This window comes from uncultured Mediterranea sp. (genome assembly GCF_902493215.1).
Lineage (GTDB): Bacteria > Bacteroidota > Bacteroidia > Bacteroidales > Bacteroidaceae > Bacteroides.
This window is the reverse complement of sequence record NZ_CABUOL010000003.1, coordinates 1-57,671: the sequence shown is the minus strand read 5'-3', so window position 1 is coordinate 57,671 and position 57,671 is coordinate 1. Positions and strand designations below refer to the sequence as shown.

Annotated in this window: 51 protein-coding genes (1 of these 51 running past the window's edge); 8 read left to right on the top strand and 43 right to left on the bottom strand. The window is 49.1% G+C overall.

Going from position 1 to position 57,671, the window contains the following annotated elements; all coding sequences use genetic code 11:
* On the top strand, window positions 1–172 hold the 3' end of the coding sequence (locus RDO88_RS02705) for an alpha/beta fold hydrolase (protein ID WP_307757893.1). It extends 911 nt beyond the left edge of the window; 172 of the gene's 1,083 nt are visible here — the last part of the coding sequence; the start codon falls outside the window, past its left edge; it ends in the stop codon at window positions 170–172.
* A gap of 204 nt (window positions 173–376) precedes the next feature.
* On the opposite strand, the gene pyrF is transcribed toward RDO88_RS02705, so the two are convergent.
* The 24 genes from pyrF to RDO88_RS02585 form a co-directional block, all read right to left on the bottom strand.
* Window positions 377–1,201, bottom strand: a complete 825-nt coding sequence (gene pyrF, locus RDO88_RS02700; protein ID WP_307757892.1) for an orotidine-5'-phosphate decarboxylase — start codon at window positions 1,199–1,201, stop codon at window positions 377–379.
* Window positions 1,202–1,236: 35 nt separating this feature from the next.
* Window positions 1,237–2,025, bottom strand: coding sequence for a sialate O-acetylesterase (locus RDO88_RS02695; RefSeq protein WP_307757891.1), 789 nt, complete (start codon window positions 2,023–2,025; stop codon window positions 1,237–1,239).
* A gap of 13 nt (window positions 2,026–2,038) precedes the next feature.
* Window positions 2,039–3,151, bottom strand: coding sequence for a peptide chain release factor 1 (gene prfA, locus RDO88_RS02690; RefSeq protein ID WP_307757890.1), 1,113 nt, complete (start codon window positions 3,149–3,151; stop codon window positions 2,039–2,041).
* A gap of 21 nt (window positions 3,152–3,172) precedes the next feature.
* Window positions 3,173–3,451: a hypothetical protein gene (locus RDO88_RS02685; protein ID WP_307757889.1), complete on the bottom strand. Its 279-nt coding sequence runs from the start codon at window positions 3,449–3,451 to the stop codon at window positions 3,173–3,175.
* Window positions 3,452–3,458: 7 nt separating this feature from the next.
* Window positions 3,459–3,686, bottom strand: coding sequence for a hypothetical protein (locus tag RDO88_RS02680; protein WP_307757888.1), 228 nt, complete (start codon window positions 3,684–3,686; stop codon window positions 3,459–3,461).
* Window positions 3,687–3,747: 61 nt separating this feature from the next.
* Window positions 3,748–4,026 carry a hypothetical protein gene (locus RDO88_RS02675; protein WP_021848618.1) on the bottom strand — a complete coding sequence of 93 codons (279 nt, stop codon included), beginning with the start codon at window positions 4,024–4,026 and terminating at the stop codon, window positions 3,748–3,750.
* A gap of 27 nt (window positions 4,027–4,053) precedes the next feature.
* A complete protein-coding gene (locus tag RDO88_RS02670; protein ID WP_307757887.1) occupies window positions 4,054–4,311 on the bottom strand; it encodes a hypothetical protein in 258 nt (85 codons plus the stop codon).
* Between the two features lie 144 nt (window positions 4,312–4,455).
* The gene (locus RDO88_RS02665; RefSeq protein ID WP_307757886.1) at window positions 4,456–5,625 is read right to left on the bottom strand and encodes an AIR synthase-related protein; all 1,170 of its coding nucleotides are present in this window, start codon (window positions 5,623–5,625) and stop codon (window positions 4,456–4,458) included.
* A gap of 280 nt (window positions 5,626–5,905) precedes the next feature.
* Window positions 5,906–6,490 carry a LemA family protein gene (locus RDO88_RS02660; RefSeq protein ID WP_307757885.1) on the bottom strand — a complete coding sequence of 195 codons (585 nt, stop codon included), beginning with the start codon at window positions 6,488–6,490 and terminating at the stop codon, window positions 5,906–5,908.
* Between the two features lie 57 nt (window positions 6,491–6,547).
* A complete protein-coding gene (locus RDO88_RS02655; protein ID WP_307757884.1) occupies window positions 6,548–9,250 on the bottom strand; it encodes an outer membrane beta-barrel protein in 2,703 nt (900 codons plus the stop codon).
* Window positions 9,251–9,331: 81 nt separating this feature from the next.
* Complete coding sequence (locus RDO88_RS02650; protein WP_307757883.1) at window positions 9,332–10,246, bottom strand: TPM domain-containing protein; 915 nt, start codon at window positions 10,244–10,246, stop codon at window positions 9,332–9,334.
* 16 nt (window positions 10,247–10,262) lie between these two features.
* On the bottom strand, window positions 10,263–11,231 hold the full coding sequence (locus RDO88_RS02645; RefSeq protein ID WP_307757882.1) for an alpha/beta fold hydrolase: 969 nt from the start codon (window positions 11,229–11,231) through the stop codon (window positions 10,263–10,265).
* A gap of 55 nt (window positions 11,232–11,286) precedes the next feature.
* A complete protein-coding gene (locus RDO88_RS02640; RefSeq protein WP_307758028.1) occupies window positions 11,287–12,750 on the bottom strand; it encodes a hypothetical protein in 1,464 nt (487 codons plus the stop codon).
* The gene (locus tag RDO88_RS02635) at window positions 12,716–14,266 is read right to left on the bottom strand and encodes an AAA family ATPase (protein ID WP_307757881.1); all 1,551 of its coding nucleotides are present in this window, start codon (window positions 14,264–14,266) and stop codon (window positions 12,716–12,718) included. The genes RDO88_RS02640 and RDO88_RS02635 overlap by 35 nt, the downstream gene beginning before the upstream one ends.
* A gap of 15 nt (window positions 14,267–14,281) precedes the next feature.
* Window positions 14,282–15,028: a shikimate dehydrogenase gene (locus RDO88_RS02630; RefSeq protein ID WP_307757880.1), complete on the bottom strand. Its 747-nt coding sequence runs from the start codon at window positions 15,026–15,028 to the stop codon at window positions 14,282–14,284.
* 15 nt (window positions 15,029–15,043) lie between these two features.
* Window positions 15,044–15,781, bottom strand: a complete 738-nt coding sequence (ubiE, locus tag RDO88_RS02625) for a bifunctional demethylmenaquinone methyltransferase/2-methoxy-6-polyprenyl-1,4-benzoquinol methylase UbiE (RefSeq protein WP_307757879.1) — start codon at window positions 15,779–15,781, stop codon at window positions 15,044–15,046.
* 285 nt (window positions 15,782–16,066) lie between these two features.
* Window positions 16,067–17,014 carry a phosphoribosylaminoimidazolesuccinocarboxamide synthase gene (locus RDO88_RS02620; protein ID WP_307757878.1) on the bottom strand — a complete coding sequence of 316 codons (948 nt, stop codon included), beginning with the start codon at window positions 17,012–17,014 and terminating at the stop codon, window positions 16,067–16,069.
* A gap of 23 nt (window positions 17,015–17,037) precedes the next feature.
* Window positions 17,038–17,478 carry a hypothetical protein gene (locus RDO88_RS02615; RefSeq protein ID WP_302458355.1) on the bottom strand — a complete coding sequence of 147 codons (441 nt, stop codon included), beginning with the start codon at window positions 17,476–17,478 and terminating at the stop codon, window positions 17,038–17,040.
* The gene (locus tag RDO88_RS02610; protein WP_307757877.1) at window positions 17,475–18,443 is read right to left on the bottom strand and encodes a PhoH family protein; all 969 of its coding nucleotides are present in this window, start codon (window positions 18,441–18,443) and stop codon (window positions 17,475–17,477) included. The genes RDO88_RS02615 and RDO88_RS02610 overlap by 4 nt, the downstream gene beginning before the upstream one ends.
* A gap of 63 nt (window positions 18,444–18,506) precedes the next feature.
* Window positions 18,507–19,139: a peptidoglycan DD-metalloendopeptidase family protein gene (locus RDO88_RS02605; RefSeq protein WP_307757876.1), complete on the bottom strand. Its 633-nt coding sequence runs from the start codon at window positions 19,137–19,139 to the stop codon at window positions 18,507–18,509.
* Complete coding sequence (locus RDO88_RS02600; RefSeq protein ID WP_307758027.1) at window positions 19,136–19,804, bottom strand: phenylalanine--tRNA ligase beta subunit-related protein; 669 nt, start codon at window positions 19,802–19,804, stop codon at window positions 19,136–19,138. The genes RDO88_RS02605 and RDO88_RS02600 overlap by 4 nt, the downstream gene beginning before the upstream one ends.
* A gap of 13 nt (window positions 19,805–19,817) precedes the next feature.
* Window positions 19,818–20,630, bottom strand: a complete 813-nt coding sequence (gene pgeF / locus RDO88_RS02595) for a peptidoglycan editing factor PgeF (RefSeq protein ID WP_307757875.1) — start codon at window positions 20,628–20,630, stop codon at window positions 19,818–19,820.
* Window positions 20,627–21,808, bottom strand: a complete 1,182-nt coding sequence (obgE, locus tag RDO88_RS02590) for a GTPase ObgE (RefSeq protein ID WP_302458351.1) — start codon at window positions 21,806–21,808, stop codon at window positions 20,627–20,629. Before obgE ends, pgeF begins: the two co-directional genes overlap by 4 nt.
* Before the next feature lie 68 nt (window positions 21,809–21,876).
* A complete protein-coding gene (locus RDO88_RS02585; RefSeq protein ID WP_022021070.1) occupies window positions 21,877–22,980 on the bottom strand; it encodes a DUF5700 domain-containing putative Zn-dependent protease in 1,104 nt (367 codons plus the stop codon).
* 334 nt (window positions 22,981–23,314) lie between these two features.
* On the opposite strand from RDO88_RS02585, the gene RDO88_RS02580 reads away from it, so the two are divergent.
* A complete protein-coding gene (locus RDO88_RS02580) occupies window positions 23,315–23,713 on the top strand; it encodes an HU family DNA-binding protein (protein ID WP_022021069.1) in 399 nt (132 codons plus the stop codon).
* Window positions 23,714–23,833: 120 nt separating this feature from the next.
* On the opposite strand, the gene RDO88_RS02575 is transcribed toward RDO88_RS02580, so the two are convergent.
* From RDO88_RS02575 to RDO88_RS02565, 3 genes are all read right to left on the bottom strand, one after another.
* Window positions 23,834–24,406, bottom strand: a complete 573-nt coding sequence (locus RDO88_RS02575) for an adenylate kinase (protein ID WP_022021068.1) — start codon at window positions 24,404–24,406, stop codon at window positions 23,834–23,836.
* Between the two features lie 87 nt (window positions 24,407–24,493).
* Complete coding sequence (gene hpt / locus RDO88_RS02570; protein WP_307757874.1) at window positions 24,494–25,033, bottom strand: hypoxanthine phosphoribosyltransferase; 540 nt, start codon at window positions 25,031–25,033, stop codon at window positions 24,494–24,496.
* 39 nt (window positions 25,034–25,072) lie between these two features.
* Complete coding sequence (locus RDO88_RS02565) at window positions 25,073–26,611, bottom strand: oligopeptide:H+ symporter (RefSeq protein ID WP_307757873.1); 1,539 nt, start codon at window positions 26,609–26,611, stop codon at window positions 25,073–25,075.
* A gap of 157 nt (window positions 26,612–26,768) precedes the next feature.
* On the opposite strand from RDO88_RS02565, the gene RDO88_RS02560 reads away from it, so the two are divergent.
* Entirely contained in the window at window positions 26,769–28,292 is a 1,524-nt protein-coding gene (locus RDO88_RS02560; RefSeq protein ID WP_307757872.1) for an NAD(P)H-hydrate dehydratase, read from the top strand.
* A 188-nt stretch (window positions 28,293–28,480) separates the two neighbouring features.
* On the opposite strand, the gene RDO88_RS02555 is transcribed toward RDO88_RS02560, so the two are convergent.
* Entirely contained in the window at window positions 28,481–29,167 is a 687-nt protein-coding gene (locus tag RDO88_RS02555) for a DUF5715 family protein (RefSeq protein WP_307757871.1), read from the bottom strand.
* A gap of 137 nt (window positions 29,168–29,304) precedes the next feature.
* Window positions 29,305–29,844: an NAD(P)H-dependent oxidoreductase gene (locus RDO88_RS02550; RefSeq protein WP_307757870.1), complete on the bottom strand. Its 540-nt coding sequence runs from the start codon at window positions 29,842–29,844 to the stop codon at window positions 29,305–29,307.
* Window positions 29,845–29,972: 128 nt separating this feature from the next.
* Here RDO88_RS02550 and truA point away from each other — a divergent pair, with 128 nt between their 5' ends.
* The 4 genes from truA (at window position 29,973) to RDO88_RS02530 (ending at window position 33,200) form a co-directional block, all read left to right on the top strand.
* Window positions 29,973–30,725, top strand: a complete 753-nt coding sequence (truA, locus tag RDO88_RS02545; protein WP_307757869.1) for a tRNA pseudouridine(38-40) synthase TruA — start codon at window positions 29,973–29,975, stop codon at window positions 30,723–30,725.
* 26 nt (window positions 30,726–30,751) lie between these two features.
* The gene (locus tag RDO88_RS02540) at window positions 30,752–31,651 is read left to right on the top strand and encodes an EamA family transporter (protein WP_307757868.1); all 900 of its coding nucleotides are present in this window, start codon (window positions 30,752–30,754) and stop codon (window positions 31,649–31,651) included.
* Between the two features lie 401 nt (window positions 31,652–32,052).
* Complete coding sequence (locus tag RDO88_RS02535) at window positions 32,053–32,535, top strand: GAF domain-containing protein (protein WP_307757867.1); 483 nt, start codon at window positions 32,053–32,055, stop codon at window positions 32,533–32,535.
* Between the two features lie 17 nt (window positions 32,536–32,552).
* On the top strand, window positions 32,553–33,200 hold the full coding sequence (locus RDO88_RS02530; protein ID WP_307757866.1) for a DUF3256 family protein: 648 nt from the start codon (window positions 32,553–32,555) through the stop codon (window positions 33,198–33,200).
* Here the strand turns inward: RDO88_RS02530 and RDO88_RS02525 are convergent.
* From RDO88_RS02525 to RDO88_RS02460, 14 genes are all read right to left on the bottom strand, one after another.
* Window positions 33,187–34,077: a YitT family protein gene (locus tag RDO88_RS02525; protein WP_307757865.1), complete on the bottom strand. Its 891-nt coding sequence runs from the start codon at window positions 34,075–34,077 to the stop codon at window positions 33,187–33,189. The genes RDO88_RS02530 and RDO88_RS02525 overlap by 14 nt on opposite strands.
* Window positions 34,078–34,338: 261 nt before the next feature.
* The gene (locus tag RDO88_RS02520) at window positions 34,339–36,843 is read right to left on the bottom strand and encodes an alpha-N-acetylglucosaminidase TIM-barrel domain-containing protein (RefSeq protein WP_307757864.1); all 2,505 of its coding nucleotides are present in this window, start codon (window positions 36,841–36,843) and stop codon (window positions 34,339–34,341) included.
* A 20-nt stretch (window positions 36,844–36,863) separates the two neighbouring features.
* Window positions 36,864–38,096: an alkaline phosphatase family protein gene (locus RDO88_RS02515; protein ID WP_307757863.1), complete on the bottom strand. Its 1,233-nt coding sequence runs from the start codon at window positions 38,094–38,096 to the stop codon at window positions 36,864–36,866.
* 472 nt (window positions 38,097–38,568) lie between these two features.
* Window positions 38,569–41,055, bottom strand: coding sequence for a PQQ-binding-like beta-propeller repeat protein (locus tag RDO88_RS02510; RefSeq protein ID WP_307757862.1), 2,487 nt, complete (start codon window positions 41,053–41,055; stop codon window positions 38,569–38,571).
* Between the two features lie 24 nt (window positions 41,056–41,079).
* Complete coding sequence (locus RDO88_RS02505; protein ID WP_307757861.1) at window positions 41,080–42,039, bottom strand: alkaline phosphatase family protein; 960 nt, start codon at window positions 42,037–42,039, stop codon at window positions 41,080–41,082.
* Window positions 42,040–42,076: 37 nt separating this feature from the next.
* Window positions 42,077–43,492 carry an alpha-L-fucosidase gene (locus tag RDO88_RS02500; protein WP_307757860.1) on the bottom strand — a complete coding sequence of 472 codons (1,416 nt, stop codon included), beginning with the start codon at window positions 43,490–43,492 and terminating at the stop codon, window positions 42,077–42,079.
* Between the two features lie 31 nt (window positions 43,493–43,523).
* Window positions 43,524–45,062, bottom strand: coding sequence for an alpha-L-fucosidase (locus tag RDO88_RS02495; protein ID WP_307757859.1), 1,539 nt, complete (start codon window positions 45,060–45,062; stop codon window positions 43,524–43,526).
* Window positions 45,063–45,080: 18 nt separating this feature from the next.
* A complete protein-coding gene (locus RDO88_RS02490; protein WP_307757858.1) occupies window positions 45,081–46,064 on the bottom strand; it encodes a metallophosphoesterase in 984 nt (327 codons plus the stop codon).
* A 33-nt stretch (window positions 46,065–46,097) separates the two neighbouring features.
* Window positions 46,098–47,507 carry a sialate O-acetylesterase gene (locus RDO88_RS02485; RefSeq protein ID WP_307757857.1) on the bottom strand — a complete coding sequence of 470 codons (1,410 nt, stop codon included), beginning with the start codon at window positions 47,505–47,507 and terminating at the stop codon, window positions 46,098–46,100.
* Window positions 47,508–47,541: 34 nt separating this feature from the next.
* Window positions 47,542–48,627, bottom strand: a complete 1,086-nt coding sequence (locus RDO88_RS02480; RefSeq protein ID WP_307757856.1) for an SGNH/GDSL hydrolase family protein — start codon at window positions 48,625–48,627, stop codon at window positions 47,542–47,544.
* A gap of 171 nt (window positions 48,628–48,798) precedes the next feature.
* Entirely contained in the window at window positions 48,799–49,503 is a 705-nt protein-coding gene (locus RDO88_RS02475; RefSeq protein WP_307757855.1) for a DUF4998 domain-containing protein, read from the bottom strand.
* Window positions 49,504–49,594: 91 nt separating this feature from the next.
* Window positions 49,595–50,956, bottom strand: coding sequence for a DUF5126 domain-containing protein (locus RDO88_RS02470; protein WP_307757854.1), 1,362 nt, complete (start codon window positions 50,954–50,956; stop codon window positions 49,595–49,597).
* A gap of 31 nt (window positions 50,957–50,987) precedes the next feature.
* On the bottom strand, window positions 50,988–52,976 hold the full coding sequence (locus RDO88_RS02465) for a RagB/SusD family nutrient uptake outer membrane protein (RefSeq protein ID WP_307757853.1): 1,989 nt from the start codon (window positions 52,974–52,976) through the stop codon (window positions 50,988–50,990).
* Window positions 52,977–52,994: 18 nt separating this feature from the next.
* On the bottom strand, window positions 52,995–56,192 hold the full coding sequence (locus tag RDO88_RS02460) for a SusC/RagA family TonB-linked outer membrane protein (protein WP_307757852.1): 3,198 nt from the start codon (window positions 56,190–56,192) through the stop codon (window positions 52,995–52,997).
* A gap of 430 nt (window positions 56,193–56,622) precedes the next feature.
* Between RDO88_RS02460 and RDO88_RS02455 the strand changes: the two genes are divergently transcribed.
* The gene (locus tag RDO88_RS02455) at window positions 56,623–57,474 is read left to right on the top strand and encodes a helix-turn-helix domain-containing protein (protein ID WP_307757851.1); all 852 of its coding nucleotides are present in this window, start codon (window positions 56,623–56,625) and stop codon (window positions 57,472–57,474) included.
* Window positions 57,475–57,671: the final 197 nt, after the last annotated feature.

Genomic DNA, 57,671 nt, shown 5'->3' with positions numbered 1-57,671 from the left:
CGGTGAGAAGGCCCATTCGTGCTACTTCAGCCGGGATGCCTTCCAGAAGCTGACGGGCGACAACAAGGAACTGCTCATCATCCCCGGCGCCAACCACACCGACCTGTACGACAACCTGCAGGTAATACCTTTCGACAAGATTGAGAGTTTCTTCAGGGAGTATCTGAAGTAAGATGGTAGAGCATATCTTTTCGACGAAGAAAGGGTGTATCAAAATAAAGAGAGGCTGACTTCCTGTTATTTTCAGGCACGGATTACGCGGAAAAACGCGGAATATATATGGATATTAATCCGTGAAATCCGTGTAATCCGTGCCTAAAGAAAGCGAACTCTTATTTTGATACACCCTCGTTATGTAATGGAGCTTTTCGCCGAATCAAAGAATTGTCTTCAGCTGCTCGGCCATCTGTGCCTGCACTTCCTGTGCGGCCTTGCGGCTGGCGGCGGCGAAGTTCTCCGTCTTGTCCACGTAGATGATGCCACGGCTGGAGTTGACGATGAGGCCGCACTCCTTCGTCATGCCATACTTGCAGACTTCTTCCAGCGAGCCGCCCTGAGCGCCTACGCCCGGCACGAGCAGGAAGTGATTGGGCACAACCTTGCGGATATCCTCGAACATACGGCCTTGCGTAGCACCTACCACGTACATCATGTTCTCGTCGTTGGCCCACTCTTGGCTCTTGCGGAGTACTTTCTCGAACAGACGCTCGCCATCTTTATCTTCTGTCAGCTGGAAGTCGTGTGAACCCTTGTTGCTGGTCAGTGCCAACAGGATGACCCACTTGCCTTCGTACGTCAGGAACGGCGTCACGCTGTCCTCGCCCATGTAGGGAGCTACGGTCACGGAGTCGATGTCCAGCTCCTCGAAGAAGGTACGGGCATACATGGCCGATGTGTTGCCGATGTCGCCGCGCTTGGCGTCGGCGATGATGAATTGGTCGGGATAGTTCTGCTTGATGTAGTTCACCGTCTTTTCGAAGGCAATCCATCCCTTTACGCCCATGCTCTCGTAGAAAGCCAGGTTGGGCTTGTAGGCAATGCAGAGGTCCTGCGTAGCGTCGATGATGGCCTTGTTGAAAGCGAAGATGGGGTCTTCTTCCTTCAGTAGGTGTGCGGGAATCTTCTTGATGTCCGTGTCGAGCCCCACACAGAGGAACGACTGCTTCTTCTTGATGTTTTCAAAGAGTTGTTGCTTGTTCATATGTCTCTTGTTTTTTTATTGATATATACTGATTCTTATAATATTCGGGCAAGAATTTTTGCCCACATTTCGGCATGTTGCCGTTGGCCTACGTGTGAGAAGTGAATGCCGTCTGCACGCTGATACACTTTGTTAAGCTTGTCTGTATCGGGACCTTGATGAATATCTTTATATTTTCTTGCCAATTCTTTCTGTGCATCTCTTATCTCTTTTGAGCATCCGTGGTCTTCTTCCAGGCAAAGAGGGTGATAACTGGCAACGGCCACAACGAAAGGAGCTTGTATACCTCGTTTTCGGAATGCCTCGCGTATTTCGAGAAATTTCTCCATATATTGTGCAGAAGTCGTATTGGCAATATTGTCCGATTCTCCCTGATGCCAGCAGATGCAGTCTATTTGAATGCCCAAACGGACTATGTCATCCAGCGTTTTTTCCAGTAACTGATGGTGTACTCCTCCTTTTGCCCATTCTGAGATTTTGACTCCTCCGATGCCAATGGGAATAATGGTCACAGCTTGTGCCTTCTTCTTTTCGATTAGCAAATCGCCTGTTATTCCCCACACACTGCCACCTTTTCCTGTGGCTCCCAGTAAAGGGTCCTGGGCCATGTAGAGCTTTTGGTTGAAATAGTTGTAGACTTCATGCCGTGGAGTATAGAGATATTTTCCTCCTTGCCCGTAGTTTGCAGAATTGGACTGTCCGAATGTAAAGAGGACGACACTGTTCTTTATACGGTCCATCTCTATTTCTTTTCTGTCCGACACTTGCGCACGAAGCGTGGCCAGGTGCCCTAATAGGGTTATAAGTAATAAAATTCTATGCATAATCCATCAGTTTTTACAGCTCGCTTTCCTTCAACCGTTCCGCATTCTCGGCCACGATGAGGTGGTCGATGCAGTCCTGTATGTCGCCGTCCATGAAGGCGGCCAGGTTGTAGATGGTGTAGTTGATGCGGTGGTCGGTGATGCGTCCCTGCGGATAGTTGTAGGTACGTATCTTGGCCGAGCGGTCGCCCGTGCTGACCATTGTCTTGCGCTTGGAGGCGATGTCGTCGATGTACTTCTGATGCTCCTTGTCGTAGATGAAGGTGCGCAGGCGCGAGAGGGCACGCTCCTTGTTCTTGGGCTGGTCGCGCGTCTCGGTACACTCGATGAGGATTTCTTCTACGACACCCGTCAGCGGGTTCTTCCAGTTGTAGCGCAGGCGCACGCCCGATTCTACCTTGTTCACGTTCTGGCCGCCTGCACCGCCGCTTCGGAAGGTGTCCCACTTGATTTCGCCTTCATTGATCACCACGTCGAACTCCTCGGCTTCGGGCAGTACGGCTACCGAGGCGGCTGAGGTATGTACACGGCCCTGTGTCTCCGTGGCCGGCACACGCTGTACGCGGTGCACGCCCGACTCATACTTTAGCGTGCCATACACGTTCTCGCCCGTAACGGAACAGATGATTTCCTTGAAGCCGCCGGCGGCTCCTTCGTTGGCGCTGGACACTTCGAGCTTCCAGCCCTTGATGTCGCAGTACTTGGAGTACATGCGGAAGAGGTCGCCTGCAAAGATGGCCGCTTCGTCGCCGCCCGTACCGCCACGTATCTCAAGGATGGCGTTGCGGCTGTCCTGCGGGTCGGCCGGAACGAGCAGCAGCTTGATGTGCTCCTCCAGTTCTGGCAGGCGCGTCTGGCAGGCATCAAGTTCCTCGCGGGCCATGTCGCGCATCTCGGCATCGGTTTCGTTGGCGATGATGTCCTTGGCCTCGTCGATGCCGTTCAATACCTGCATGTATTCCTTGCGGGCTTCCATCAGGTCGCCCAGTTCCTTGTATTCTTTCGTCAGCTTGACGTACCGCTTCTGGTCGGCAATGACTGCCGGGTCGGTAATCAGTGTCGACACTTCCTCGAAGCGGGCCACGAGGCCGTCGAGCTTTTCCAGTATGGTGTTGTTATCTGCCATTTATTTCGTATTATTCTATTATTACCACAACCTCCCCTCAACCAGCCAGGACAGTACTGCCGCAAACACGACTACGCCTGCGATGCTCAATATCCATTTCCTGGAATTCATCCGATACTTCTCCTTATCGACTTCGGGGGCAAGACGGGGACCTGCATAGATTCCAGCGGCTGCACCGATGATGGTGTAGTTCAGGAATCGGAGAACAGGCGCATCCCACCGGTCGCTGAGGACATAAAGTCCGAAGCAGAAGGCAAGGATGACAACGGCCACGAGAATGACTTTTACTAAATGTTTCATCTTCATATTATATGTTATCAGTCTCTTCCGACTCAGTTTTTTTCTTTCGTCTATAATATTGCCACATCTCGTCAAGCAGATACCATTCAACGAGGGCCCAACCGAATGTGGAGATGCTGCGCATCACAATGCGGAGAACAGGTGGCTCCTCTTCCTGACAATAGTCTATTATGTCAGCCACTTGGCTGAGGGTAATACCCAGAACGGCAAGAATCAAAATGATTACTACTGTCACGGGCAACCGAAGTCCGTCAGTCCTTTCTTTGTTATTCATACCAAAGCCTACAGAATCATGTTTACCACAATCTTCCCTCAAACAGCCACGCCAGCAATGCAGCCAGCAGGAAAAAGCCGACAACAAGCCAACTCCACGTCCGGCGCGAGAAGCGGTTCTTCACCCGCTGCTCCTCGTTGCTGAAATACTGGCTGCCTATGTAGGATCCGATGAGAGCCGGCAACAGGTAGCAGACGCACTTCAAGAATGGAATATCCCACTTGTAAGCCACAAAAAGGATAGCTCCACAGACGGCTACCATGCCAATGCCTATCAGGCAACCTTGATGTTCTCGTTCCATAATTCTTATCTTGAAGAGTTGTTCTTGTTACACTAATTTCTCAAGCAGCCAGAACGCTGTGGTGACTATGCCTGTCAGCAACACCAACCGCCAGCACCGCAACCGGCGGCCCTTTTCCTCTCCGTCTTCGAGACTGGACAGGTAACCTACCACCATGGGCGGACCTATGACAGCCAGGCTGTGCAGATAGTCTGAACCGATGCGTGTGGCTACAACGCTCAGTGCGGCACCTGCTACAATCCACAGTATGACATACAGAATGAGCTTTCCAAGAGTTTTCTTCATGGCTTTGGAGTATTGTTTCTCTCTTTTACCTTGTCTTTATTTCTTCTTGCGGCGGGTATTGCTCCGGTAATATTGCCCCCAAGCCAATACACACACCACAATCAGAACAATGACTACATAGCCCATAGCGCTCAATATCTTTCATTAATACCTGAACTCACCGAACTCCGAGCGGATAATCAGCTCCTTCTTGTCGCTCTCCTCGATGCGGCCGATGACCTGTGCGTCGATGTTGAACGACTTCGAGATGGCGATGACTTCCTCGGCATGCTCGGGCGAGAGGTAGACTTCCAGACGATGTCCCATGTTGAATACCTTGTACATCTCCGCCCAGTCCGTGTCGCTCTGCTCCTTGATGGTGCGGAACAGGGGAGGTACGGGGAAGAGGTTGTCCTTGATGACGCGGCAGTTGTCGCCCACGAAGTGCAGCACCTTGGTCTGTGCACCGCCCGAGCAGTGTACCATACCGTGAATCTGGGGGCGCAGGGCGTCGAGCAGCTTCTTGACAACCGGCGCATAGGTACGGGTGGGCGAGAGGACGAGCTTGCCTGCATCCAGCGGACTGCCTTCTACCTTGTCGGTCAGCTTCAGCTTGCCGCTGTACACCAGTTCGTCGGGCACGGCCTTGTCGTAGCTCTCCGGATATTTCTCTGCCAGATACTTGGCAAAGACATCGTGGCGGGCCGAGGTCAGGCCGTTGCTGCCCATGCCGCCGTTGTATTCCTTCTCGTAAGTAGCCTGTCCGTAGCTGGCGAGGCCCACGATGACGTCGCCCGGACGGATGTTGGCGTTGTTGATGACGTCGCTGCGCTTCATGCGGCAGGTTACGGTAGAGTCCACGATGATGGTGCGCACCAGGTCGCCCACGTCGGCCGTCTCGCCGCCTGTGGCATAGACGCCCACGCCCATTTCACGCAGCTCGGCCAGCAGTTCGTCCGTGCCGTTGATGATGGCGGAGATGACTTCGCCCGGCACCAGCAGCTTGTTGCGTCCGATGGTGGAGGAGACGAGGATGTTGTCCACGGCGCCCACGCAGAGCAGGTCGTCGATGTTCATGATGAGCGCGTCCTGCGCGATGCCTTTCCACACCGAGAGGTCGCCCGTCTCCCGCCAGTACAGGTAGGCCAGCGACGACTTGGTGCCTGCGCCGTCGGCGTGCATGATGTTGCAATACTCCGGGTCGCCGCCCAGTATGTCGGGGATAATCTTGCAGAAGGCCTGCGGGAAAATGCCCTTGTCGATGTTCTTGATGGCGTTGTGAACATCCTCTTTCGATGCGCTTACGCCGCGCATCATGTATCGTTGATTACTCATGAGATAATGTATTTTTGTTCAATTGAATATGCAAAAGTAACAATTATTCGGCAGATAGCCTACTCTATTGGCAGGCATTTTCTCGATATTCTGCCTTCCGCTCTCCGTAATATGGGAGATGACGCCGTTTCCTGTATGAGGAAACGCTCGTTCCCAGTGGGTGGAAACGCTCGTTCCCTTTGAAGGAAACAGGCGTTCCCCTTTAAAGGTAACGGCCGTTCCCTTCAAAGGGAACGACCGTTACTTGGTAGAGGATACCCAATGGTATTATAGGATATGCTTAGAACTGCACCTGCGGCGCCTGCTCGGCACCCTCGGCAGCCTCAAAGTAGGCACGCTTGTCGAAGCCGAACATGCCGGCGAGGATGTTCTTGGGGAAGCGGCGGATGGTGGTGTTGTAGGTCTTGGCCGCGTCGTTGAAGTTCTTGCGGGCCACGTTGATGCGGTTCTCCGTGCCTTCGAGCTGGGCCTGCAGCTCCAGGAAGTTCTGGTTGGCCTTCAGGTCGGGATAGTTTTCGGTGATGGCAAGCAGGCGGCCCAGGGCGGTGGCCAGCTGGCCCTGTGCCTTCTGGTATTCGGCCAGCTTCTCGGGCGTCAGGTCCGTGGGGTCCACCTTGATTTGGGTGGCCTGGCTGCGGGCGGCCATGACGCCTTCCAGCGTCTCCTTTTCGTGGGCGGCATAGCCCTTGACCGTGTTCACCAGGTTGGGGATGAGGTCGGCACGACGCTGGTACTGCGTCTCCACGTTGGCCCACTGGTTGCTGACGTTCTCGTCCATGCCGACGAGGCTGTTGTAGCCGCTGATGGCCCAGAAAGCAATGATGGCCACTACGGCCACGATAGCGATGATGGTTACTTTCTTCATGTTCAGTTCTCCTTTTTTTAGTTTAATGAATCTTTCTTTTTTGTTTGTTCTCGTTTATCAGTGTCTTCCACCCCGCCCGCCCAAGGTATTGAAGCGGTAGGTGAAGTTCAGGATGCAATAGCTCGTCAGCATGTTGCTGGTGGTGTCGGTGATGCCGTTGGCGCTGACGCTGCGTGTCTGGTTGTTCTGCTGTTGCAGGATGTCGAACACGCGCAGGCGCACCATGGCCTGCTTCTTCTTGAGGAAACGCTTGCTGATCTGTGCGTTCCACAACAGCTCGTCGCGCCCGGCGTTTCCGCTGTATCCCTCTCGGATGCGCCACGACAGGTCGGTGGACAGCTCGACATCCCAGGGCAGGCGGATGTGGGTGTTTCCGCTCAGCGTGTAGTCGAAGGTCTCGCGGTTGCTGCCCGGCTGCTTGTCGTTGCTGGCCTTGTTGTATCGGAAGTGCCCGTTGAGGGCGATGTCGAACTTGTCGCTCCGGTAGGAGGCACGCACCCGTTCGCTGGTCGAGAGGTTGCGCGTGGTGCTGAGTTCGGAGTCGCCTCCTCCCACGGATAGGTAACCCACCTGGTTGTTGTAGGCCACCGAGGCGCCTGTGCTGAGGGTGAATTTCTTGTTCTTCAGCGGTGTGTCGAACGACAGGTTGGCGTCCGTCCGCCAGTTGCCGTTGAGGTTTATTTTGTGGTAGGTGCGTGCGCCCGTACTCTTGTCGTAGGTCATGCGGTTGGCTATCGAGTTCAGCGTATTGCTGAAGTTGGCGCGGATGCGGAAGCTGCGCATGGTTTTGGTGGAGTAGCGTTCGTAACCGGCATTGATGTTGTTGGCGAACGACGGCTTCAGGTTGGGGTTGCCGTAGTGCAGGTTCATGGGGTCGGTCACGCTGATGACTTCCTGCAGGTCCTGCAGGCTGGGCGCCGAACTCTGTCCGTTGTATCGGATGTTGATGCGTTCGTGGCGCGAGAAGTAATAGTCGGCTGTCACGCGGGGCGACCAGTTCAGCGTGTGCTGCCTGGGCAGGTCTTTTCCCGTGTTGGGACCGATGGTCGTTTCGCTTTTGCTGGTATTGGGAGTCAGTGTGACGCCTGCGTTGTAGATGAGGCCCTTCCGTTCGGGTGTCCATTGCGTGTGGTCGCCCTGCAGCGAGAGGCCGATGTTGTGGCTTCCGTAGCTGTTTTCCACCTTCGAGCTCAGGTGGTCGTTATAGCTGTGGTTGGTACGGTCGGGATAGTTTATACTGTCGTAGGCCAGCGACTGCGACAGCCCCGTACGGGTGTAGAAGCTGTAGTTCACGCTCAGCCGGTAGTGCTTGGACAGCGGTTCGATGTAGCCGGCCGACAGTGTCCAGTTCAGGTTGTTCCCCTTGCTCCGCGTGTCCCGCTCGATGTCCGAAATACTGTCTTGCAGGAAGAATTGCGAGTAGGAGCGGTCGTAGCGGCTGCTTTCGTTGTTGCTGCTGCCGAACCCGATGTTGGCGTAGAAGTTTCGTCCGGCCTTCTTGAAGCGGTGGTAGTAGGAGAAGCCGCCGTTGATGTTGTGTCCGTGACTGTCGCCGCGGCTGGACGAGGTCGTTTCGTTGATGTCGTTCCGGTCGTTGTCGCTGTTCTTCCTCCAGCTTTCGCTCCACGAGTCGCCGTTGTTGTAGCTCATGTTGAAGTAGGCGCTCAGGGTGTTCAGGCTGTCAGCCTTCCATTCCACCCAAGCGTTTCCGCTCAGGCCGTGTGCGCCGTTTCCGTTGTCCGAGCGGCGGTTGGAGAAGGTCGACTCGTCGCCGAGGAAGGTCTCGGCATCGGTCTGCGTATGGGTTTCGTTGACGGAGTGGTTATAGTTGACGTTTCCCCGGATGTTGAGTGTCTTGCTTTTGCGTGCATAGGTCACGCCTCCGTTCTGCTGGGTCTGTTCGCCGTTTCCTCTGCGGCGGGTATTGTTGGCCGCTCCTATAAAGGACAGGTTGATGTCATCGGTAAAGTGGTTTACGTTGACATTGCCGTCGTAGCGGTCTTTGGTGCCGTAACCGCCATTCAGATTGCCCATCCAGCCGCTGTTTTTCTTCAGGGTCAGGTCCAGTACCGGTGTCTCGTTGCCGTCCTTGATGCCGGTGAGGCGTTCGTGGTCGCTTTTCTCCTTGTAGGCTTTCAGCTTCTTGACCGCATCGGCCGGCAGGTTCTTCATGGACATGTCGGTATTGTTTCCGAAGAATTCCTTTCCGTTGATCATAATCTTCTTGATTTCTTCCCCGTTGAGGGTAATCTTCCCGTTCTCGTCAATTTCCACTCCGGGAAGCTGCTTGACGAGTTCTTCCAGCATGTCGCCTGCGGCTACGCGGTAGGCCGATGCGTTATACTCCGTGGTGTCTGCATTGACCACTACGGGAGGGGCTTCGGCCGTAACTACGGCTTCGGCCAGCATGATGGCATCCGTAGCCAGTGGCAGGACGCCCAAATCGTTCTTTGCCGGAGATTTGCCAGTCAGCTTGACTGGGCGGTACAGCGTGGTGTATCCGATGAACGATACCTTCAGCAGGTAGTTGCCCGGTTTGACACGCGGCAGGCTGAACCGTCCGTCCTTGTCTGTGGTATGCCCGGCCGCCTGCGAACTGTCGGGAAGGGCCAGAAGCTGCACGGTTGCAGCCTCGACGGGCGTTCGGGTGTCTTGTTCCACTACTTGTCCGGTGACAGCTATGGTTCGTTTCTGTGCCTGCATGTTTCCGGCAATCATTACTAATGACAATGTAAAAATAAGTGTAATAGCGCTTTTCATGTTTGTTGTGGGATACAGAAAAATCTGTATACGGATGTTTATGGTTGTTTGTATGCGTTACGTGGTTGTTTGCAGCAGTTTCTAGAAGCGGGAACCGGCTCCTCCGCCGCCTCCCATACCTCCGCCGAAGCTGCCTCCGAATCCTCCGCCTCCACCGAAGCCGCCTCCTCCGCCTCCGAAGATGAAGGGGCCTCCGCCACGACCGCCCCGTCCGCGATAATTGTCGTCGTAGGACTGCTGGCGTCGCACTACCTGGTGGCCACAGTTGCGGCAGGTGTAGGTCACGTCTTCCGTTCTGACACCGTTACGGCGTGCCACGAGGCGGCTGGAGCTGCGTTGCAGTTTGTGCTGGCCGCACTGGGGGCATTTGGAAGCTGCGTGCATGGCCATGACTGCAAGGAAGACACCGATTGCTACGATGCCGAGAAGCACCAGAAAGATGCTGCCTGCTTCGTTGCCGTTTCCGTCGGCCGGCAAGTCGTTTTCCATCGAACCGTCCAGGCGGGCACAGGTAGCGCGGATGCCGGCCACCATGCCTTCACTCCATCGGTTGTCCTTCAGATAGGGTATCATGTAGCGTGTCTGGATGCGTTTGCAGATGGCGTCGGGCAGGGGACCTTCCAACCCATAGCCGGTATAGAACTGGATGCACCGCTGGTCGGTGACGAGCAGGACGACCAGACCGTTGTCTTTTCCTTTCTGTCCCACACCCCATGAGTTGAGCAGCTGGTGGCAGAAGTCGAAGCAGTCTGCTTCGCCAATGGTGGGTACTACGGCCACTACAGTCTGGATACCGGTCTGCTGCTCGAGGGCATAAAGCATGCGGTCGATGCTGTCGCGGGCTGCCATGTCGAGTATGTTTTCGGGGTCACACAGGTAGCGGGTCTTGTCTTGCAGATGTACTTTGGGCAGGTTGTCGGGCGTATAGACCGTTTGGGCCCAGGCAATCATCCCTATTAAATAAAGGAAGAGAATGGAGGTTATCGTTCGTTTCATGGATAGGCTTGTTGTTTTAATGAATGTATTTTCCTACAAAATCGCTGACTTTACGGGTATAGACTTCGGGATTCTCCTTATAGGCGACGGCATGTTCGGCACCGGGTACTATCCAGAGTTCCTTGGGTTGGGGCTTGGCTTCGTACAGCGGATGTACCATCCACGTCGGTACAAACGTATCGGCATCGCCGTGGATGAAGAGCATGGGCAGGTGGCATTTTCTGACCTGCTCCAGCGGAGAGGCTTCCTGAAAGCTCCAGCCATATTTCATGTTGCAGAGGGCACTGGCTATATGCAGCAGGGGGAAGGCAGGCAGGCCGAACTGGTTCTTCAGTTCTCCTTTGAATTCGTCCCAGGCGCTGGTGTAACCGCAGTCTTCCACAAAACATTTGATGAAAGGCTGCCGGTATGTACCATATTCCACTTCGCCCGATACACACATGGTCGTAGCGGCTCCCATCGAGATGCCGTGTACCACCATCTGGGTGTCTCCGCCAAAAAGCTCGTTGGCTTCCTCTGTCCAGCGCAGCACGTCGAGACGGTCTTTCCAACCCATCTGCACCTCGGTACCTTCACTCATCCCGTGTCCGTACAGGTCGGGCAAAAGGATGTTGTAACCCAACTGGCGGCTGTAGAGGTAACCTATCATCATCATACGGATGGAGTTGTCCGTATAGCCGTGGACGATGACAGCTGTGTGCCGGGTAGTGTCGGCGGCCGGTACATAGAGAGCGTGGAGACGCCGGCCTTCGTCGTTTTCGATATAGAGTTCACGAAGAGCTCCGGCCGTCTGGAGACTGTCTATCCAGCGGCCTACTTCCGGATAGTCCTGTTTCATATATTCCAGCGAGCCCTCCGTGTTGCGGCTGCGGCTGACGAGCCCTTCCGATTTCAGTGCATAGTCCAGCATGTAGTAACCGGCGCCCACCAGGAGTGCGGCAAATACGATGAGAACAATCGAGCTGTATTTGATAGCTTTTTTCATATCCTTGTTATTGGTCTGTCAGTGGGCAAATGTACAATTTTGTTTTGATATATAGTCAATAACATCGGGGAGAATTGTAACCGATTCGCCAGATACGGTCAAAGTAGGGTGTCCAGTCGTGGTCGGCGATTCCAGTCTGCAGTCCATAAAAGCGTGTTCCGTTGAGGCGTATTTCCTGCAGTTGCTGCAAAAGGGAAGAGGAAGTGAGGGGAATGCGGAAGTCGCTGATCCATAGGACATCGGCATTCCGGTAGTCTTTCCCGGACTGGAGAAGTTCGAAGGCTTTTTTCATCATGCGGCTTGCATCGGTGTCGCCACATGCCGTCCGGCTGAAGAAACTGAGCAGGCTGGCCCGTTCCTTACGGACATCAATGGGCTGGATGGAGACGGAAAAGGCGATGAGGAAACAGTCGCGCTTCTGCCGGTCGGCTATTTCCAACAATTTGATCAGGGTGGAGTGTCCCACTCTTTCAGGTATCCCCGTCATGCTGCCCGAAGTGTCGAGGCAGACAATCATAGGACCTTTCCGTTGCGCGGGATGCGTTTGCAGGCGTCGGGCAGGCTGGCTGTTTTCCGATTGGCAGCGGAAGGTCTGCAATTTCTTTGTCAGGAACCGGTCGATAAAGATGCCTTCCAATTCCTTGTCAGAACAATAGGCCATTTCTATGGGAAGGAGGTTGTTCAGGTCGTTACTGACTGTGATGCCGGCGATGTCGCATTGCGATGCGTGTTCCAGCCTGCAGGTATCACCTTCGGTCATGAAGATGCGTTCTTGCCCGTCTTCGTGGGCAGTACGTCCCATGGCATTGGCCACTTCGACAATCTGGGGAAACTCTTTTTGTATCCGTACGATTTTGCGCAGGCGTTCAAAGTCACTGGTGTTCCACAATCCGTTCATCATGCCCCAAGTCTGCAGGAATTCATCTTTTTCTATCCGGTTCTGTTGCAGGTAGGAAGGTATGTTCCGCAGGTTGGAAGACAGGCGGCGCTCAAGGTTTTCCCGATAATTCTCTATTTCAGCTTCTTTCTCTTCAGCCAGTTGGCGCTGCATGGCTTCCCGCCAGTCATCAGCCAGTTTTTCCCACAGAATGTCGTCGTCAATATTTTCTTCTTTACTGAATGCCTGCCGGTAAAAGGGTGCTTGGAAGCCATGGCGGCTGTAGCGGTTGTCCAGTTCTTCAATCAGTGCCTGCCAGCCGTCCCGTTTGCGGTCGTGTGTCCATTGGGTGATGAGTTGGCGGCTTTTCTCTTCCGACTGTTTCCGCTGATAGTTGTATTTTTCGCGTTCCAGGTTTTGTAGGATGAACTGGCTTAAAGTATCATAGAAGACACGTGCGCATATCTCATCGGACAGAACTTGAACCTTGATGACCGGATTTTCCATTACCGAACGCAGGTAGGTGTAGAGCGGTTCGGTACTGCCGGTTTCCAGAAATTCGCCTGTCGAGAGGTAATGTTCCAGTATTTGAGTATAGAATGACTGCTCATGCCTCATCGCCGTACAGCAGTTTGCGGGCATCCAGTCGGGCAAACGCAATTTGTTTGCGCAGGTTTGCCACGTGTTGTTCGATTTCTTTTTTATCGGCTTCGCAAAGGAACAGGTTGGTATACAGTTGGTGAGCCAGTTGGCTGATGGAGTGGTTGGCTTCCTCCAGTTCCGCTTCGTAGTCGTGGTCGGCAACCGGTTTCAACGGTTGGCCTACGGACTGTTTCTCGCCCGGCCGGAGACGGCGCAAACCATAACGCACACCGTCGATGTACAGATAACGGTCGTCGCGGTAGAGGCGTACTTGTCTGGCGTCTTTGGCTTTCATCTGTCTGCTGTCTGCAAACGTGCGGATCAGTGTGCGTTCGGGATGAAGCGGGTCGGTATACATGACACCTATGTGTGGCGCGTCCTGAGGCTGATGATTGTTCATCCCCATAAAGTCGGCCAGAAAGATGAAGGTATGGCCGGTACCATGGTTCTCGAGTTGAAAGTAGAAGTGGTCGACAATCAGGAGGTCATCATCCCGGTGGTTCCGGCTATGACGTGCTTTCTCCAATGCCTGACAGGCAGAATAGGATTTCAGATTACTCTTCAATGTCTGTGCAATGGAAGCGATCTGTTTCTCTTGCCGGGCAAAAAGGGAGCGGATGACAAGCTGGCGCAGAGCGGGCAACTCTTCGGGTTCGTTCCACAGACAGTGGTAAATTACCAAGAGGTCTTCGGTATGAACTTCCGTCCGGTCATGCAGAAAAGCCGATGCTTTCAACAGTCTGACGATGTGTTTCCAACGGCGGTCGCTGACGTAAATGTTGCGCCGGAGATCGCTTTGCGGAATTTCCATGCTGGACAACTGTCGGCGTATGTCTGTAATACATTCCAATAGAGAAGGAGGGACGGGAAGGGTTCGGATGTGTTGTTGCCATGCCGCGTATTCTTCTTCTGTGATTTGCAGATGGGGGGCAACGGTTACTTCGTCCTGTTCCGTATCATCCAGCAGCATACGGTGAAAGATGGCTTCATCCTGTATGCTGTGGCAAACGATGCGGAGCAGGAAACGGTCCCAAAGAGCTTCCAGCCCTTCGCCATGGGCAGGCAACTCATTGCTTGCCCCGACCAGCAGTTTCAGGGGCAGTCTCAGTTCGTTCTCCCCGTTGCGGAACACCTTTTCATTGATGGCAGTCAGCAGTGTGTTTTGTATGGCAGGTCCTGCTTTCCATATTTCATCCAGGAATACGATGTCGGCAGAAGGCAGGTAACCTTGGACGATGCGTTCGTATTTGTCTGCTTCTTTCAGCCGGCTGATACTGACCGGGCCGAATATCTCGTCCGGAGTAGAGAAACGGGACATCAGATATTCGAATGCACGTGCCCCCGAGAATACCAGCTTGAGCCGCCGGGCTACCATCGACTTGGCCACTCCCGGAGGACCAAGCAACAGGATGCTTTCGCCTGCCAATGAAGCAAGTAGAGACAAGGCTATCTCATTCTCTTTCTCGTAGACTCCCCGGCTGATTTCAGCCAATAATTGCCGTATCCGTTCCACCACTTTACAGAAACTGTCTTATCGGTTCCATATTTCCCATGCTGCAAATGCCTGAAGCAGCAGCATTTCCAGCCCGTTCTTTACGGTAGCTCCCTGTTCCATACCCTTTTTCATGAAAAGCGTTTCACTGGGGTTGTACAACAGGTCGTAGAGCAGATGCTTCGGCGTCAGTTGGTCGTAGGGAATATCCGGGCAGAAATCGACCTTGGGATACATACCCAGCGGGGTAGTGTTCACGATGACGGTATATTCCTGCATGATTGCAGGTGTCAGTTCGGCATAGGTCAGCACCTCATCATTTTTCTTGGTACGCGATACGAAAGTGGAGCGGATGCCCAGATTGGCCAATCCGTGGAAAACTGCTTTCGAAGCTCCTCCCGTTCCCAAAATGAGGGCTTTCGTATGATGAGGTTGCAGCAACGGTTCGATGGAACGTGTGAAGCCGATGATATCCGAATTATAACCTACCAGTTTCACTTTCCCTTTGGCCTGTGGAATGATCTTGATGACGTTTACGGCTCCTATCTTGGCGGTATCCTTGTCCAGTTCGTCCAGATAGGGGATGACCTGTTCCTTGTAGGGAATGGTTACGTTAAGGCCGCGAAGGTTGGGATTCTCTTCGATAACTTCCATAAAATCTTCGATACGTGGAATTTCGAAGTTCACGTATTCAGCATCGATGTTTTCAGATTGAAATTTTTCGTTGAAGTATCCGATGGAGAACGAATGCTTCAGCGGATAGCCGATTAAACCGTATTTGTCCATAATTGAAAGGTAGATTTATTTGGTTGCTACATAAAGGGTACAGATGCCGAATGTCAGTCGCCGGAAGCGTACCTGACTGAACCCGGCCTGCCGGATGGCCTGCTGCATCACCTCTCCCTGTGGAAAGGCACGGATGCTTTCGGGAAGGTAGGTATAAGCACTGTTGTCCTTGGATATCAGTTTGCCGATAACCGGCATCACGACTTTGGAATAGAGGGTGAAGAGCTGCTTCATGGGAAAACGGTCGGGCGTAGACAGTTCGAGGATGACCAGATGTCCCTCGGGACGGAGTACGCGGCACATTTCGCCGAGTGCCGTATCCAGATGTTCGAAGTTGCGGACACCGAAAGCGACGGTCACTGCATCGAACGTGGCATCGGCAAAAGAAAGCGCCGTACAGTCTTCGCGGGCGAAAGATATCGTATCTGCAAGACCTGCCTGACGTACCTTTTCACGGCCCACTTCCATCATGCCTTCCGAAATGTCGGCACCGACAAGCGACTGCGGCTGCAGTTCGCGACAGGCCAGGATGGCAAAGTCTCCGGTACCGGTAGCTATGTCCAGCATGCGTTGGGGGCTGTAAGGGCGAAGCGTACGGATAGCCTTCTTGCGCCAGCTTCGGTCGATACCCATCGAGAGGGTATGGTTCAGCTGGTCGTACGTAGGAGCGATGTGGTTGAACATGCGCTCTACCTGTACAGCTTTCGTCCCTTCTTCACCGTATGGTTTGATATGTTCTTGTGGATAATCCATAATTGGGGTATATTCTTGCGCAAAGTTAAGAAAATAAGTAGTTCCGTGTGCATCTTATGGTATATTTTCCAACATATCCTTCTATTCCCTTATTTTTGAGGGTATCATAAGTTTGTGGCAAGTAAATCAGGTTGATAATTCAACTGCAGGATGCTGTGTTATATAGTGGTTGGGGAATCCAAAAAAAATACGGATTACGTGGAATGCGGATTATCGTAATCCGTGTCATTCCGCGTAATCCGCGTAATATGTGTCAGAAGCAGGTACGCTTCCAGACTGCTTGTGTTACTTGCTCAGGTATTCCGTTACGTTCTTTTCGATACGGGCAGCAATGTCTTCAGCAGCTTCGCGAACGAATTTCTCGCCGGTGATGTGTTCGTACAGTTCGATGTAGCGTTCGCTGATAGAGGTCACGATTTCGTCGGTCATCTCGGGAACCTGTTGGCCTTCCTTGCCCTGGAAGCCGTTGTCCATCAGCCATTCGCGTACGAATTCTTTGGAGAGCTGCTTTTGGGGTTCGCCTTTCTCGAAACGCTCTTCGTAGCCTTCGCTGTAGAAGTAGCGGCTGGAGTCTGGTGTATGGATTTCGTCCATCAAATAGATCTGGCCGTTGTGTTTTCCGAATTCATATTTCGTATCTACCAGGATGAGGCCACGCTCGGCAGCAATTTCTGTACCGCGCTTGAAGAGGGCCAGTGTATATTTCTCCAGCAGGGCATATTCTTCGGGAGTAGCCAGACCCTTGGCCAGGATTTCCTCCTTGGAGATGTCGGCGTCGTGTTCACCGATTTCGGCTTTGGTCGTCGGGGTGATGATAGGTTCGGGGAACTTCTGGTTCTCTTTCATTCCTTCGGGCAGACGTACGCCGCAGATTTCACGCACACCGCTCTTGTAAGCACGCCAGGCCGAGCCGCAGAGGTAACCGCGAACAATCATTTCTACAGGGAAACCTTCGCACATTACGCCGACGGTTACCATCGGGTCGGGTGTAGCCAGCTTCCAGTTGGGGCAGATGTCGGTCGTGGCATCGAGGAACTTGGCGGCAATCTGGTTCAGCATCTGGCCCTTGAAGGGGATACCTTTCGGCAGGATGACGTCGAAGGCCGAGATACGGTCGGTTGCTACCATGACGAGCTTTTCGCCGTTGATGTTGTACACGTCACGTACTTTTCCGTGATAGACACTCTTCTGTCCCGGAAAGTTGAAATCAGTTTTAGTTAACGCTTGTTTCATAATTATATCATTTTAATACATAGTTATCTATAAGAGAAAGCTCCATTTCCTACAGGCAATGCTTTATATTTATCATAATAATTTTCTAAAACTTTACTTTCCAATGCTTTAGAATTTTCTTTTCCTTGAACTCGTAAATAATAAAGCTCTGTTCCTCCCTCCATTCGCATGTAATTATATCTGCTGTAAGACCAATAGTTTTTAGGGTCATCATTACGATAATGATTAATATGTTGTAATAACCTTGTTCTTAATTTGTCAGATTTACCAATATAAATTATGGGAGAAGTTCCTGTTGGTAAAATGAAATGTTGTTTTCTACTAACAAAAAAATAAATAGCAGGAAAATTATCTATTTGATTGATATCATCATTGTCTTGTTCAAAAATAGATAAAGGTCCTTTTATATATTGTAATCTGTTAGTAGCTAAATAATTTTTTAGAAAAGAAAAGCATCGCTTCATATCTTTTCCTCCTTTCTTTTCTCTTTCTGTTCTTTCTCAAATTTTTCGTACGCTTCTACAATTTGAGTAACTAATTTGTGTCGCACAATATCCTTTTTGTTCAGCTCAATGAAGCTGATACCCTTTACACCTTTCAGTATCTTCAGGGCCTGTACGAGGCCGGAAGTCTGCGAGGAGGGGAGGTCGATCTGCGTCATGTCGCCCGTCACAATCATCTTGGTGTTCATGCCCATACGGGTGAGGAACATCTTGATTTGGGCAGTCGTAGTGTTCTGAGCTTCGTCGAGGATGACGACAGCATCGTTCAGTGTACGTCCGCGCATGAAGGCCAGCGGAGCTATCTGGATAATGTTCAGTTCCATGTATTCCTTCAGCTTGGCGGCGGGTATCATGTCCTGCAAGGCGTCGTAGAGCGGTTGCAGGTACGGGTCTATCTTGTCTTTCATGTCGCCGGGCAGGAAGCCGAGCTTCTCGCCTGCCTCCACGGCGGGGCGGCTGAGGATGATTTTCTTGATTCCCTTGTTCTTCAGGGCACGCACGGCCAGGGCGATGGCGGTGTAGGTCTTGCCCGATCCGGCCGGGCCGATGGCAAATACCATGTCGTTCTTGTGGAAGGCATCCACCAGCTTCTGTTGGTTCTCGCTTCGGGGAATGATGGGCTTGCCCGTCACACTGAACACGATGACGTTGCCGCTCTTTTCCGCTTGCGGAGCATTGCCTTTGATGATGTCGATGATGGCTTCTTCCTTCAGCGAGTTGTATTCGGCACAGTGCTTCTCCAGTTTGATGATGTTTTCTTCGAAGGCACACATTTCTTCTTCATCGCCCAGCACCTTGATGACGTTACCGCGTGCCACGATGCGCAATTTGGGGTAAAGGGCCTTGATCAGCTGCATGTTGGCGTTGTTTACGCCGTAAAAGATGACCGGGTCGATATCTTCGAGGACAATCAGTTTTTCTATCATTGATATGTTTTAATTGTTCATTGAAATGCCTTGCAAAGGTAGTGAAACGTTTGGAAAACCGTGTCACTTCGTACTGTTATTTTTCAACACCGGCTTGACGACGATGCCGTTTGCATTCTTGGTGCAGCGGATGCACTCGTGCCGCAGGCTTTCTTCCTTCATGTTGAAGAGAATGTTGGGGTTGAAGTGCTGGCCGTTGATGCGTGTTTCGAAGTGCAGGTGCTCGGTAGTGGCTCGTCCTGTACGGCCTGTCAGAGCGATGGCCTGCCCGGCCTTTACCGTGTCGCCGCTTTGCACCAGGTTTTTGGAGTTGTGGCTGTAGACGGTCTCCAGGCCGGAGGGATGGCGTACCACAATGACATTGCCGTAGGCACTGTAGGGTTTCGACATGCGTACCACGCCGGCGAAGGCACTGCGGATGGTGTCGTTGGCCCGCGTCTTGATGTCGATACCTGTATGCCGCCCGCCGCCCCGTCCATAGGGCGAGATAACTTTGCCGCCGGGCAGGGGGAAGCAATAGTCCTTTTGCCCCAGGCTGTCGAGGTGCAGCAGGATGGTTTTACTCTTGTCGAACAGTCCCGGTGTAGCCACTCGGATGTGGTTCACCTCCATGTTGGAGAAGGTGCCTGTCTTCTGCTGGCCCTGTATCTGTAGAGGGAGCAGAAGACAGATGAGGAGGAATAACACTGTTTTCATTCGAAGTAATGAATGTTTCCTCCGTCGGATGAGGCATATTTCCTTAAAAGTTCCTGTGTCATTTCGGCAGCCTGTTGCAGACGGGTGGTGTCGCCGTCGTAGCCGTTGATGATGGCCAGAATGTGGCGGGTACCGACGTCCATCTTGGTACGTTCGTTGTCGCTGGTAGGGGTACCGATACCGCCCACGGCGTCGCGGAAGACGGGCAGGCCTTCGATGTTGAGCACACCGCGGCCGATGCCCTCGAACGGTTCTTCGGCCCGGCCGATACCCAGGCAGAGGTCGGTGCCCTGTATCTTGTCGGCATCGAAACCGCCGATGCTGTAGCCCGTACGCAGGGAGACGAGGTTGATGAGGTCCACCAGCGTATCAATCTGATACAGCTCCAATCCGCGGAGCAGACGCCGGCGCAGAGCTTCGGCAGAGGGACGGTAACGGCTAGGGTCCTTACCGCAGCGTTTGTAGGCTTCGCGGGTGGCGGCAATGGCGGGCTGGTGCTTGATGCCTTCGGTGCTGTCGGCGGCACGCAGTTCTTCGGTGAAGGCGTTTATTTCCTGCCAAAGGCCTTCGCTATGAGGCGTATTGGTCACTTCGGCATAGACGGCTGCTCCGCAGTATTCGGGGCAGCGCGATTTCAGTTCTTCGGATACGGTGAGGTTGTACATAATCATAGGGTTGTTAGGGGTTAATCATGATTCCCGACAGCATCCTGCCCGACTTGATTCCCAGCCTGCGGGCAGAGAAGAAGTCTTCGTGGCGGGTGTAGGTACAGATGCCGGCGGTCTCTATCTGCGTGTCGGGCAGACCGAAGTCCAGCAGTTGCAGCTGGTTGGCGGCCCACAGGTCTATGTGATGCTTGTGGGTATCGTTGTGCCATTCGGCGATGTAGGGCATCGGGAAGTCGGCGGCGCGGAAGGCTTCGTACACCTCTTCGCCCACTTCGAAGGCGGCGAGCGAAATGCCTGGGCCGATGACAGCCTGCACGTCTTTGCCCTCTGTGCCGTAGAGCGTTTGCATCCGCTCCAACGTGTGCCGAACGATGCGGCTCACCGTTCCCCGCCAGCCGGCATGGACGGCGGCGATGGCGCGGTGCCTTTGGTCATACAATAGAATAGGGATGCAGTCGGCCGTCGAGATGCAGAGGCAGATACCCCGCTCGCGGGTGATGAGGGCGTCGATGCCTTGCAGGCGCTCGTGGCGTGTCTGAGGGTCGGCTTGCAGGTAGTCGGTGTCGATGACGAGGGAGGCCGTGCCGTGCGTCTGCCAGGGGATGACGAGCTCCTGCGGGCGTTGCGGCAAGGCTTCCAGAAGCAGTTCCTGGTTGCGGAGGACGTTCTCGGCCGGGTCGCCTGTGTAGGGCGTGCAGTTCAACGAGGCATAGGTGCCCGTGCTGACGCCACCGTGACGGGTGGTGCTGAAAGCAAAAATGTCGGAGCATGCATCGTTTAATGCATACTCCAACATTCGTTTGTCGGGGCTGAGGCGGCTCATTGCTTGTCGTCCTCCCAGTCCTCTTCCTCGTATTCAAAGTCTTCGAGGTCTTCGATGTCGTCCTCGTCTACATATTCGATGCTGAGGTCCTCGTCTTCGCCTTCGTCGGCCAGCTCCTCCTTCAGGTGGCTCATGTCCTTGGGGCGGTGGGCGATGCTTTCTATCTTGCCCTCAATCTTGTTGCTCTCCTTGTTCAGTTCCTCCCACAGGATGTCCTTCAGCACGTTGATGCCGAGGCCCGAGATGGCTGAGATGAACACGTGGGGCACGTCCTGAGGCAGGGTGGGTTCTATCTCGTCCATCAGTTCCTGGTCCAGCATGTCGCACTTGGTGATGGCCAGCACGCGCTGCTTGTCCAGCATTTCTGGGTTGAAGTTGCGGAGTTCGTTCAGCAGGATGTTGTATTCCTTGGTGATGTCATCGCTGTCGGCGGGCACCATGAAGAGCAGCAGCGAGTTGCGTTCGATGTGGCGCAGGAAGCGCAGACCCAGTCCGCGGCCTTCGCTGGCTCCTTCGATGATGCCGGGGATATCGGCCATGACGAACGACTTGCCTTCACGGTAGGACACGATGCCCAGGTTGGGTTCCATCGTCGTGAACGGATAGTTGGCTATCTTCGGCTTGGCTGATGATACAGCCGAGAGTAAGGTCGACTTGCCTGCATTTGGGAAGCCCACCAGTCCGACGTCGGCCAGCAGCTTCAGCTCCATGATGACGGTCATCTCCTGCATCGGCTCGCCGGGTTGTGCGAAGCGCGGAGCCTGACGGGTGGCCGTCTTGAAGTGCCAGTTGCCCAGTCCGCCGCGTCCTCCCTTCAGCAGGATCACTTCCTGTCCGTGCTCGGTGACGTCGCAGATGTACTCGCCCGTCTCGGCGTTGTAGACCACCGTGCCGCAGGGCACCTCGATGACCTTGTCCTCGCCGTCCTTGCCGAAGCTGCGGTTCTTGGAGCCGCTTTCGCCGTGACCGGCCATGATGTGGCGGTCGTAGCGCAGGTGGAGCAGGGTCCAATAGTTGCGGTTGCCGCGCAGGATGACGTGCCCCCCGCGTCCGCCGTCGCCACCGTCAGGCCCTCCGTTGGGCACGTATTTGGCGCGGCGCATGTGTGTGGAACCTCGGCCGCCCTTGCCCGAGCGGCAGTATATCTTTACATAGTCTACAAAGTTCGATTCTGCCATAATGCTATAATATTATAGATGCGTTGGCAAAGATACGAATAATTTCGCATACATTAGGATATAGGAAGCTATTCGCCTTTCATTTCTTGGCACACCTTGTCTATATATTGCACAAATGCATCGGAAAAGACATAAGTGTCGGCTTTGGCGGCTGCTTCGTTGTAGCGGCGGACGAAGGCCGGTATGTCGCAAAAACAGTCGATGGCAGTCTGAAGCCCCAATTGGTCACGGATGAGAAATACCATGTAGTCGCCGGTGGTATGTCCTCCAAAGTGGGCGCAGCCGGCGGCCTCTTCAAATTGCTCGGCTGTAATTTTTCCGGCTGCATAGTCGCACGTCAGGTTGTCAAGTTGTTTCAGTACTTCGGGGGTTGCGGCATAGTCGTCGTTGTACATCTTGACAATCTCCGGCCCGTATAGTCCCAGTTTGGTGACGGGCATTTCAGGTTTGCTGATGAGGTCGGCCGTGCCTTCCATTTGGTTGTATACGAGGGCCGTCAGTGCCGGGTCGTCCGAGTCCTTCGGATAGCGCAAGTCCCAGAGCGCATCCATGTAGTGATGGTGCAGTTCGTGGGCAGCTGTGTTGATGAACCCTTCCTTGCCGTCCTCATACACCTGGTTGATGTCGAAGAATACGGCTCCGCCCATGGCGCGCGACTCCGGGTCGAAAGCCAGGTAGAACATCGGCAGGTCGGCCAGGGGCAAATCTTTCGCATCAGCCGGCAGGAACTCTTTCACCCGGCTGTATGCCTGTTTCATGAGTTGTTCAAAATCAGAATGGTGCAAGAAATGTTCCAGCGAATCCATCCGCTGGCGGATCTGATAGAAGTTTACGATAAAGTAATTTTCAAAAGGCGCGTCCGTTGCCATCGGTTGCAGGGCGATGCTGTCGGCCATGGCCCGGCAAGCAGGGTCGAAGACTGTGGTGAATGCCTTGCGGATATTCTGCTGCCATTCTTTCCAATCGGTGCGGATACTGAAGAACGACTGATAGCCTTTGGTCGCAAACAATGCTTCCCAATCGGCTTCGGAAGGTTGCTTCCCCTGTTCGGCAGCCCGTGCCAGTTCGATGAATCGGACGGCCGATTCGATGGAATAACTTTTGGAAGTCTGTGCCTGGATACCCCCAATGAAGGAGGCCAGAAAGTAGATGGTGATGATACAGTGTTTCATGTGTAAATGAATGATTAAGTAAGACCTGAGTTTTGTAAAAATCATTGTTTGACTGCGACAAAGGTAAATAAAATTTTTTTGTGATACAAGTCTGTGATTTTATGATGTGGGGATATAACCTTGTCGGGCTTGCATATATGCTTCGGGTATGTTATCTTTGCCGAAAAGGAAGGAATCATCCGGGATGATTGTATGAATCATCGGCAATGATTGCCGGAATCATCCCGGATGATTGTTGCCTGAAGCATAGGGTTATCTCTCTTGAGCCTTCCGGTTAACGGGGTTGGGCCGATAGGGAAGGGAGAATATGAATCGGATTAAAAACGTTAGGTTTATGGCATTTTACAAGAAGCAGAAAATGAATGGCAAGTGGTATCCGCGTTCCTTTACGGTAGGAACCATGGATACGGACCAGGTGGCGGAACGGCTTTCACAGATCTCTACCGTCAGTAAGGGTGATACCTATGCCGTATTGTTGGGGCTTGGTGAGGTGTTGGGCGGCATGCTGGAGGCCGGCTACTCGGTGAAACTGAAGGGGGTTGGTACGTTCTATCTGACCGGTCGTGCGGAAGGTCAGGGAGTAGATACCCCCGAGGAGGTATCGGGACAGCAGTTCTCGAAATTGCAGGTGCGTTTCATTCCCGAATATCGGAGAATGCAGAACGGGCAGGTGGCGGAGCGCACGCTGGTGCCCGACAAAGTGGAGTGGGTGGAAATGGAATTGGCAAAGTAAGCGGAAGGCTCCGTGCGGATATAAAAAACACAGATTACGCAGACCGTTACAGACGATTGAAAACAATCTGTGCGAATCCGTGTAATCTGTGGTGAGTGTTTGCTTGTAGTGCGGAGTGATTTACTTCACTGCATCAATCGCCTTGCAGATGTCGGCAGTGATGGTCTCCAGCTCGCCCAGTCCGTTGATGTGGGCGTAGAGGCCTTCCTGCTTGTACCAGTCGATGAGCGGAGCGGTCTGGCTGTGGTAAACGGTGAGGCGCTTCTTGATGGTCTCCTCGTTGTCATCGGCACGGCCCGACTGCTGTCCGCGCAGGATGAGGCGCTTCATCAGTTCGTCTTCGGGCACGTCGAGGTCGAGCATCACGCTCACCTGCTGTCCGCGTTCGGCCAGCATCTTCTTCAGAGCCTCGGCCTGTGCGATGGTGCGGGGGAAGCCGTCGAAGATGACGCCTTTCGAATCCTTGAAGCTGTCCAGTGTGGAAGCCAGGATGTCGATAATCAGGTTGTCAGGGAGGAGCTGGCCCTGGTCGATGTAACCCTTGGCTGTCTTGCCCAGCTCGGTTCCGTTCTTTATTTCGGCACGCAGCACGTCACCCGTGGAGATGTGGTTGATGCCATACTTTGCTACAATTCTCTCGCTTTGTGTGCCCTTGCCAGAGCCGGGGGCACCGAAAATTACAATGTTCAACATATCTTTATTTAGTGGTTAGTGGTTAGCGGTAAGCGATTAGCGGTCAGGGATGAATGCTCACCACTTACCACTAACCGCTCATCGCTGCTATTCGTTTACTACTGTATAAATGTCCTTATAGTTCCGCCCGAAGCCGTCGTAATCCAGTCCGTAACCCACGATGAAGTCGTTGGGAATGCGCATGGCGGCATACTCGATGTTGAGATCCACCTTCAGTTTCTCGGGCTTGACGAGCAGGGTGGCGATGTGTATCTCCTTCGGGCCGCGGGTACCCAGCGTTTCGAGCAGACGTTGCATGGTGAGACCCGTATCCACAATATCTTCCACAATGACTATGGTTCGTCCGCAGATTTCTTCGTTCAGGCCGATAACCTCTTTGATGACACCGGTAGACGACACACCCTGGTAGGATGCCAGCTTGACGAACGATATCTCGCAGGGGATGGTGATGCGTTTCATCAGGTCGGCGGTGAACATGAACGAACCGTTCAGCACACTCAGGAACAGCGGGTTCTTGCCTGCCAGGTCGCGGTTGATTTCGTCGGCCACGCGGCTCACTTCTTTCAGTATATCCTCCTCCTTGATGGAGACGGTGAATTTCTTGTCTTTAATCTGTATGCTATCCATGGGACTTGTGATTATTAAATTGGTGCAAAGGTAGCGAATTTATTCCACTCCGTGCATCATCTTCTGCAATTTCTTCGACAGCAGGAAGAGGATGAGCGACGCGGCGGCCGACATGACGACGAACACCAGAAAGAAGTCGAACATCGTCTCGATGCGGTAGCCCATCAGCGTCTTCACCTTTCCCGCCTCGGGATAGAGGCCCGAGAGCGTACCGGCAAACTTGTTGGCCGTGGCTGTGGACAGGTACCAGATGCCCATCATCAGGGAGGCGAAGCGGACGGGTGTCAGCTTGTTCACCATCGACAGGCCGATGGGCGAAAGGGCAATCTCGCCCATCGTGTGGATGAAGTACAGGCCGGTCAGCCAGATGAGGCTTACCTTGACGCCGGGCTGCACGTCCTTCACGCCGAAGCAGATGACCAGATAGCCGAGCGACAGGAGCAGCAGGCCGATGGCCTGCTTGGTGGGCGACGTGGGTTCCATACCCCGACGCGCCAGTGCTCCCCATACGCCCGGCATGACGGCTGCCAGGATGACGACGAAGAAGGGATTGAACGACTGAATCCACGAAGCAGGCATTTCCCAGCCGAAGATGACGCGGTCGGTCTGCTCCGAGGCAAACAGCGTGAGCGAAGCGCCTGCCTGCTCGTAAGCTGCCCAGAAGAAGATGACGAAGAAGGCGATGATGTAGATGACCAGGATGCGGTCGCGCTCAATCTTGGTGAGTGAGCCGTCCATCAGGATGCTGGCCGGGAAGACGATGCAGGCCGTGAAGATGCCGATGCTGATCCAGTCGTTGCCGAAGCATCCGTAGAAGAACAGGGCCAGCACGACGACCATCGCACTGCATATCCACAGGTTGCGGCGTTTGCGCCGAAGCTCCTCAGGCGTCTGGGCCTTTACGGAGGTGCTTTCCGTCTCTTTGCGTGCATCGGGCACGATACCCAGTTGCTGGCCGTCGGGGCCGATGAGGTAACGGTTCTTCTGCGTCTCGAACAGCACGACGGTCAGCACCGTGACGATGGCGGCAATCAGGAAGCCCCATTTGAAGTCCTGCGGATTACCCGTCTCGCCGAAGTAGCCGCAGACAAGCGGAGCGAGGAACGACCCCACGTTGACACCCATATAGAAGATGGTATAGGCCGAGTCGAGCCGGCGGTCGCCGGGTTCGTACAGCTGCCCGACGAGCGACGACACTGTGGGCTTGAAGAAGCCGTTGCCCAATATAAGAAAGGTGAGTCCGCCGTACATCAGTCCCCTCGACAATTCCTGGGCATCGAGCATGGAGGCGCTGAAGAACATCAGAAACTGTCCGACGGCCATCAGCACGGCGCCCCAAAAGACGGAACGACGGATACCCCAATACTTGTCGGCCACGTAGCCGCCGATAAGCGGAGTCAGATAGACGAGGCCCGTGTAGCTGCCGTAGATGGAAGCAGCCGTCTCGGTGTCGAGCAACAGGGCTTGAGTGAGAAACAGGATGAAGATGGCACGCATGCCGTAATAGCTGAAACGCTCGGCCGTACTGGTGGCGAAAATCAGATAGAGGCCTTTGGGATGTTTGTTGGTTGTATTCATGTGTGGTCTTTGTTTTTGCGGCGCGAAGTTACGAATTATCGGGCGAATGCGTTCCTTTTTGCCTTCTACATTTTTCAGAAAGATGGCATGAAACGCGTTTTCATTTGCGAAATAGAATCGGAATGCCTACTTTTGTAGAAAACTGTAAGCAAGCATTATGAAAATATTTCCGACTTCGGGCATCCGCCAGCTGGATGCCTATACCATCGAGCACGAGCCCATTGCCTCCATCGACCTGATGGAGCGGGCTGCACGGGCGCTGGCTGACGCTATCATGGAGCAGTGGCCCGATACTGACACGCCTTTCACAGTATTTGCAGGTCCCGGCAACAACGGGGGTGATGCCTTGGCCGTGGCACGACTGATGGCCGGACAGGGCTATCGGCTGGAAGTCTTCCTCTTCAATCCGCAGGGAAAGCTTTCCGAAGACTGTGCCGTGAACCGTGAACGCCTTCTGCAGGTGGAAGGCATCACTTTCCATGAAATCTCCACCCAGTTTGCCCCTCCCACACTGACGGCAGACCACGTGGTGGTGGACGGCCTCTTCGGCAGCGGGCTGAACAAACCGTTGGGCGGAGGGTTTGCCGCCGTGGTGAAGTATATCAACGCCTCGCCCGCCCATGTGGTGGCCATCGACGTACCTTCGGGGCTGATGGGCGAAGACAATACCTATAATATAGCAGCCCACATCGTGCGGGCCGACCTGACCCTGAGCCTGCAACTGCCCAAGCTGGCTTTCCTCTTTGCCGAGAACGAAGCCTATGTAGGCGAATGGCGCCTGCTGGACATCGGCCTGAGCGAGGAAGCCATCGAAGAAACGGATACCGATTTCGAGCTGGCCGATGACGACGAGGTACCTTCTCTGCTCCGTCCGCGCGGACGCTTCGCCCACAAGGGCAACTTCGGCCGTGCGCTGCTCATTGCCGGTTCGCAGGGCATGGCGGGGGCTTCCATCCTGTCGGCGCGGGGGTGCCTGCGTTCGGGTGTGGGGTTGCTGACCATGCATGTTCCCTTCTGCAACAACTTCATGGTACAGTCGTCCGTACCCGAAGCCATGACCGAGCTGGACTACAACGAGACTCGTTTCTCCGAACCGACCGATACGGACGACTATCAGGCCATAGGCATCGGTCCCGGCCTGGGGCGCGACCCGCAGACCGTGGACGCCGTGCTGGAACAGATTCGTACCTGCCAGACACCGATGGTAATCGATGCCGATGCACTGAACGCTTTGGGCGAGCATCGTTCGGGCCTGAACGCATTGCCCAAGGGTAGCATCCTGACGCCCCATCCCAAGGAACTGGAGCGGTTGGTGGGCAAATGCCAGAACTCATACGAACGGTTGACGAAGGCGCGTGAGCTGGCGAAGAATGTCGGCGTGCACATCGTACTGAAGGGAGCCTACACGGCGGTGATATCTCCCTCGGGCCAGTGCTGGTTCAATACGACGGGCAATCCGGGCATGGCTACGGGTGGTAGCGGCGATGTGCTGACGGGAGTACTTGTGGCCTTGTTGGCGCAAGGATATGATACGTGGACGGCTGCCCGGCTGGGAGTTTATGTTCACGGTCTGGCCGGTGACATCGCTGCCCGCAAGCAGGGCCGTACGGGTATGACGGCCGGCGATATCGCTACCTGCCTGCCTTTGGCGTGGAAGCTGCTGGAGGAGAAGGACGAGTAAACTTCAGGCGTCGAAAAAAATGTCGGCGGATGTATCAAAAATGATTAGGCACGGATTACACGGAAAAACACGGAACTATGAATAGCTGTCAATCCGTGAAATCCGCGTAATCCGTGCCTAAAAATAATATTCAGTCAGGATTACATTATTGGAGAATCTGAAATTCACCTTATATTGCATCGAAAACGTTATTTCCGTGAAGTGATGTGGAAACAAGCCTGCTTGATTTCGTACTTCACATAACAGCGGTCGGCCTGTTTCAAGTCGCGCAATACTTCAGCCAAGACCAACTTTAGGGTATCGGCACCCACGTCCTGCATGGGGCGTCCGTCTTCATCTTCTACCTTTTGGAAGCGTTTCCAGCTGACGTCGAATGTTGTGCCGTAGGCATGGGTGGAGTTGCTGGAGGCGTTGGTGTTGCGGCGGCGCAGGCGCTTCACGTCTTTTTCCGTGCGCAGTACCGAGGTGACGATGATGCGGTTGGGGTTGAGGCCCTTGGATGCGAGTGAGTCGAGGAAGTTCTGTCCGATGGTATCCAGCAGAGCCGCGGCGCCGGGTATCAGGTAGGGGATGGAGTGGGTGAGTGAGTCGACGGCGTAGCGTTCGTTGGACTCGATATAAGTCAGACGGTCGGTCATTTCTTCTGCCTCTTCGCGCGAGGCGATGGGGGTGATGCCGATGGCTTGGGCCACGTTGAGCTGTTTCTGGTTCAGGTCACCGAAGGTACGGCCGAAGTTGGCCACGCCGCGGATGTTGCGCGGTTCGTTCATCTTCATCGACATGTCTTTCTTCTTGCATCCTGCAAAGGCGGAAACGAGGCCTGCCGTCAGCAGCAGGCAGGGGAGGAGGCGCGAGGCCCGTTGAAACAGTTTCATTTTCATTGCTTGTATTAAAGTCGTTTTACTTTGTGGTTTTCGGTAAACCGCGTGCAAAGATAGCGCAAACCTCGGAAGTACAAAAAGCAAAAGACAGTTTTCGTTTTTCTACTCCCGAGGTCTTCTCCCTTTATCCTTTAAAGATTCTTTCCGGCTTCGTAGGCCTGTGTCAGGGCCGGGTGTCCTGCGATTTCTCCCGTATGCCATACGCCGCCGGCAAAAATGTTACCTTTCACTTGCGGCCCTTCCAGACAGTCGAGAAAGCCCTGGAAACTGTCGGCAATGCGCTGGGCGATGGTATTGTCGTCTTCGGCGGCGGCCGAGATGAAATAAAATTCCTTGCCGGTCATCTCGGTATAGCGTCCGCAGCAGCGGTCTATCAGGGTTTTCATCTGGGCGCTGATGGCGTAGAAGTAGACAGGCGTACCCAGAACAATGACGTCGGCTGCCACCATCTTCTCGATGATTTCCGCCGCATCGTCTTTCTGCGGGCAGGGTTTGTGGAGGAAGCTGCAGGTGCTGCATCCTGTGCAATAATGGATGGTTTTGTCACGCAGGAATATTTTTTCGACGGTGTGTCCGCCTTCTGCGGCTCCGCGCATGAATTCGTTGCACAGCGTGTCCGAATTGCCGTTGCGGCGTGGACTGGAAGATAAAATCAATACTTTCTTTGTCATAATTTACGTTGTTAAAGGTTGCAGGCAAAGATACGCAGATTTTGCTTTCCGCATTGTATATAAATTGCGGATTGTATAATACAAAATACATGGATTATCCGTACCTTTGCCTCCCAAAAGTCTATTGGATGCAACGATATTTCATTGATTTAGCTTACGATGGTACGGCCTATCATGGCTGGCAGGTACAACCCAATGGGGTGAGTGTACAGGAGTGTCTCGAGAAGGCGCTGTCTACGTTGCTGCGCCGCGAGGTCGGTGTAGTGGGGGCAGGGCGTACGGATGCGGGGGTGCATGCCTCGCTCATGGTGGCCCATTTTGATGCCGATGCCCCGTTGGATACAGCTTTCATGACCGACAAGCTGAACCGCCTGCTGCCGCCGGATATCTCGGTGTACCGCCTGCGGGCGGTGAAGCCCGAAGCACATGCGCGCTTTGACGCTACCTCGCGCATGTACAAGTATTACGTTACGACGGCCAAGCACCCTTTTGACCGGCAATATCGTTGCCGACTTTTCCAGCGTCCCGACTTCGAACGGATGAACGAGGCGGCCCGGACGTTGTTCGACTATACCGACTTCACCAGCTTTAGCAAGTTGCATACGGACGTGAAGACCAACAACTGCCGTATCATGGAGGCCGCCTGGACGCAGGTGGACGACGTGACGTGGGTCTTTACCATCCGTGCCGACCGCTTCTTGCGCAACATGGTTCGGGCGGTGGTAGGAACCTTGCTCGAGGTGGGCCGCGGCAAGATGGATGTCGACGGTTTCCGTCGGGTTATCGAGCAGAAAGACCGTTGCCGGGCCGGTACGTCGGTGCCGGGCAATGCGCTTTTCCTGGTGGATGTCACCTATCCCGAAGATCTGTTCAATATTTGATATTTTATATTTTATATTTTTCCCCCATGTGGTTACTGCTTGCTTTTCTCTCGGCCGCGTTGCTGGGATTTTATGACGCTTTCAAGAAGGAGTCGCTGCGCGACAACGCCGTGCTGCCTGTCTTGTTTCTGAATACGGTTTTCTCCAGTCTGGTGTTTCTGCCCTTCATCCTGCTGTCCTATGGAGCGCCCGACGTGCTTCGCGGGACGATGTTCGACATGCCCGTGGCCGGGTGGGAGGAACACAAATACATCCTGCTGAAGTCGTTCATCGTGCTTTCGTCGTGGATATTCGGTTACTTTGGCATGAAACACTTGCCGCTTACCATCGTTGGCCCCATCAATGCCACGCGCCCCGTCATGGTGCTCATCGGTGCCCTGCTGGTCTTCGGCGAGCGGCTGAACCTCTATCAGTGGATTGGCGTGCTGCTTGCTGTCCTGTCCTTCTTTATGTTGAGCCGTTCGGGCAAGAAGGAGGGGATTGACTTCAAGCACAACAAATGGATTCTGTTCATCGTGCTGGCAGCGGTAGCGGGTGCCGTCAGCGGCCTGTACGACAAATACCTGATGACGCGGCTTCATCCCATGCTGGTGCAGTCGTGGTACAATGTCTATCAGGTGTTCATCATGTGCCCCATTATCCTGCTCCTGTGGTATCCGCAGCGAAAGACAAGTACCCCTTTCCGGTGGAAGTGGACCATTGTTTTCATTTCCCTGTTTCTGTGTGCGGCCGATTTTGCCTATTTCTATGCCCTCAGTTACGAAGATTCCATGATTTCCATCGTTTCGATGGTGCGCCGCGGCAGTGTGGTGGTATCCTTCTTCTTCGGGGCGCTGTTCTTCCACGAGAAGAATCTGAAGAGCAAGGCAATCGACCTCATTCTGGTACTCATCGGTATGTTCTTCCTCTATTTGGGCAGCCGGTAGGCGGCAAAGTGAACGTCTTTCTTTCTGTTGGGTTTGCTGAAATATTCTTACAGATGTACGGGTGGACCAAATGGAACCGGAAAACGAGGTTTGAACCCCGGACGGCCTATGTTTGAAACATAAGGGGGGAATGTTTGAAACATAAGACCTCAATGTTTGAAACATTCGGGAAGAACGCCGGAATATGTCTGTCGGCCGCTTGGCCGGATTTTGGCCTTTGCTATATATTTATTTTTACAATCGTACGGCTGTCTGTTTCATTCGGATTGTTTTTTCGGCCAGAAGTAGGCGGAACTTGAAAATGCAGGCCGGGAGGAATAAATTTAGAAACGATTTGTTTCTTTCCGCGTTAATTCTCATCTTTGCATCCGTGAAATCAGACAATAACATTTGGATACTATATGGCGGAAGATTTATATATCAGCAACGGAACGAAAGAAGAACGTTATGCCGCGTTGCTTCCCCAACTGAAGGGACTCCTGTCGGGCGAAACCGATGAAGTGGCCAATCTGGCCAATGTGGCGGCGGCGTTGAAGGAAACGTTCGGGTTCTTCTGGGTCGGTTTCTACCGGGTGGTGGGCGACGAGTTGGTACTGGGCCCTTTCCAAGGCCCCGTAGCCTGTACGCGCATCCGTAAGGGACGCGGTGTCTGTGGCACGGCCTGGCAGGAAGCCCGCACACTGGTGGTGCCCGATGTGGATGCTTTCCCCGGCCACATAGCCTGCAGCTCTCTTTCGCGCTCGGAAATCGTAGTGCCACTGATGAACGGTGCGGGCGAGGTGTGGGGTGTGCTCGATATTGACAGCAGCGAACTCAATACGTTCGACGACGTGGATGCCCGCTTCCTGGAGGAGGCTTGCCGCCTGCTCGTCCGTAATGTGTGACAATAAAGAATGAAAGAATGAAGAAACTATATACCTTTATATCTGTAGCCCTTTTGGGCACGGCTTCCTTGTTCGGGCAGACAGCCAAAGAGTGCTTCAAGGCGATGCCCGACAGCCTGACGCCTTTGCTGAGCGACGTCAACAAGGCAGACTTCATCGATTTTCTGGAAAGCAAGATGAAGGCAGAAGTGACCAATCGGTTGGGGCAGAAGTCCGAAATGACCGAACTGACCCCCGATTACATCCGTATGCAGATGACAAGCCGCAGCTTCTGGCAGATGAAGATGCTGGACGTGAACGATTCTACACGGGTGGTATGTACGGTTTCTACCGTCAACGGCCCCGTGCCCGACAGCGACATCCGTTTCTATACACCCGACTGGAAGGAACTCCCTGTGGCTTCCTTCATCCAGCTGCCTGCGCAGAGCGATTTTCTTTCCGTCCCTGATTCTTTGGACGACAATGGTGTGCAGCAGGCCTTGAGCCAGGCTGACATGCCGTTGGTTATGGCCGACCTCTCTTCGAAGAGCGATACGCTGACCTTTACCTTCACTACGCCCCGCTACATGGACAAAGAGGCGAATGAAGTGTTGAAACCTTTCATTCGCCCCTTGCTGAAATATGTGTGGAGGGAAGGCCGTTTCGTGCCCGTCACTTCCCTTTGATGCGGTCGAAGCCTTCGCCATACACACCGATGACGGCGCTTTGCGATACGAATGCGTTCGGGTCAATCTCCTTGATCAGATGGAAGATGATGCCCGATTCGCGTTTCTTGGCCAGGATAAACAGCATCTTGATTTCCTTGCCTGTATAGAACCCCGATGCGTTGATGACCGTCACACCGCGGTGGGGATAGACATTGATGCGTTTGCCTATTTCTTCGTATTTGTCGCTGATGATGAAGAACTGTACCGACTGGCGGGCGCTGTTCACCACCTGGTCGAGCACGAAGCTGCAGATGTAGAGCGTTACGTAGCCATATACTACCTTCTCCCAATCTTTCAGTACGAAATAGCTGGACGAGATGATGATGAGGTCGCATATCAGCATGACCTTACCCAAGGTGATATCTCTGTACTTGTTGATGATGGCCGCGATGATATCCGTGCCGCCCGTGCTTCCGTTCGACGAAAAGGCGATGCCGATGCCGCTTCCGCAGAAAGAGGCACCGATGACGCATGCCATGAAAGGCTGGTCATCAAGCAATGTAATACCTTGTGTCACTTGCTGGATGGCCGACAGGAAGAAAGTCAGGGTAAATACGGCGAAAATGGTCTTGATGCTGAACTTCCATCCCAGGATGCGGATGGCCAGGAGCAGCAGGATGAAGTTGATGGAGAAGTAAACATACTGTACGGGAAGTCCGGTAGCAAAGTAGACAATGGAAGCGATGCCGGGCACCCCTCCGGTTGTAATGTCGTTGGGCAACAGGAAAACGGTCCATCCGATACCGTATAGAATCATGCCTAAAGCTATCATGACGTAGTCCTTGGCTTCGTGGATAGCAGCCTGCTTGGATGGGAGTTTAAGTTTTGCGTTCATTTTCTTCTTGAATTTAGTATAAGGTCCTTGAAAACGGGCGCAAAATTAATTCTTCTTTTGTTCAGAAACAAGAGAAGCCGTTTTTTTCATTCGGCAGAAAGATTCTTTGTGGCTCTTCATATAAAAGAAGAGATTGTCCGTCACAGCCGTTGGGATGTGCAGGGACAATCTCTATTCCTGAATCAATCTTTTTGTTGAAGACTATAATCTGTTTTTAAGAGAGATTGGTTTGAGGTTAATAGAATTATGTAATATGTCTGTTCAGATTTTGGGATTTTTAGTTACCACACCGGCTGCATTATTGCAATCTGCCTGAATCTTGATTCGAAGAATGCAGCCATTATTTGCTTTCACCGCGGCAGGGATATTTATGTCATAAACGGCCTTTCCGTTTATGGCCTCTTTGGCTTGTTGGGAAGATGAGATGGTTGTTCCGTCTCCAATCAGTTCATATCCGAGTATCTTGACGGGACTGTTGCCTTTTATGGTTTCTATCGCAAACGTCTTTAAACCGTCCAGCATTCTTGCAGGTACATTGAATTCAATGTTGGCTGTCTGTCCGGCCTTTATGCTCCAACTTCCTATCATATTGGGATTGTCTACCTTAAGCGCACTTGCAGAAATGTCTTTGGACAGCCTGATCATTTGGTGCGCAAAGGATACAATGTCTATGGCATTTGCAGCATACGCATCGTCATGGTTGTCTTCCACCCATTGGCGTTCCCATTCCGGCAGATTGGCCGGTTTGCCGCTGTTCCGGCTTTCAAAATACAATTTCCATCGGTTCAGGTAATAGTTGCCTACCAGCCCTCCCCACAGACGGGCGGCATAGTCGTCAACCGGCGGCCCCCAGATGGTAACGATACGCCGTGCATTCCTTTCGTATTGTTTTTTCTGCTCAGGTGTTTGGCCATATTTGGATGCAAATTCAATCCACCGCCCGAGTCTGAGGGTGGGATGCTGGTTCAGCAGAATGTCCATTCCCTGCATCAGCGTCTCGAATCTGCTTTGCAGGAACTTGGCCTGGATGGTGTCACCCAGAAGGTATTCCTGATCGATCAATTTGGTTAATATCTCTATTTTCCCGCCCAAATAGTGTGCTGTCATTTCGCATAAATCGTTTCGGTAATATGTACTTCCTGCCAATTCTTGGGAAGCTGCGGCAAAATCTTCGAGTCCCTTGAAATAGTCGTCGCAGATGTTGATGGTACCGTTTTTGACACTGCCGGGCCGCAACTGCCAGTTGAACCGTGGATGGTCTGTGAATGTTCCGTATACCGATTTCAACAGATGGTCCCATGCAGACATTAGGTTTGCAGGTGCTTTCCCGTATCGGTTTCTGCTGTATTGTTCCAGCCAAGAGCGAACATCCGTAGGCTTGTCGCTCCATCCGGCCTCCGTCAACAGTTCGTAAAGCACTTCATTGTTTTCAATTCCTTCAGGAGCCAGGCCGTGGGCTATCAGATTGCCTTTGTTGGGGGAGGCAAGTGCTTCCAGATGACCGTTGGCATAAAAGTCCAGAACTCCGGTCATGCCGACTTTCCCTCCCATATTGGGAATCACGCTGTAGACCCATAGTTTGTTATAGAAGCCTTTGTAATATTCCCAGTTGACTTCCGAATGCCAGAAATGCTTGTTGTAGTCAACGGCAAGATCCAGCAGCAGCATCTTATGGTCGGGTACGCGTGAAACGAGCGCGCCGAGAGTCTTGTAATCCCATATATGACGCTGATAACCGAACATCCATCCCTGCATTACCCAGACAGCGTCTTTGTTGGCAGCCTTTATACCTTTATATACCGTCTCGCCATACGTGGCAGCCATTTCATAGCGTTCAGGATTGTCTTTTTCCGGAAACGGTATTTCCATCTCGTTGAAACTGTCTACCAGGTAATATTCACATTTCCCGAATTCCTTTTCCCATTCCCGAATGAACATCTCTGATATTTTGGAGAACAAAGGTTCTGTCGGAAAAATCATCCAGTTGTGAAAAGCGCCGCCCCAGTGTGTCTTGACAATATGCAGCTGGGGATAAACTCGTTTTAAGGCTTCAGGTATGAATCCCGAAAAGCTGGGGCATATAGGTTTCATGTCCAACGAGCGCATACGTTCCAGAATCTTATGTTGCAGGGCGATTTGCGACCGGTGCCAGTCGTCGTTCAATGGGCCGTCTATCCCGCTGATATTCCCCATTCGCATCCAGGGAAGATGGGCCGGTCCGACAAAATAATTGTTTATTTCTTCGTCTGTCAACCCTAATTTCCGGAAGACCCGGTACAATATGGCTTCATAGCCTACAAGCGCCAGGGGCATGTTGATGCCATGCAGTGCCATCCAGTCTATTTCGCGCTCCCAGCGGGTCCAGTCCCAATAGGGCATGGAATAGCCATACGTACAGACATTGAAATAATAATGGTTCTTGAACGGTGAAACGGTCGTGGTCAAGTCTTCGTCAGTCAATTGGGCAGGCAGGGAGATGTTGTTTCCGCTCCAGGTAAACATTCCCATTCCGTTGTTTTTCAGGTAACTGTAGAATCCCCGGCATAAAGCTACATTGTCCGAGCCCTGAAGCTTCAGGATGCCATCCTTTACCTGATACTGGAAATAGGTCTCTCCCTTTTCTTTCTTCAATTTGACGGATACGGGTAATGTGTTTCGTCCACATACCCGTTCAAACAAATCCATTACAGGAGAAGGCTTGTTTGCTGCAAACAGGCATACCCCTCCTAAAACATGGAACCATAACAATAATATGAGTCTTTTCATGATATCTTAAGCTGTCTGATTTATTTATATAACCATCTTGTCAGATGATTGTAGGGTGTTTCTACTACAAATTTATAGAACTTCGAAAAAGGATATTGGCTGAGGTCTATGCTGAATTCCCCTTTTGAAGCTTTGACCTCTCCAATCTTGATCCATTCATCCTTTCCTCCAGTCTTGTACTGATTGGATGTTGCCATGTAGATTGTGGCTGTATTCTTGGATTTATGATGCTTCCATCGGAGAGTGACACTGTTGTCATACGGATGAGTAGTCAGTGAATAGATGTCTGCATCCCCTATAAAAGGAATACCGTCTTCTTCAAACCGGACATCACGTGGTATCTTAAAGTCCATATACCGACAGATGGACGGTAAAATGTCGACCAGCGACAGCGAGGGATTTTCAAAGTGGGCATTCAAGTCTTTGTTATTGGTCGAAATCCATACACTGCGTTCTCTTTCAGATTGTCCCCCGTGATTGTGGCCGCTCTCCGTGCGTCCATGATCGGTGGTTACAATGACCATCCACTCTTCGTTGTGGTTTACTTCACGGAACTTCACGGCATTCCATATCTGTGATATAAGTTTGTCTGTTCTGTTCACATATTCGTCCATATAGCTTCCGTCACCATATAAATGGAAGCCGGAATCTGTATACCAAAGATATACCCAACTGAGGTCTGGAGCATCCGCCTTTATGCATTCAGCTGCTTTCTGGCAGACTACGGAGTCTATTTCAAAAATGTGCAGCTGATCTTTCTTTTCAGGAAAAGCCTTTTTGTCCAGTTCATAACCGTCGTAAACATAGTCAATCTGGAGATTGTCAGTCTCCGGCTTGCCTTCACCGATCAGTACCGTACGATTGTCAACCCAACTGGAGAACAATGCCGTCCGTACATCTTTATTCTGTTCTTTGGCAATTCGGAAGAGCGACCAATAATTGTAGTTGGGTTCCAAATTGGAATTCCCTTTTACGTTATGTTTGTTCATCCAAGTTCCCGTTAGAATATTCATATAACCGATAGCGGAGATTGTCGACGTCTGGGAATAGCCTCCTATTTCTCCACCTGTCGTTGCACGGGCATATCCACCTTCATCGGCAATCTCAAAGATTGTTTGTGGATGAACTCGTTCCATGTAGTCTGCCGGTATACCGTCAAGAACAATGTAAACTGCTTTCTTTTTAGGAGCTGCGAATATAGTAGCCAACCCCAAGAAATTGATGATGAAAAATAATAAAAGTTTGTTTGTCATATTGTACATATTGCTTTGATAATTTAGTCGTATGACATGTTTATAACGTTAAATCTGTATTACTTGATGGATATTTTGTTGAAAATCAGTGGTATGTCTGTGATAGTACTAATCATAAGTGCTCAGCTGTTATGTTCACGAAATTACCACAGCCTTTTCAGAGGTTAAAGTTACAGAGAAATATTGTACGGCAGATGGTTTTTAAAAGGAATTTTGTTGTAATCTCCGATTTTATTTGTTGTTTTTATAGCATGTAGGAAATAACAAAAATTGAGTCATCTTTTGTCTGGAACTAGAGAATATATTTTTTCACGCGAAGAGGCATCCTGCTTATCTGTCGTAGATTACAGGATGCCTCTGTTACTGAAAACAAACTTTCCCTTGAAAAGATTGAAAACGTTTTATTTAGAGATAGTGTAAAGGTTGCGATGATTCAGTTGCAAAATGGTTGAACAGTTTACAACTGTCTATCTTAGTCTTCTGCTTTAAATCCGTATACATTGCCTGCGTAGTCTGCTCCAAAGAACATATTTCCCGATATGGCACCTGTTGTCAGGATGGGTGCTCCTGTCCGATGCCTCCAGAGTAATGCTCCGTTTTGACGTTTGATGGCATAGAATACTCCATCCGATGCACCGATGAGTACGGCGTCACCCGAAAGTATGGGGCTGCATTCAATTTGTGCCGACTGACCGTTTGTGTAGGGCGCTGTGTAAATCAGGGCTTTTTCTGTACGGAATCTCCATTTTTCCTTTAGAGTCTGGCGGTCGAGAGCTATCAAACCTTCTGCAGACGTACCGAAAATGATTTCACTTTCTGTTACCAGCGGAGTAGAGGTGACGTCTACCGAATAAGGAAGTTCTTTCTGAAACAGTATTTCACCGGACTCTGGTGACAGGGCAAACAGGGATTTTTGTGACAGGAAATACATGATTCCATTGTACATGGCAGGAGAAGAAGCTCTGTTTCTAATTCCGTTTTCACTTTTGCTCCACATGAAATCGCCTGTATTGGCATCGTTGGCATACATGGCTCCCCATTGGACACCCCCTATCAACGTTCTTCCATTTGGACTCAGAGACAGGGTGACTGTTGTACCTTCACGTTGTGACCATGCTTTGTTTTGCCAGAGCAATTCTCCGGTTTGGGCGTTCAAAGCGCAGAGACCTTTTCCCGATCCTGCAAAGACTTTGTTTCCAGAAGCGACCAGACCGTCATTCAGCCCGGGTATCAATGAAATGTTCAGCTTTTTCTCCCATAACAGTTTACCCTCTGCTGCGTCTAAAGCATAGAGGTATCCGTCTGCATCTTGGGCAAACAATATGCCGTTTGTCTCCGCTATTGTGTTTTTTACGGAAGAACGGGTGGGGTAGGTCCATCGGATGGTACCTTTTACGCCATCCAGGGAGATGACTGCCGATTTGTTATCTGCATTTTCGTCTGTGGTAGCGATGTAGACATTCCCATTGTATACTACTGGTGATGTCATATATATGTTTGAACCTACATTTTGGGTCCATGTCAAACTTAGGGGAAGTTTCAATGTGTCTTTGCTTATACCGACGTGTTGGGCGTTCCCTGCCAGATTGCTCCAGTTATTCTTAGGAGAACCTTGAGATGGAACTGGGGAATATGTGAAATATCGTTCGCAGACAGCAGTTTCTCCATTTGTGAAGTGGGCAACGGCTTTCAGCGTTACGCTTTTCCCTTTACACCAGTCGGGAAGTTTTGTTTCGCCATACCAGTTGAAGTCTGTTTTAGGCTTCAGTGTTCCCGAAGTGATGATGCGGTCTCCAATTCGGCAACTATAGGTGACTTCCCGGGTATTTGACACTGTTGAGTAGGTGTTTACAGATACAGGCAGTTTACCTTCTGGAGTAACAGGAGCCTGGCCATTGTAAGTGGAAGCCAATTCGATCAGTTTGTCGATATACGTATAACGTAAGGTGGAGCTGATATTACCGTTCTTGTCCATCCGGATAGAGCGGAAAGCAGAAGTTGCATGGTCAATTCCTCCGCGGGCAAGTGTGGAGGTACAGATGGCAAGTACGTTTCCGTGTCGGGTAATGCGGTTGATGTGCCAATGCCCATATATCCAGGCTTTCAGGTTGTGAGCCTCCAGATCGATTTCTTTTCCTTTGCCGGCCGAAAGAACGTATCTTCCGTTGGTGGTCAGGCAGTCATGGTTGAATATGACGACGGATTTGTCTTTTGAAACTTGTGCCAGGTCGTTCTTTAACCAGTTGTATACATCTTCTATGGTATAACTTGGGCGATAGTCTCCGTGCCACATGGGGGTGACAATGTAATGAGTATTTCCTACTTCGAAGGAGTAATAAACAGGGCCGTATATCTGTTCGAACAGTTCTTCACCGTATTTCCCTTTGACCAGGTCATGATTGCCGATGCAATAATACATGGGAATATCCATGTTCCCGGTATTCATCATCGGTTTGTGTGATTTCAATCCTTTTTCATAACAGATGTCTCCTGTATGGACAATGAAGGCGGCCTGTTCGTTGGCTGCGTATATGCGGACATCCGAAACCCATTCTTCTTCACCTGTCGGTCCTGATATTTCGGTGTCGGATATTTGAATGAAATGGTGGGCTCCTCCGTTTCCGATATGCGCGTTGTATGGCTGGAGGGCGAAGTCGTAGGATTCTTTTCCGTCTGAAATGCGATGATAGTGACTGGAAGCCTTATAACCGCTTGGAGTGGTTATAAACAGAAAACGCGTTTTAGAATGTCCGGGTAGGGTATATTCTCCCTGAGCAGACGTCTTGACTACATTCAGTCCGTCGGATACTGCTACATTCTTGATTGTTTTTTCACCTTTGTCGTAGACACCGTTTTGGTTGGCGTCAATATAGACTTTTCCCGTATAGGGACTTGCTGTTGCCAGCAAGGGAGCCAGACACAGGCTGATGGCTGATGAGATAATTTCTTTTGTAGACATTGGGTTTATGTTTGATGTTTTTGCTTATTTGAATAGAGATTCGGGGACTTCTCCAGTCCAGCACAACGGTGATTTTACTCCGAACAGGCGGAGGATAACGGATGCTGTATTTACTGTGTTGTTCGGTTCTGAAAGAACGGCTCCTTCCTTGATGCCGGGACCTGCGATTCCCCAAGGAACAATCATTTCTTCTACACTGACTCCTCCATGTCCGTAATTGATGCCGCCATGATCGGTCAGAAAAAGGAAATGAGTGTCTTCTGTCAGGCCCTCCGATTGCATCTGATTCAGTAACTTCCCGATTTCCAGGTCTGCTTCTTCAATGGAGCGGATGTATTCGGGCGACATCCATTTGTGTTTGTGCCCGGCATGATCGGTGTGTACAGAATAGAGAAAGACCAACGTCGGATGGTTTCTGTTTTCCTTCATGAAGTTCAATGCTTTTTCATAATTGGGAACATAAGCATCGTTTTCCAAATAACTGGTTTCATCCAGATATTTTGGGTTATAAGGATAAATCAGATTGGCCCAATTGTAATAGAAGGCTGTTTTCACGTCTGTAATATTGTCTTTCAGAATTTTGAATACAGAAGGATAATAACCGTCTGCATCTGTTTCTACGGCCGGAAGCTTGTATTTGTCAATCGTCCATTCGTTATTGACTACTCCATGGAGCTCAGGACCACTTCCTGTCAGATGGCTTGTCCAGTTGGGCAAGGTTACCGAAGGCATGACCACTCTTGTTTTTAGCGAAAGAGTACCTTGGGCAAGAAGATTGTCCAAATTCGGAGTGTGGGCTTTCTTGAATCCTTCCACGCAGATGCCGTCAAGTGACAACAGAACGACTCTTCGGGCTATACCTTTCTTGTTCCGTTTGAAAACAAGTGGGGCACCTGTGATGGATTGTAGGGGCAGGGCAGCTGTACCCAATGCACAGAGTCCCCAGAATCCTTGTTTTAGAAAATTTCTTCGGGAGTTTTTCATTTCATTGCTATTAATTGGACATGTTTTTGATAATACGTTATTGTTTTGAGTCCATCTCGTTTGCTTGATGGTTCAAATCCTTTTCTAGAGTCTTATAAACAGCAAAATTTCTGATGTTAGGTTCTGCTTTTGACTCATTTATAATTAATCGGATAGCTTTCAATGGCTGGGATTCAAATTTGACAATACGTTTGTGCCCGATACAGGAACCTTCATCCAATATCTCCCACTTCCCATTCTTTTGGCCTTCCAGTTTGTATTTCAAAACACGTTCGCCTTTCGTAATATCTTCTTGGATAATAACCCGGTTTATATCTGTTACTTTTTCAAAAACGAGTGTATATTCATTGCCTGTTCCTTGGATTTGCATCATTGGAGAACTATATTGACGGGCAATTTCCTGCCCGAATTCTTCAATGCGCTTGGCATCTGCATCCGGAACCAAGCCGCGGTTGTCAATGACCAGCCCCAGTAACATGTTCGTATTACGGCCAACACTGGTTTCGTATTTCGTCAGAAGTTCTGGAACCGTATACATCATGCTGTCTTGGCCTGCTGTCCAAAACCATCCGCCCTGGTAAGAACGGTTCCATCGTAAGGTGAAGTCTGATTCACCGGGACACCAATAGCTGGCGTATGCATTTCCATGAAGTCCTTCAATGACACACGTGCCATCTGCATTGGTGGTTGAATCACAGGTTGCCCAGCACGGATATGGGGCTACTCCTTCTTCATTGCCGACCCAGCGTACAAGATTGGGGTGTCCATATGGCCCTTGAAAAGCGACGGCATTAGGCTGTAGTTTTTGTACTAAAGACAATACATCAGCTCCTCCCTGTTTCTTCCCAAGGACACCACCATCAAACCAGATTTCAAATAATTCTCCATAATTACTCCAAAGCTCAGTGAGTTGTTGAACGACGATTTGGTTGTACTCTTCTTGGCTGACAGGACTGCCTTTTTGTACTTTGCCCGGATTGTTAACATATAGATAACCGTTTGCGGTAGTGCTGGCATAAATGCCAGGTTTGATGCCATATTTCTTACATGAAGCGATAAAGTCGGCCACAATGTCTCCCTTCCCATTTTTCCAAGGCGAATTTTTTATGCTGTATTCATGTGCTTCTGTAGGCCATAGACTGAAACCGCTACAATGTTTGGCAACTAATACTGCATATTTGGCACCTAGTTTCTGAGCTGTTTCCAGCCATTGGTCCGTATTCAGCTGACTGGGATTGAATGTGGAAGCATCAGGATGGGTTCCCCAATTTCGCCAATTGTAATCCTTATGAAAAGTTGGCATGTCGAAATGGATCAAGACTCCAATTTCAGCTTCAGCCCATTCCTGTTGCTGTTTATTGGGTATGATAACTGAAGTGTGATTGTTCTTGTGAGGGGAACAAGAGGTAATTAATGATATAATGATTATGATTGCTGTATGGATTTGCTTCATTTTTACTTTTTGAATAGTGTAGTGATTTGACTTATTTGATTTTTAAAACATGCGCATAATCTGTGGGTTGTATTTGGGGGAAGTGAACCAATAATCCTTCTGGCTTTTGTTTCCATTCTAACTTTGCATTACTTCCTAACATAGATACTGAATGAACAGAAAAAGAATCTTTCTGTCCCTTTCCTAACGATTTAATAAGGACGGAATCTTTGCTCCACGACAAGACAATGGCATATAATGTATCTTTTCGAGATGTGAAACGAATATCTTCAGGAGTATAGATTGATTGTTGGCTGTCTGTCATAGAACCGTGTGTGCCTCTATTAGGACCTTCGCCTGCCTTAACCCATGGTCGGGTTTCGTAAATGGCCTCTCCATTCACTTGCAGCCATTTGCCTATCTCGTGTAATACCTTTTGTTGGCTTTCAGGAATTGTACCGTCTGCACGGGGGCCGACATTTAATAATAGATTCCCGTTTTTGCTTACTATGTCTACCAAATCGTCTATGATATGGTCAGGCGATTTCAAATCGCTTTCGTCTTTCTGATAAAACCAGAAAATTTTGCCTATAGATGTATCGGTTTGCCAGGGGTAGGGTTTGATTTCGTCAGATTTGCCTCTTTCTATGTCAAAAACTTGTATGTTGTCTCCGTATCCAAATTTGGTATTGACTACAACTTCCTTTTTCCAGTCCAAAGCATTGTTATAATAATAGGCCATGAATTTGTAAAAGGTTTCCTGGAAGGGCTTTTTACCAACTGTCCAGTCAAAGTACAAAAGTTCGGGTTGGTATTGGTCTATTAACTCATACATATGTGTAAGCCAGTTTAGACGTGAATGTTCATTGGAACCTTCGTGATTGACAACTTCCGGAGAGAGGGTGGGGCCGTCAGGTCCGGCAATACGTTCTCCATACAAGGTTATGGTAGTGTCTTGAACATCAGAGGGAATTTTCATTCCTTCATTATAGAACCAACAATTTTCAGCCCGGTGGGATGAAAGCCCAAAATGTAGGCCTTCTGCTAAAATAGCCTCACGCAATTCTTTGATTAAGTCTTTTTTAGGTCCCATTTCTACAGAATTCCATGGGTTAAACGTACTGTTGTAAAGAGCAAATCCATCGTGATGCTCAGCTACAGGTACCACATATCGTGCTCCAGCTTCTTTGAACAGGCGTGCCCATGCCTGTGGATTGAATTTTTCAGCCTTAAACATGGGGATGAAATCTTTGAAACCGAATTCTGTTACCGGACCATATTTTTCGGTGTGATATTTGTGTACATGGCTGTTAATGTCATACATGTTTCGGGCGTACCATCCGTCGTATGCCGGTACGGAAGCTGGTCCCCAATGTATGAATATTCCGAATTTGCTGTCTGAAAACCATTGAGGTATAGTATAATGGCTGGCTATCGACGCGGAATCCGGTTGGAATACTTCCGTACCTTGAGGACTCTTCACTGTATGGATGTTTGGCTGATATTCTTTTTTAATAGAGCAGCTTGATAAAGATAAACCACTGATTAATGCAAATGATATCCATTTGTACGTTTGGTATATTATATCCATCGTCATTAGGTCATAGAGTTAGAAATCGATATGAAAATCTTTAATGTATGGCACTAACGGGAAGCTGCCTAATTTCTTGGGTAATCCAATTTCTTCAGGGGTGGGAGGAAGAAATTTTCCTTCTGTACCTTTCATCGACATTCCTTTTTTGTTCACAGTGACGATCCCATACAGAGGCTTGTCAAATGTCATGGAGTATTTCAGCAAGGAGTATTTTTGGTTAATCTCTTTCGGATATCGTTTTTCTGTTTGTGTTTCATCTCCAACCCAAACGTATGATGCGCTGTTGATTTGGACATAGGTAATGCCATTGATTTCATCTACATAATTGCTATGGTTGTGTCCACTGAAGGCCACTACGACTTTCTTGAAACCTGCTCTACGATTTTCAGCTTCCAAAATGTCTCTTACATCGTATCCATTTCCCATTGCACGGTCAATGCTTTGGTGGGAAAAGAGGATGCAACGCTTATCTGTGCTGGCCAAATCTTTCTTTAGCCATTCCATCTGCTCCGGATCCATGAACTCTCTTTTTTTCATGTCTACGTAGTAGTTGGCTTTGTTGTATGGGATGTATTTTTTTCCGTCGAATAGATTGTTCCCGTCTAAAATGATGAAATGGAAATCACCCCTGTCAAAAGAATAATATCTTCCCGGCATACCAAAGCCGGCTACAAATTCCTCTTTTGAATATTTGTCTAGATCATGGTTGCCCAATACATGAAATTTTTCGCCTTTATATTCATTCCAGATTTCTCTTAGTGGTTGGCTGGCACTATCCAAACGGATAAAATCGCCCAATTGGATTAAGAAATCCACCTTATTTTCATTGGCGGCATCTACTACAGCTTGCATACGTTCTTTTCCGTCGGGTAGGTCGGGTGCATGCAAATCGGATACAATGGCAAAGCGGATGGTACCTTTTTTATCTTTCTGACAAGATGCAAAGGATGATGTGAAGGTCGCGGCGAATGTAATTAAGAGTATAATAATTGTTCTCATGATACTTGTTGTTTAAATGAGTTTGTATTAGTTTTATAAATTGAATGAATCTGTTCGAAAGGGAATGACGGGAAGTCCTTCGGTACTGAATAAGTTCCCTATGGCCGTATTGGTAAATGCATAACGTACAGCCTTGATATCTTTCACATTACGACTCCAGACAACTAATTTCCCGTCTACCACCTTTGCTTCAGCATCTACAAATATGGAGTCACTTCCTGCAACCTGCAGGTCCCTGATTTTTTTCCCTCGAATTTCAATACCGGGTGAATCCTTGAAAGACAAGTATGCTTTTCTTCCTTTTATTTCCATTTTTTCAAATCGTGGATAAAGGTGGGGACGTCCTTTGATGCCGTAGGTATAGGTGAGTGCCAGATTGGCCAGTCGATCTCCTACATCCCATTTGTTTAGTGGGTGTATGTTATTTACATTGCCATCCAATAAATCGGATATGACAATCATTTTGGTATTGGGATATAATGCAGTTTGTGCCTGTTGTTCTCGTAAATAATTGGCATATGAGTCTTTGTTGTAATTGAATGGAGCTATTTGGACAAAATAGAACGGTAAATCTTTGCCGAAGTCATTTCGCCAGCTGCTAATCAGCTTTCTCATAAGTTTGTCGTATACGGGGAATATGCCTTTACCCACATTGGCTTCTCCCTGGTACCAGATGAATCCGGCTAAAGTATAGGGAACGAGGGGATGAATCATTGCATTGTAACATACTCCTGGTTCGTAGGGCCACCAAGCGTAGGGTATATGTAAACTGCTTGCTTTCTTTAATTCGGAATCAGTCTTTACAATGGAATCCTCCAGCCAGGTTTCGGCATTGGTGCCTCCCCAACAGGAAACAATGACTCCAATGGGTACGTTGAGTTGCTTATGCAATTGGCGTGCATAGAAATAGGCTACTGCACTGCTGCGTTTCATTACGTCAGGAGTACAAGCCTCCCATCGGCCTTCGCATAAATCTTGCTGATTGGCGGAGGCTACTTTATCAACGGTGAAAATTCGTATATTGGGGTAATTGGCAGCAGGAATTTCTTTTTCGGGGTTGCCCAGTTTGTGGTTATAAGTCCATTCCATATTGGATTGTCCACTACACAACCATACTTCCCCCAGCATGACATCTTTCAATATTACTGTAGAGCTGCCTGAGTCAAGGATACGTATTTCATAAGGACCTCCAGCCTGATTGGTTTGTATTTGCGTTTTCCATCGTCCCCAGTTGTCGACAGGAACCACAATCGTATCTTTCAGATTCCATTCTCCAACCATCTTGAACTTAGAACCAGGAGTTCCCCAGCCCCATACATTTACTTTTGAATTTTGTTGCAGGACCATGTGGTCTTTAAAGATGGAAGCCAAACGTATTTGTCCCTTAGTGGGTAGGGAGATTGTAAACAACAGGCATAAAGATAATATGATCAGTTTTTTCATGGTGGAATGTTTTTTTATGTAAAACCTATTTATTTTATATGATTTCTTTCAGCTTGATGTGTATGGCATTGGATTGTTGTATCATACCATAGTCTGATGGGTGTACATAGTCTACCCAAGAGTCTGGGTCTAACCCCAGTTCTTCTTTAGACAAATAATATAATTTTTCGGTATTGTCTTGCTGTAGAATCTTGTATGCCATTTTTAATCCCCGATTTGTGTTTTGGTATGCGTCATTCCACTTTTTATTTGTGTAGGCATTACTGTAACCGGCATGTTCGATTAATAAAATCGGTGAATGGCGTTTGGAACGGATTTGTTTGACGGCTGCTATAACCAAATCACAGATTTCTTGGGGTGACCGATCATATAAGTTGGCCATACAGTCGATGACATAAACTTTGGCGTCCAGTTCCGTCAATAGGGATATAACTTCTTTTTCCAACTTCCCATTGCCTGAAAATCCTAAATTAATTACCGGTTCTTTTAATTTCCGAGATAGAATATTGGTCCATGCCATTCCGGGGCGTGAAGCACAAGCTCCTTGAGCAATGGAAGTGCCGTATACAACAACGGGCTTTTCTTTTTTTATAGGGATAAATGTGAACTTGTCATTGGCATCCACACCAATTTCCAACCATTTAATTCCATTATAAAGAGGTAAATATAGTTCGTATAACTTTTCTTCTTTTGTTTTCTTTTTTGTACGGTCTACGGCATAGTTGAATCGTATTGTGTCTGCAAACTGATAATTGGTATAGCAAATATGTGGAGTATTACCATTCCATACATATAAGTCTACTCCAGAAACGCCTGTAGCAGGCATATGGGGCATACTATAACCTCCTGTTACCTGGTAACGTATTTTAATTTGTTGAGCATTTGTTACAAAACGAATGGCCAAACCTGCTGATTGGCAAGAAAGATTCCAGACGGCTGCCCTTACTTGTTTTTGGGCTCGATTGGGAAAACGGTTATAATTTCCCCCGTTCTCATTCCATCCTTGATTATGAATACAGGAAAAACCTTCTGTTTCAATCGGATTGAACCATTGGATTTGTGCATTAATTGCAAATGTAGATAATAAGATATAATATATTGTTGTTATGATTGTTTTCATATTCATGCCCTAACTGATACTTATTTATACCTAACAATAAGTCTATTCAATAACTCCCACCCAAAATTACGTTTTATTCTTTAAATGAAAGTTACGGACAGATAAACATAAACATTTTTTATGATCTATCTTGTCCGTAACTTATTTATATAGCTGTATTATTGACTTTCGTTAAAATTGGGGTATTACTGTTTCCAAATAGTAGGTCGGTTGTAATTTGTCTATATCGCTTTCTTTCATGTGGTATACGGTTTTTGTCTTTACAATTCCTCCTGGTTTGGCATTTACCAACGGGAACGTGTTTTCATCTACAAACACTTCTTTCGTAAATGTCCCATCGGCCTGTTCATAACTGATATAGTTACCGATTGAACCCATTTTCCGGTCGATAACCAAACTTTGTCCATCGGCGGCTACCACTATAAAATCATTGGTCAATGAAGATACGTAAATGTCTCCGTATACGTAGGCTCCACCGGTGGTTACCAATGACTTATTTCCTGAATTATCATAATTTTGCGCGCGGATTTCCAGATTGCCCTGAATTTGGTCTTCCGATAAATCAAGAATCGTATAGTAACACTTCAACTCGGAATCGTAATTTTCATCACTGTAGACTACTTTTGCCGAATCTTGTGTATCGCTGGTTATGTTCCATCTCAACATACAATGGTCGCGGTTGACGTCGTAGTTTGGGAACAAGTTCACACGTACCCGGTAAAGTCCACTTTGACAGTAAATGGAATCTACCTTGGCCGCATAAATAATGGGTCCTTGGCTGGTATACTGTTCCAAAAAGTTCGAAGTGTCGTCACAACTGATGAAATGCATCATGGATAACAATCCGACAGCTAACATGTAAATGAATTTTTTCATAACAAATCTTTTATGTCAATTTAGTTTGTAATGTTTGACTGGACAGGAAGAGGGAGGATTAACCAGCTCCCTCTGTCCAATCCAATCTGATTTAGTAATATTTGTTTTCGATTTCTCCCCAGAATTCCATTTCATTGAATGTGTATTGTGGAAGGGTCGGGTCAAAACTTTCTACCATTTCGATTCTGATGTAACGTATGGTTGCGTCAGTTTTTGCATCAGGGTTAAGGTTGTCATCCTTGATATTGAAGTCTATTCCATTCACCCACATTTCAACTTCTTCATCTGTGGGACTACCGGGATTAACAGGATCCTTTACCTGATATTCACCCACTAAATCCCATCCTTCGGGGAACTGAGAACGCCAAGCCGGATTTTTATCAGTTGTTCCCCAAAATCTCCAACGTCTTGTGTTTCCACCCTGCCATGCATTACTACGCCACCAGACCTTGAAACGTCCTAATTGAACATCACAGCGTAAGTCGTAACTGATGAATGCGCTTTGAACAAGTTCGTCATTGTCAGGGTCGGCATCGTTGTAGTTTTTGGTAAACTTGGTACAATAGAATTCACCTGCAGGACCTACATAACCATTGAACAGAGTTGCCGGACCGGCCCATCCTGCATAGAAAGGAGAGTCTTTCTGGAACGTTTTTTCTGCATCCAGGAATCCATATTGATCGTAATCCTTGGTTTTACCGTTTGTATACTCATATCCGAATTCTTCAATCACTCTAATCTGATTAGATTCTACATGATCTTCTCGAATCGGAGTAATCATAGCTACCAATGTATCTGTTCGGTTGCCCCATTTGTCGGTAATGGAGAAACCGAATTTCTGCTCTACAGGCGGATAGTTACGGATGTAGGTAAATGTATTGGCCGCAACGGTATCACGTGTATAGATTATTTTACTGGGGTCTTCTATAAAAACCGTATCTCCTTTAATCTGGAGTGTATCATTGGTCAATACATGAATCGTCAGGAAATCTCCACTCGTATTTTTCCAAGAAAGCCGGACACCACCAAAAGCCTGTTCTGCATGGAGTGCTTCGAAGGCTTCTTCTACGGGAGATTTGAGAGGCGTAGCCTTCACTTGAGTGATTTCTGATGTATTACCACTGTTGTCAACAACCTGTAAGTCTACGGTTTGTTCAGCCGGTCCCATAAAACCTTCCACTAGAATACTCGACACGTAACGTGATGTATTAAACTCCTTCTTTTCTCCATTTTTGGTATACGAAGCCACAATTTGGGCTACATCCTTGTCCTGTTTCGACAATTCGTAGTGAATCTCCAATGCACCAGGTTTGGGTACCACTTCGGTTATAGTCAGTTTTTGGGGAGGAATATTATCAGTCTGGATTACTTCCAAGCCATCATAACTTTGTGAGCAGGCAGTTAACAGCAACGTGCCTGTCAATGCTATTGTTTGCTTAAATCTTTTATACATAGTATTCATTTGTTAAATCATACAATCATTGTTACCATCCTGGATTCTGTACCAGATTTTTGTCTTGTAAAAGGGTTGCGGTACGGATTGGCATCAGGTAATCTCGCATGGTGAACTTGGGCTGTGCCAAAATGATTGGGGTATAGAACTCTACCTCGTTCACTCCTTTGTAATTCCATCCTTTGGTGGGTTGGCTCAGGAAATTTTCTCCCATCAGCCATCTTCTGACGTCATAATAGAAAGAACCTTCAAAGGCCAATTCATTGATGCGTTCGCGGCGGATAATTTCCCGCATACCTTCCTGGCTGGCAGGCTTGTTCCTGAATTCAGGTTTGGCATGTTTTTGATAACTTTCCACTACGCCCTTCATGCCGGAACGGGCACGAATCTCGTCCAAGTAGTCTGCCGCAGTTTTTCCTTTTGAGTCGGTCTGTCCAGGTCCGCCCACTTCATTCAATGCCTCGGCGAGCAACAGGTACATATCAGCCAAACGAATTACGGGGAAAGAAGTATGCTCATCCATAAAGTCAATTTTCTCATCAGTATACTTCGATTTCAAATGTACCAGTTTCTTAGTCAGATAACCGGTAGTAGAGAAGGCTCCATAAGAACCGTAGTTTCTCTCACCACATCCTTTGCCAGACCAGAACTGGGCGAAATCGGTCTTTTCAAGCGATTTCAGACGTCCTTCCCACAAACCTCCGTCAAAGCTTACAGAAGCATAAAAACGCAATGAACGGTTAAAGTGAAGGATGGCTGTACGATATCCTTTTTTGATGAAATATTTGCTGTGTTCCGCATCTACATCCTGAACCTTATATCGGTTGATGTACCATCCGTTCTGGCTCCAGTCATTGTCTTCCTCGATGGGCAATCCGTTGGATGAATAGAAAAGTTCCGTAAAGTTCATCGTCGGTGCATGGCGTATTCCTAATTCATCTTGGTCGGCACCGAGTGATTGGGACCATTCAGAATTACTGATCATGGATGAGTACATCTGGAGGGTACGCATATTTTGATTCAGAGCCCAAATGATTTCCATATTCCAAGGTTCTGTTACTGCCTGGCGTAAGCTGACCATAGCTTTGATGGTATCATTGATATTTCCGATGTGGGTACCTGTTATGGCATTACCTCCTGCATCTTGCGTTATGAGAATAATGTTTCCGTCCGCTTCAGCCGACCGGCATGCATCGTCGCAAGCTTGAAGGGCTGCCTGCCATCTGGCTTGGCTGTCCCCTTCCGGGAACAGTTCGATGCCCCGATTGTCTTTGTAACCTTTGTAATAGTTGTTGTTGAACAATGGACTGGCAGCCAATACCAATGCTTTGGCTTTGATACAGCGTGCTATCGTCTTGTTGAAACGACCGAATTCTGTTGATTGGTCCATTTCGGCTCGTTCAGGTAAAAATTCGATGGCTTTGTCGAGTTCTGTCACAATGAAATTGACTACCTCATCCGTTGTGTTACGGTAGATTTGCAAATCTTCCTCTTCTGCAGAGATGGGGATGGCATAATCCATGATGGGAATGGGGCCATAAAGACGGAACAGGTAGAAATGGTAGAATGCACGTAATGCCCGTACTTCAGCCATCCACAGATTCCTTTTCTTTTCACTCAAGTCTTTGGGACCACCATTTTCCAATGGAACTTTTTCCAGAAAGACGTTGCAGTGTCTGATACCCTGCCAAAGCCCATAACCGTCCCAGAAATTCATATAGGGGCTGTCGGCCTTGTTCCCCATGAAAAAGGCTTTCATGGGAGCAGGCATTCCACCACTCATTGTCTTCGTTTTGTCCTGTTCGTGGTACATGATTTCACCTCCTCCTGTCAGACCCAGCGTGTTGTTCGGATCGGCATACGAAGGTATATGCTTGTAACAGGTAAATAGATATTTTTCCGTATTGTATTCATTGATGAACGCATCGTCCAATTCTGGCTTGTCGTCGGGCAAAATGTCCAGCAGATTGTTACATCCTGACAGCGCAAAAAGGAGTATCAAATAAAATATTTTTTTCATATTCGGTATTCTTAATGATTAAAAATTGACTAACAGTCCCATGTTGTAAACTCGCTGTAGCGGATAAGCCAGACCGTTTCCTCCCATTTCCGGGTCCCACATTTTGAAGCTTGAAAAAGTCAGCAAGTTTGAACCACTCATGTAGAGTCTGACACTGATTCCCTTGAAGTCGGGGAACGTGTATCCCAATTCCACGGATTTCAATCGGAGATAGTCCAGATTGCGTAACCAATAACTGCTTGCCACGAAGTTGTTATTGTTTCCGTAGGCACCATTACCGGTATCGGGTGACAGGCGGGGCCATTTGGCATAGGGATTTCTGTTTTCTTCTGTCCAGCAATTTTCTGCAATAAAGTTCAGCATGGCACGGTTACCTTTCATGTCGTTCTTGTAAACTTCGACAAAAGGAGCCATGTTTTCCGCATCGAGGAAGAAGGAGTAGTGGGATTGTCCCTGGAAGAAGAAGGAACAGTCAAAATTCTTGTAGCCGATTGACGCACCAAATCCGTATTGAATTTCAGGAGTGGTTGGATAACCCATGGGAACCCTGTCGTAACTGTTGATGATACCGTCACCATTGATGTCGCGGTACTTGATATCGCCGGCCTGATAAATACCTCCCAGGTTGCTAACCTGTTGTACAGGAGAGTTTTCGACCTCCATATCATCAATAAACAGACGTTCGGCCACATATCCCAAGCTTTGTCCTACTTTTCGTCCTACTGTCGACAACCAGGGGGCTATTCCTGAATAGTCTAATTCTTCATATTTGGTAATTTTGGAAGTGCCATACGTGAAATTACCGCGAATGATATACCACAACGAATTTCTGAACGATTTGTTGAAATTCAATGTCAAGTCAATACCTTTACCTTCTGCTTCACCATAATTGGTTCTGACTTCTTTGGTTAATCCCATGATGGAAGGGATATCTGGTCTTTCTTGTACAATGTTGGTTCGGCGTTCTTTGTAAAATTCAGCTTGCAGTTTCAGGTCCTCGTCAAAGAAACCCAATTCAATAGCCAGGTTGGTTTTGTATGAAACTTCCCAAGTGATATCGGGATTTGCGTATCTGCCAACTACAATGGTCGGTCGTGTAAATGTTTGATCCGGGTTCGAACCAAAATACCCGGCAGCAGGACCGTTCAAATCAACATTGGACGTAAAGAAGAAACGGTCATCGTTTTCAATAATCACATCGTTTCCTGTCAGACCATAGGTAGCTCTTACAACGAATAAAGGAACATATTTTCTGATGCCCGACCAGAAGTTTTCGTTGGAGATACGCCAACCGGCACCAAATGAAGGGAAGAAGCCCCATCGGTGGGCCGGGTCAAAACGTTCCGAACCGTTGATACCGAAGTTGAATTCCGTAAAATAGCGCTTGTCAAATCCGTATGTGAAACGGCCGGCGAAAGATACGTTACGTGAAGGAAGGGAGGTGTCCAGATTGCTGGCACTGCCATTCATCGTTTCACTGAATGAAGCGACAAACAATCCGCCCACATCATGCTTCTCATTGAATGTATTGTCGTACATGATGGAACCTTCACCATATAAGCGTGTGCTTACGTCTTTACTGCCGGCGGTATATTCGATAAAGTCAGAGCCACCTTCCGGATTTAATGCCGACAGTTCGTATGGGAACTGAGTATTAGTGGGGTCGTAGGTACCTTGTATGTATTGATAATAAAATGGTTTATAAGAACGTTGTATATCAAAACCTGAATAGCGTGTAACGTTGCCGATTAATCTGGCCTTCAATCCCTTGGTGATGAATTTGAGGTCCTGATGAAGTTCCATTTGGGCTGCGAAGTTACTTTTCCTTACGTCCTGATATCCTCTCATCAAGTCGGCATAAGGATTGATATATGTAGGAGAGCCTTCTCCAAATTTGTTGCCGGAATAGTTACCGAACAATACTCTTCGATCCAAATATTGGGTTTGTGCATCCGGTTGGTAAGCCATTGGGAATAAAACGGGATTGGCAAGCAAGCATTTGCCGTAGGTGTTTGTACCACCACTACCGTATTCACCTATCGGTCCTGTGTAATTATCGAAACCGGCGTTCATTCTGACTTTTGCCTCCGTCGTTTTGGTCAGTTTCAAATTGACGTTCGAACGTAACGTGTATTTGTTGAACTTGATGTTAGTGTTGAACGGATTGACAGGGTCAACTTCCAGGATGCCATTATCTCTCGATACGGAGCCGGCCAAATAATACGTAACGACGTTACCACCACCGGAAATGTTGATATTGGCACGCTGGTTGAATGCATGGTTTCTTGTTAACTCCTTTCTCCAGTCGACTGCCGGATATACATACGGGTTTCTGTTGGGATTTCGTGTGTTGTCAATTTTACTCTGTTCGTATGTAATCTTGTCGTGGCGTGTCATGCTGGCAATATTGGAGTATTCCATGAACTTGACAGGATCGGCGATATCCACGTCGCAAGTAGGAGTGGAGAGAGAAGATTCTACACGTACTGATACTTTTGCTTTTCCTTGGTTTCCTTCTTTAGTCGTGACCAGTACTACACCATTGGCTCCTCTGGCACCGTACAATGCTGTAGCGGAAGCATCCTTTAAGATAGAGAAGCTGGCCAAGTCATCAGGGCTCAGTCGTGCCAGGTCGGTAGAAGTGGCCTGCATGTTATCGATAAGAATCAACGGCTCTACCAATCCGCTACCGAATGAGGTAACGCTTCGTACGAAGAATTGTGCATTGTCTTCACCCGGCGCACCCGAAGTCTGATAGGCTACCAAACCTGCAATTTTACCGGACAATGCAGTGGTCAAGTTACTGGACGGAACTTTCAACTGTCGGGTATCCAACGTTGAGATAGAAGAAACGACGCTTTCCTTTTTCTGTTTACCGAAAGCTACAATGACCGCTTCTTCCAACATTTGGGTTTGTTCCTCCAACATCACATTGATAACTTTCTTATTGACTCTGATAACTTGTTTTTGATAACCGATGAAAGAAAACTCCAAAGAATCTCCTTCGTTTACGGTAATTTCATATACACCGTCAGGGTCGGTAATGACACCTTTTCCTTTACCCAGTACCACTACGTTTGCACCGATAATGGGTGATTGGTCATATTTATCGGTAACGGTTCCCTGTACTTTGATTTTTTTGGATTGTTGCGGGCTTAGGCTAGCTACTGTGGATGTCTCAGCCTTTTTAGAATTTGTATCGGCAGCGTAACTCATTTCTGTACTTACCGTCAAACACAATGCACCAAGCCCTATAAGTTTTAACATTCTATGTTTCAAATGCTCATTCATAAATTGGTATTGATTTGTTGTTTGGTTAATTCATGTTATACAATTCTGTCCTTGCTTCTGCTACTATTGTAGTAAGCGTTATTCTTATTTATGTGCTTTTTCTCATAGGCGTAATTTTATTAGTTTTTACTTTATTTTACTCTCTCTCTTAATTAACGAATGCAAAATTATGGGGTTTTAGTTATAAAAAATAGAATATTTTCGGCTTCTGATGTGAAAAAAACGATATGATGCAATTGTTGCATTTGTAGATAGTGGACAATATCGACATGCTGTTTATTTTTATCGATTTTGTTTTGCTAATACAATTTTAAATGATAGTTTTGTATTATAATATATAATTTAAAATAAATCGATGAGTTTACCTTTAGAAGAATTGCATCTTTTGTTGTTGAATGTCGGATTGGCTATCCATGATGCAGATTGGAATTGGAAGAATGTAAATAGTCCTTTTATGCGGTTGTATTATGTGACGGAAGGCACTGCAAAAGTTGAATTGCCGGCTGGGACATTCCTGCTGAAACTTAATCATCTGTATCTCATACCGGCTTTTGTCCCGCATAGTTACATTTGCGACTCTTCCTTTTGCCATTATTATCTCCATATTTATGAGGAATCTCATCAAGATGTATTTGCCGAATGGGAGCTCCCGTTTGAAATTCCTGCCACTGAGGTCGATTTACGACTTGTTACTCGGTTGTGTGAAATCAATCCGGATATGAAGTTACCGCAATCTGATCCTACTGCATATGATAATGAGCCTACCTTGATAAAAAATATATTAAAAAACAAGCAAAGAGCTTTTTGCGATAAACTAGAGTCGAGAGGAATTGTATTTTTGTTGGTATCTCGTTTTGTGAGGCAGGCTCAACAAAAATGCAGTTGCCGTGATAAGCGTATAGAGGATGTTTTATCCTATGTACGTGAGCATATCTATGAAAATATTAATTTGAGCCTTTTGGCTGATCAAGTTTGTCTTTCAAAAGATCATTTTATACGTCTGTTCAAGCATGAAATGGGGGTAACACCTTTGCATTATATCAATCAAAAGAAAATAGAAAAGGCTCAGTTCCTTTTATTAACAGAAGATTCTTCTGTGAAAAATGTCGCTTTTACAATGGGGTTTGATGATTATTCTTATTTTAATCGTCTGTTTAAGAAGCTGGTTGGAACCACTCCTCAGGAATACAGGCGTACATGCCATTGACTTTTTATGTGTGAAATAGGGATGGTTATGATGTGACATTTAGCCTTTCCATATTCTCTTGTTAGCGTGTGTACATCCTGTCCTCTTCTCCTGTACATCTTTTCTTTTTCTTGTGCACATCCTTTTTCCGTCCGTAAATCACCGTTTTCCCTTCCTTAAATCATCGTTTTCCTTTCGCGCGCGCCCGCAAAATATAT

Coding starts and splice junctions, on each gene's coding strand:
- RDO88_RS02620 (WP_307757878.1), bottom strand. CDS start 17,014: ATGAAACAAGCGTTAACTAAAACTGATTTCAACTTTCCGGGACAGAAG.
- RDO88_RS02695 (WP_307757891.1), bottom strand. CDS start 2,025: ATGCATAGAATTTTATTACTTATAACCCTATTAGGGCACCTGGCCACG.
- RDO88_RS02580 (WP_022021069.1), top strand. CDS start 23,315: ATGGCATTTTACAAGAAGCAGAAAATGAATGGCAAGTGGTATCCGCGT.
- RDO88_RS02540 (WP_307757868.1), top strand. CDS start 30,752: ATGTGGTTACTGCTTGCTTTTCTCTCGGCCGCGTTGCTGGGATTTTAT.
- RDO88_RS02640 (WP_307758028.1), bottom strand. CDS start 12,750: ATGCCCGCAAACTGCTGTACGGCGATGAGGCATGAGCAGTCATTCTAT.
- pyrF (WP_307757892.1), bottom strand. CDS start 1,201: ATGAACAAGCAACAACTCTTTGAAAACATCAAGAAGAAGCAGTCGTTC.
- RDO88_RS02460 (WP_307757852.1), bottom strand. CDS start 56,192: ATGAGTTACGCTGCCGATACAAATTCTAAAAAGGCTGAGACATCCACA.
- RDO88_RS02500 (WP_307757860.1), bottom strand. CDS start 43,492: ATGAAGCAAATCCATACAGCAATCATAATCATTATATCATTAATTACC.
- RDO88_RS02605 (WP_307757876.1), bottom strand. CDS start 19,139: ATGAAAACAGTGTTATTCCTCCTCATCTGTCTTCTGCTCCCTCTACAG.
- RDO88_RS02470 (WP_307757854.1), bottom strand. CDS start 50,956: ATGTATAAAAGATTTAAGCAAACAATAGCATTGACAGGCACGTTGCTG.
- RDO88_RS02525 (WP_307757865.1), bottom strand. CDS start 34,077: ATGAACGCAAAACTTAAACTCCCATCCAAGCAGGCTGCTATCCACGAA.
- RDO88_RS02480 (WP_307757856.1), bottom strand. CDS start 48,627: ATGAAAACAATCATAACAACAATATATTATATCTTATTATCTACATTT.
- RDO88_RS02535 (WP_307757867.1), top strand. CDS start 32,053: ATGGCGGAAGATTTATATATCAGCAACGGAACGAAAGAAGAACGTTAT.
- RDO88_RS02495 (WP_307757859.1), bottom strand. CDS start 45,062: ATGGATATAATATACCAAACGTACAAATGGATATCATTTGCATTAATC.
- RDO88_RS02510 (WP_307757862.1), bottom strand. CDS start 41,055: ATGTCTACAAAAGAAATTATCTCATCAGCCATCAGCCTGTGTCTGGCT.
- RDO88_RS02585 (WP_022021070.1), bottom strand. CDS start 22,980: ATGAAACACTGTATCATCACCATCTACTTTCTGGCCTCCTTCATTGGG.
- RDO88_RS02505 (WP_307757861.1), bottom strand. CDS start 42,039: ATGAAAAACTCCCGAAGAAATTTTCTAAAACAAGGATTCTGGGGACTC.
- RDO88_RS02600 (WP_307758027.1), bottom strand. CDS start 19,804: ATGTACAACCTCACCGTATCCGAAGAACTGAAATCGCGCTGCCCCGAA.
- ubiE (WP_307757879.1), bottom strand. CDS start 15,781: ATGGATTATCCACAAGAACATATCAAACCATACGGTGAAGAAGGGACG.
- RDO88_RS02685 (WP_307757889.1), bottom strand. CDS start 3,451: ATGAAACATTTAGTAAAAGTCATTCTCGTGGCCGTTGTCATCCTTGCC.
- RDO88_RS02455 (WP_307757851.1), top strand. CDS start 56,623: ATGAGTTTACCTTTAGAAGAATTGCATCTTTTGTTGTTGAATGTCGGA.
- RDO88_RS02485 (WP_307757857.1), bottom strand. CDS start 47,507: ATGAAAAAACTGATCATATTATCTTTATGCCTGTTGTTTACAATCTCC.
- RDO88_RS02530 (WP_307757866.1), top strand. CDS start 32,553: ATGAAGAAACTATATACCTTTATATCTGTAGCCCTTTTGGGCACGGCT.
- RDO88_RS02555 (WP_307757871.1), bottom strand. CDS start 29,167: ATGAAACTGTTTCAACGGGCCTCGCGCCTCCTCCCCTGCCTGCTGCTG.
- obgE (WP_302458351.1), bottom strand. CDS start 21,808: ATGGCAGAATCGAACTTTGTAGACTATGTAAAGATATACTGCCGCTCG.
- prfA (WP_307757890.1), bottom strand. CDS start 3,151: ATGGCAGATAACAACACCATACTGGAAAAGCTCGACGGCCTCGTGGCC.
- hpt (WP_307757874.1), bottom strand. CDS start 25,033: ATGGATAGCATACAGATTAAAGACAAGAAATTCACCGTCTCCATCAAG.
- RDO88_RS02550 (WP_307757870.1), bottom strand. CDS start 29,844: ATGACAAAGAAAGTATTGATTTTATCTTCCAGTCCACGCCGCAACGGC.
- truA (WP_307757869.1), top strand. CDS start 29,973: ATGCAACGATATTTCATTGATTTAGCTTACGATGGTACGGCCTATCAT.
- RDO88_RS02645 (WP_307757882.1), bottom strand. CDS start 11,231: ATGAAAAAAGCTATCAAATACAGCTCGATTGTTCTCATCGTATTTGCC.
- RDO88_RS02475 (WP_307757855.1), bottom strand. CDS start 49,503: ATGAAAAAATTCATTTACATGTTAGCTGTCGGATTGTTATCCATGATG.
- RDO88_RS02630 (WP_307757880.1), bottom strand. CDS start 15,028: ATGGACAAATACGGTTTAATCGGCTATCCGCTGAAGCATTCGTTCTCC.
- RDO88_RS02515 (WP_307757863.1), bottom strand. CDS start 38,096: ATGACAAACAAACTTTTATTATTTTTCATCATCAATTTCTTGGGGTTG.
- RDO88_RS02490 (WP_307757858.1), bottom strand. CDS start 46,064: ATGAGAACAATTATTATACTCTTAATTACATTCGCCGCGACCTTCACA.
- RDO88_RS02560 (WP_307757872.1), top strand. CDS start 26,769: ATGAAAATATTTCCGACTTCGGGCATCCGCCAGCTGGATGCCTATACC.
- RDO88_RS02615 (WP_302458355.1), bottom strand. CDS start 17,478: ATGAAGCGATGCTTTTCTTTTCTAAAAAATTATTTAGCTACTAACAGA.
- RDO88_RS02665 (WP_307757886.1), bottom strand. CDS start 5,625: ATGAGTAATCAACGATACATGATGCGCGGCGTAAGCGCATCGAAAGAG.
- pgeF (WP_307757875.1), bottom strand. CDS start 20,630: ATGAGCCGCCTCAGCCCCGACAAACGAATGTTGGAGTATGCATTAAAC.
- RDO88_RS02660 (WP_307757885.1), bottom strand. CDS start 6,490: ATGAAGAAAGTAACCATCATCGCTATCGTGGCCGTAGTGGCCATCATT.
- RDO88_RS02575 (WP_022021068.1), bottom strand. CDS start 24,406: ATGTTGAACATTGTAATTTTCGGTGCCCCCGGCTCTGGCAAGGGCACA.
- RDO88_RS02650 (WP_307757883.1), bottom strand. CDS start 10,246: ATGAAACGAACGATAACCTCCATTCTCTTCCTTTATTTAATAGGGATG.
- RDO88_RS02610 (WP_307757877.1), bottom strand. CDS start 18,443: ATGATAGAAAAACTGATTGTCCTCGAAGATATCGACCCGGTCATCTTT.
- RDO88_RS02655 (WP_307757884.1), bottom strand. CDS start 9,250: ATGAAAAGCGCTATTACACTTATTTTTACATTGTCATTAGTAATGATT.
- RDO88_RS02670 (WP_307757887.1), bottom strand. CDS start 4,311: ATGAAGAAAACTCTTGGAAAGCTCATTCTGTATGTCATACTGTGGATT.
- RDO88_RS02520 (WP_307757864.1), bottom strand. CDS start 36,843: ATGAAAAGACTCATATTATTGTTATGGTTCCATGTTTTAGGAGGGGTA.
- RDO88_RS02675 (WP_021848618.1), bottom strand. CDS start 4,026: ATGGAACGAGAACATCAAGGTTGCCTGATAGGCATTGGCATGGTAGCC.
- RDO88_RS02465 (WP_307757853.1), bottom strand. CDS start 52,976: ATGAAAAAAATATTTTATTTGATACTCCTTTTTGCGCTGTCAGGATGT.
- RDO88_RS02565 (WP_307757873.1), bottom strand. CDS start 26,611: ATGAATACAACCAACAAACATCCCAAAGGCCTCTATCTGATTTTCGCC.